This window comes from Limnohabitans sp. T6-5, from assembly GCF_003063315.1.
Lineage (GTDB): Bacteria > Pseudomonadota > Gammaproteobacteria > Burkholderiales > Burkholderiaceae_C > Limnohabitans_A.
In genome coordinates, this window is record NZ_NERV01000003.1 from 230,687 (window position 1) to 285,637 (window position 54,951).

The following is a 54,951-nucleotide window of genomic DNA, read 5'->3' on the forward strand; positions in this document are numbered from 1 at the left end:
GCGTTTCCAGCAGGGCGTGGGGGACAAACCTACCCGCTCAGAAATTTGTTGCACGGTCATGCGGGAGTCCTCTTGGAGGGCTTCGAGGATTTTTTGGCTGTATGCGTCGTTCATTCTTCAATTTTAGGCTTTTGGAGATATTCATTCTCGAAATGCGGTTTAAGAGACATGAATAAGGAATTTATTGGCTGAAGTGAAGCTTATTCTTACTCGACTATGCAGGAGGCACGAATGTCCGAAACCCCAACCGTCCGCACACCCGATTTGCGCGATTACCAGCTCCAGGACAGCGTCTGGGCACAGCAAGGTTCCGTTTTCTTGTCCGGTACGCAGGCGTTGGTGCGGATCATGTTGATGCAGCGCCAACACGACGAACGTCAGCACTGGAACACCCGGGGGTTCATCAGCGGCTACCGTGGCTCGCCGTTGGGCATGGTCGATCAGGTGATCTGGGAACAGGGCAGGAGGTTCAACGATGCGGGGATTGAGTTTGTGCCCGCCATCAACGAAGAGTTGGGGGCCACGCAGGTGTTGGGCACGCAGCGGGTGGAGTCCGATCCGCAGCGCACTGTGGATGGCGTGTTTGGCCTGTGGTACGGCAAGGGGCCGGGGGTGGACCGGGCGGGCGATGCGCTCAAGCACGGCAATACCTATGGCTCGTCACCGCATGGTGGGGTGCTGGTGGTGGCGGGTGACGACCACGGTTGTGTGTCGTCTTCCATGCCGCACCAGAGCGACCAGGTGTTTCAGTCCTGGCACATGCCGGTGGTCTCGCCCGCCGATGTGTCGGAGCTGGTGAGTTTTGGCCTGTATGGCTTTGTGCTCTCGCGTTATTCGGGCGCCTGGGTGGGCATGACCGCGCTGTCCGAGGTGGTGGAAAGCAGCACCACCGTGGACCTGGACGCCATCACTGCCCAGCAAGGCCAATGGAAGACCCCGCAAAAAGTGCAAGCCCTGACTGGACATGTCGCCCCCGCCGATGGCCTGCACTACCGCTGGCCCGATCTGCCTTCACTGCGCATCGAATCGCGCTTGCAGGACAAGCTGAACGCGGTGGCCGCCTTTGCACAGGTCAACAGCATTGACCGCCAGATCATCGTCAGCCCGCAAGCCCACATTGGCATCGTCACGGCGGGCAAGGCTCACCACGACCTGATGGAGGTGTTTCGCCGATTGGGGCTGAGCGAAGCGTCGTTGGCCGCTGCCGGTGTGCGCGTGATCAAGCTGGGCCTGACTTTCCCGATCGAGCCCACCCGCATGCAGGCCTTTGCGCAAGGCCTGCGCGAGATGTTGGTGGTCGAAGAAAAAGCGCCCATCGTCGAGCAGCAATTGCGTGACCTGTTCTACAACGTGCCCTCGCGCCCGGGCATCGTGGGCAAGTGCGACGTGCAAGGCCAGCCCCTGCTGTCGGCCTTGGGCGAATTGCGCCCTTCACGCCTGATCGTGCAGGTGGCCAACTGGTTGCAGCAGCACACGGGCAGCGCACTGAACATTCCGCTCCTCAAAGTGCGCGACTTCGTGCCCGCCGAGATGCTGAGCAACGCCAGCGATGCGGTCAAGCGCCTGCCATATTTTTGTGCAGGCTGCCCGCACAACACATCGACCAAGGTGCCCGAAGGCTCCACGGCCCGCGCAGGCATCGGTTGCCACTTCATGGCCAACTGGATGGAGCGCGACACCGCAGGTCTGATCCAGATGGGCGGCGAAGGCGTGGACTGGGTCTCTCATTCGCGCTTTACGCGCACACCGCATGTCTTCCAGAACTTGGGCGATGGCACGTATTACCACTCGGGCTACCTCGCCATCCGTCAAGCGGTGGCGGCCAAGGCGCGCATCACCTACAAGATTCTTTACAACGACGCTGTGGCCATGACCGGTGGGCAACCGATTGATGGCGTCATCAGCGTGGACGCGATCGCACGCCAGGTGGAGAGTGAAGGCGTGCAGGCGGTGGCCATCGTGAGCGACCACATCGAGAAATTCAACGCGATCAAAAACCGCTTTCCATCCATCGCCACATTTCACCCCCGCGAAGACCTGGACGAGGTGCAGCGTCAGCTGCGCGAGGTGACCGGGGTGTCGGTGCTGATTTACGAACAAACCTGCGCTGCCGAGTTGCGCCGCCGCCGCAAGAAGGGAGAGATGGTGGACCCGGCGCGCCGCTTGATGATCCACGAAGGCGTGTGCGAAGGCTGCGGCGACTGCGGCGTGCAAAGCAACTGCGTGGCCGTGTTGCCGCACGAAACCCGATGGGGCCGCAAGCGCAAGATCGACCAGACGCATTGCAACAAAGACTATTCGTGCGCCAAGGGCTTTTGCCCCAGCTTTGTCAGTGTGATCGGGGGCCGTTTGCGCCGCAAGACGGGCGCATCGCCCGAAGTGCGTGCGCAGTTCATGGCGCACGCTGCCCGCTTGCCCGACACCCATCCGCGCAGCACCGACAGCCCCTGGGACTTGCTGATCACCGGTGTAGGCGGCACCGGCGTGGTCACGGTGGGCGCGGTGATTGCCATGGCCGCGCACCTGGAAGGCCAGCACGCCAGCGTGCTCGACTTCATGGGCTTTGCCCAAAAAGGTGGCTCGGTGTTGAGTTTTGTGCGCATTGCGCCCACACAGCAGCTGCTCAACCAGGTGCGCATCGACACCCAGCAGGCCGATGCGGTGCTGGCCTGCGATGCGGTCGTGGCGGCCTCGCCCGAGGCTTTGCAAACCATTCGCCACGGCCGCACACGCGTGTTGGTGAACGTGCACGAGACACCTGTGGCCGACGCGGTGCGCCATCCCGACGCAGAGCTGCAAACCGACTTGCTGATCGACAAGATGCGCTTTTCTGCGGGCGATGCGCAAGTCGAAACCTTTGACGCGCAAGTGCTGGCCGAACAGGTGCTGGGCGACACGCTGGCCTCCAACATCCTGGCCATGGGTTACGCCTGGCAACGCGGTCTGGTGCCCGTGAGCCTGGCTGCGCTGGAGCAGGCCATTCGTCTGAACAATGTGGCCGTCGAGACCAACTTGCTGGCCTTCACCGTGGGGCGCCTGGCCGCCGCCGATCCGAGTGCGCTGAGTGCGTCTGCAACGACTGACCCGGTGCCAGAGGATCTGAACAGTTTCATCGACCAGGCGGCCCGCCACTTGACCGCTTACCAAAACGCAGCCTGGGCGCAGTGCTACCGACGCTTGATGCGCGATGTGCAGGCGGCCGGGATAGCCGATGACCGCGTCGCCCTGACGGTGGCCCGCAGCCTGCACAAACTGATGAGTTACAAGGACGAATACGAGGTAGCGCGGCTGTTCAGCGACACCGCTTTCCAGGCGCAGCTGGATGCGCAGTTTGAGGGTGACTACCGACTGGCCTTTCACATGTCACCGCCTGTGCTGTTCAACGCGTCCACTGGCAAAGTGCCCCGCAAGATCACGCTGGGTGCGTGGATGCGCCCCCTGCTGGGTGTGCTGGCGCATGGCAAGCGATTGCGCGGAACGGGTCTGGACCCGTTTGGCTACACGCACGAACGCCGCATGGAGCGCCAGCTGATCAACGCTTACATTAAACAGGTGCAACAGTTGCTGCCCTTGGTCATGGACGACAACACCGAGTTGGTGCTCGAAATTTTGGCGCTGCCGCTGTCCATGCGAGGCTTTGGCCATGTGAAAGCCCGCAACGTGCGCGCCGCCCAAAGCCGCCAGGCCTGGCTGCTGCACCGGCTTGACCCGACCCGTTACCCGCGTCCGCAGGAAGACAGCGGTTTGCAGCAATTGCGTGGCATTGCGATTCGCAGCGTTTGAACTTCGTTACCCAAATCGCGCAGGCCCATACGGCGTTGGGTCCACCCAAGGATGCTCACCCTGGATCATCTCGGCCAGCAATCGCCCCGCCACTGGCCCCAGCGTGAAGCCTTGGTGCGCGTGGCCGAAGTTGAACCACAAGCCCTTGTGGCGTGGCGCGGGTCCCATCACAGGCAGCATGTCGGCCGTGCAGGGGCGGGCGCCCAGCCAGGGCGGCTCGGGCAGTGCCTCGCCCAGGTCGACCAGCTCTCGGGCCAGCGCTTCGGCCTTGACCAGTTGCACCGGCGTGGGCGGGGCATCGATGGGTGCCAATTCGGCGCCCGTGGTCAGGCGCAGGCCGCGCTGCATGGGGGCCAGCACATAGCCGCGTTCGGCATCGAGGATCGGCTGCCGCACTTGGGCGGGCGAGCGGTAGTGCTGGTGGTAGCCGCGCTTGATGAACAGCGGAAAGCGGTAACCCAGCGTGCGGATCAAGGCGTCGGCCCAAGGACCGAGCGCCAGCACCGCTTGTTGGGCTTGCACACGGCCTTCGGTGGTCTGCACCGACCAGCCCGTGCCTTGTGGCTGCAAACTGGTCGCGTCACCGGTCAGCAAACGGCCGCCACGCGCCACAAACAGGTCGGCATAGCGCTGCACCAAGGCGCCGGGGTTGTTCACCGCCCACGGGTCCAGCCAATGCACAGCCCCCGCCAGTGACCTTTGCAAGGCAGGTTCGGCTTGTGCCAGCTGGATGGTGTTTTCTGCTTGGTAGCGCACGCCAAAACGCGTGTGCAAATCTACAGCCCGCTGCGCCGCCTCGTCGAATGCCTCGGCCGTGCGGAACACAAAACGAAAGCCTTCACGCGCCACCAAATCTTGCGCGCCTGCTGCTGCGATCAGCAGGTCGTGTTCTTCGGTGGCGTGGGCGATCAGGCGGCTGTAGGCTTGGGTAGCTTGTGCATGACGCTTGGGGTGTGAATGGCGCAGGTAGCGCAGCAAGGGTCCGGCCATCTGCCACAAACCCCGCGCATGCCAATGCACTTCGGCACCACGCCCCAAGGCCACGTTCAGCAAAAAGCCAGGCTCAAGCGGAAAGGCATAGGGCTCGACCGCTTCGCGCTGGATCAGACCCGCATTGCCAAAAGACGTTTCTTGCCCGGGCGCACGCCGGTCTACCAACACGACATCGAAACCGCGCTGCTGCAAATGCAAGGCGGTGCAGGTGCCGACCATGCCGGCGCCCAGAACGAGGATGGAAGTAGTCATGACGTTTCAGGCCGCGTTGTGGATGTCGATGGGCGACAGGCTTGACGACAGACCCCATTGAAAATGACCAGTATAGAGAGCACTGTTCACACCGACAGGTCGAATTAAACTGCCCCCATGAGCACCATCACCACAGAAATCCTCCAGCAATCCCTGTCCGAGCTGTTTGCCCCTTGGGTGCAGGCGCTGAATCTGACAGTCGAGCGTTTTGACGCCGACAGCGTGACCTTGCGCATGCCGCAAAGCGAGCAGCTTTCGCGCGTAGGGGGCATGTTGTGCGGCCAGGCCATGATGGCGGCGGCCGACACGGCCATGGTGCTGGCGCTGATTGGGCACTTTGGCGAGTTTCGACCTTGCAGCACGGTGCAACTGTCCAGCACCTTCATGAAGCCTCTGTCGGGGCAGGATGCGCTGGTGACAGCCCGGGTGCTGCGCGCCGGAAAGGCCATGGCCTTTGGCGAGATCGACCTGGCCGGGGCTGAGGATGGCAAAAGCGTTTTTCGGGCCAGCACCACCTATGCGTTGATGTGATGGGCGGGCGTCAGGCCAGTGCCAGTCGGGCTTGGCTACAATAAGGCCATTCTTGTTTTGAGGTTCCTCATGTCTGCTCACAACGACGCCCATACTTCTGACGATCCCGTTGAAAACGTGGTCAAGCACATTCCTGTGGTCATTCCGGCTGCTGGCGCTTTGCTGATTTTCTTGCTGGCCTTCATTGCCGTGTACATGGCTTGATCATTGGGTCTCCTGGTGACCGGCTGAAAAGCCTCACCCCCTGACAACAACCCGCAACGGCTTGGCCTTGCGGGTTTTGTTTTTTCTGCGGCTGTGAAGCCGACTCAGGCGGGCTGTGCAGAGTGCCATACCCTGCCGATGGGGCCTGAATGAATCGCTCGGATGCGATCAATCGGCATAACATCATGCATTTTTTGCATAGATTTGAAGTTGTTTTCTGTCCTTTTGAAAGGCACAGCAAGCTGAGGCTCCCTAAAATCGAGGCCCCGGTTACCAGCGGGTTACATGATCGGCATGACGCCAGCATGTCAATGGCCTCATCGTTTTTTCAAAGACCCCCACCGCCCAAGTGGCAGGTGTTTTTGAAAAAACGATTTTTAAACTTTGGAGCTTTCCCATGAACTCACCCGTGATGCAGGGCCTGAACCTCAACACCCCCGCGTACGTCAAGAACGCGAAACTGATCGCCTGGGTTGCCGAAATGGCCGCCCTGTGCAAGCCTGCCAACATCTATTGGTGTGACGGCTCGCAAGAAGAGTACGACCGCCTGTGCGCCGAACTGGTGACTGCGGGCACCTTCAAAAAGCTCAACCCCGCCAAGCGCCCCAACTCTTTCTTGGCTTGCTCTGACCCGTCGGACGTGGCCCGCGTGGAAGACCGCACTTACATCTGCTCTGCCAAAAAAGAAGACGCCGGCCCCACCAACAACTGGATGGAACCCGCGCAAATGCGCGCCACGCTCAACCCGCTGTTTGACGGCTGCATGGCTGGCCGCACGATGTACGTGGTGCCTTTCTCGATGGGCCCTCTGGGTTCGCACATCAGCCACATCGGCATTGAGCTGACCGACAGCGCTTACGTCGCCGTCAACCAGAAGATCATGACCCGCATGGGCAAAGCCGTGTTTGACGTGCTGGGCACCAACGGCGACTTCGTGCCTTGCATGCACACCGTGGGCGCACCTTTGGCCACCATCGACGGTGTTTGCCAAAAAGACACCACCCCCTGGCCTTGCAACCCCACCACCAAGTACATCGTGCACTTTCCTGAGACCCGCGAGATCTGGTCTTACGGTTCGGGCTACGGCGGCAACGCGCTGCTGGGCAAGAAGTGCTTTGCACTGCGCATCGCCTCCAACATGGGCAAAGACCAAGGCTGGCTGGCCGAGCACATGCTCATCTTGGGCGTGACCAACCCCGAGGGCAAGAAATACCACGTTGCAGCGGCTTTCCCCAGCGCTTGCGGCAAGACCAACTTCTCGATGCTGGTGCCACCCAAGGCCTTCGAGGGCTGGAGCGTGACCACCATCGGTGACGACATCGCTTGGGTCAAGCCCCACACCGACGGCAAGATGTACGCCATCAACCCCGAAGCCGGTTACTTTGGCGTCGCTCCTGGCACCAACATGAAGACCAACCCCAACTGCATGCTGAGCCTGCACAAGGACGTGATCTTCACCAACGTGGCCCTGACCGACGACGGCGACGTGTGGTGGGAAGGCATGGAAAAAGACACTGGCTCTGTGCCCGATCACCTGATCGACTGGCAAGGCAAGGACTGGACACCCCAGATCGCCAAGGAAACCGGTGCCAAAGCCGCCCACCCCAATGCCCGCTTCACGGTGGCCGCAACCAACAATCCGGCGCTTGACCCCGCTTGGGATGACGCTGCAGGCGTGCCGATCGACGTGTTCATGTTCGGCGGCCGCCGCTCCACCACCGTGCCCCTCGTCACCGAAGCACGTACCTGGACGGAAGGCGTTTACATGGCCGCGACCATGGGCTCGGAGACCACCGCTGCCGCCTTTGGCGCGCAAGGCGTGGTGCGCCGCGACCCGTTCGCGATGCTGCCTTTCTGTGGCTACAACATGAGCGACTATTTCCAGCACTGGCTGGACACCGGTGCCAAGGCTGAGGCCGCTGGCCACAAGCTGCCCGCCATGTACTGCGTGAACTGGTTCCGCAAGGGCGAAGACGGCTCGTTCGTGTGGCCCGGTTACGGCGACAACATGCGCGTGCTCAAGTGGATGATTGACCGCCTCGAAGGCAAAGCCACAGGCGAAGAGACCATGTTCGGCGTGGCCCCCACTTACGGTGAAATCACCTGGACTGGCCTGGACTTCAGTGCCGATCAGTTCAAGTCGGTCACCAGCATCGACAAAGCCGCCTGGCAAGCCGAATTCAAGCTGCACGACGCCCATTTCGACCAATTGGCGTACAACATGCCCAAGGCATTGCTGGACACCAAGGCCGCGCTGGAAGCCCGTTTGGCTGCTTAAGCATCAGCTTGCGCGCCCACCGGGCGCTTGCTCTTGTAACCGCCCCGGGCACAAACCGGGGCGGTTTTTTTTAAGGCGGAATAATCCCAAAGCAATGCCTTTTCTCAAAACCCCCGAATCCCGCTACCGCCTGGCCCAATGGCTGCTGTGGATCACGCCTGCGCTGTGGTCGGTCAATTACATCGTGGCCCGCAGTGCGCCGGGCGTGGTGGCGCCGCACATGTTGGCGCTGGGTCGTTGGGCTTTGGCGGGTTTGATTTTGAGTTTCTTGGCGCGTCACGAACTGTGGCTTGAAAGGCGCGGCACGCTGCGGGCTGCGTGGCAGTATCTGGTGCTGGGTGCTTTGGGCATGCTCATTTGCGGTGCCTGGGTTTACAAAGGTGCGCAGACCACCACCGCCATGAACATCGCGCTCATTTACGCCGCATCGCCTGTGCTGATCGCCCTGGGCGCCGTGTTGTGGCTGGGTGAGCGGTTTTCCTGGCGGCAGGGCCTGGGCGTGCTCGTGGCCTTGTCGGGTGTTTTTCATGTGGTGGTCAAGGGCCAGTGGCTGTCCCTGGCCCAAGTGCAATGGGTGGCGGGGGATGGCTGGATCGTGCTGGCCATGGTCTCTTGGGCGGGCTATGCCTTGCTGCAAAAGAAGTGGGCCAGCCCGCTCAGTGCCACCGCACGGCTGGCCACCATTTGCATGGGCGGGGTGCTGGTGCTTTTGCCGTTTGCGGCGTGGGAAAGCATGCAAGCCGATACGCCTGCCTGGAGCACGCAGGCCACCTGGCTGGTGGTGAGCGCGGGCCTGGTGCCGGGCATTGGCGCCTATTGGGCGTATGGGTTTTGTCAAAAAATGCTGGGCGCCAGTCGCGTGGCCGCCAGCTTGTATCTGGGGCCTTTGTATGGCGGCTTGACCGCTTGGGCCGTGCTGGGCGAGTCCATGGGCTGGCACCACCTCATGGGCGCTGCCCTGATCCTGCCCGGCATTTACCTGGCTTCGCGCCAGGCACGCGAGACCTGATTCACCAGGCCAGCGTCAGACTCTGCGAGAACCGACCTGCGCATACCGCTGCCTCATGCGCAGAGCGTGAGTCTTTGTAGGTTGGCACTCGAAGAGTCCGACATCTGCCCCATGCGCTTCAACAGTCAAAAAAACCGCGCCACCGCTCAATCACCCCAATGTCGGGGTCTGCGACCACCGACCTACAAGGCCGCACCGAAGCGTTGGATCATTGGCATTCAGGTAGGTCGGCACTCGAAGAGTCCGACATTCTTGGCGTACAGCTGCAGACGCAGGCACAAACCAAGCCTTTGAAACGCGCATGAAAAAAGCCTCCCGAAGGAGGCTCTGGTCAGTGAAGGCCTGTCAGGCTGTTCAGATGTGGTACAGATGGTTGCGCACAATGCGGGCAGCACGGCGGCCCATCAGGGTGGTCACATCGGTGGCGGCTGTGTCGTTGTCCGCAGCGCGGTCCATGGCCGATTGCAAGTCGCGCATCATGCGAACGTCCGATTGGGCCATGGCCCACAGGCGTTCGTCAGAGCGGCGACGTGCCACGCTGGCCGACCAGGCGTCCAGGCCCCCCATCATTTTTTGTGCAAACATGCGGCTGACACCGCGCAGTGCGGCGATGGCCAGCACGGCCACAGCCCACAAAGCGAGCCAGGAAGCGACCACATGGGTTTCGGCCCAGTCGTCGATCATCTGGTCGGCCATGACGACCAGCGCCGCGACGCCAGCGGCAAGCAGCAAGGTGGCCAGAGTTTTGGCCGAAGTGGAGGGGACAGCAGAAGCTGTAGAAACGGGCAGGTGGCCCAAGGTGGATTTGGTGGCAATGGTCATTTTATTTTCCCTTAAAAAAGGTCTTTCAGGTGCCGAATGGCATAAAACTGATAAAACCGTGAAACGAATATTAGGGTTAATACGAGTGTTGTTCAACTTTATATTCATGATATTCATCATTCACAATGGTGATAATAGGAGTGACTTCTCCGAAGGCAAGCCATGAACTCGCACATTCCAGCTTCATTTCGCACGTTGGACCTGAATCTGCTTCGGGTCTTTGACGAAGTCATGGCTGAGCGCAGCCTGACCAAGGCCGCGCGCAATTTGTCCCTCACCCAGCCCGCCGTGAGCAATGCCCTGCGCCGCCTGCGTGATGCCCTGAACGATGAACTGGTGCGCAGGCAGGGCCATGGCATCGAGCCCACGCCGCGTGCCTTGGCCCTGTGGCCGAGCGTGCGAGAGGCGTTGCGCCAATTGCAGGACGCGCTGGTGCCCAGTGCGTTTGTGCCTGCCGAGGCCCACAGCACCTTTGTGCTGGCCATGGCCGACGCCACCGCTGCCGAGTTGATGGGTGGTCTGGCCCGTCAAATGCAAACCGAGGCCCCGGGCGTGTCCATGCGCGTTGTGCCCCTGACTACACGCGACCCGCGTCGTCTGCTCAGCGATGGTGCGGCGGACATGGCGCTGGGCTATTTCCCGGCGGTGTTGACCGATTTGACGGGACGCGCCCAGGCTGGCGAGGCGGTGGCGTTTGAGCATCAGCGACTGTATGCAGGCGAATATGTCTGTGTCATGCGCCAAGGCCACCCCTTGGCCAACGATCCTCTGACACTGGACAGTTACTGCGCTGCACGGCATTTGCTGGTGAGCTTTTCGGGGCGCCCGTATGGTTTTGTGGACGAAGCATTGGCATCGATAGGCAGGCAGCGCCGCATCGTGCTGACCGTGAACCAGTTTTTCACCGCAGGCCAGGTGGTGGTCAACTCTGACTTGTTGACCGTGTTGCCCAGGCATTTCGTACCCACCACGGGCATGACCGACCAGTTGGTGCTGCGTGATTTGCCGCTGGATGTGCCGCCCGTGCATGTGGAGGCCTTGTGGCACCGCAAAATGCAGCACGACAGTGCCCACCAATGGCTGCGTGGACAATTGCTGCAAGTAGCGCAAAGCGCATTCGCCGTACAAGACCCCTCATGAAGCTCCAACTGCTGTCGGATTTGCACCTGGAAACCCACCCCGATTTCGTGCCCACGCCCGCGCCCGGCGCTGAGCTGCTGGTGCTGGCAGGCGACATCGGCTCCTATCAAAACAACTCAGCCCTCAGTGCAGCGGGCGATGCCGACTTCGGTCTGGCGCGGTTTTCGCCGCGCCACGGTTGGCCCACGCCCGTGTTCTTTGTGCCGGGCAACCACGAATACGATGGCCTGGACTTTGACCAAGCCCACACCCGAATGCAGGAAACCTGTGAACGGCTGGGCATCACCTGGCTGGAGCGCCAAACGCTGCAAATGAACGGCATCCGCTTCATCGGCACCACGCTGTGGTCAGACTTTGACGCACTCGGCCCGCTGGCGGGCCAAGCATTGCCCGAGAAACTGCCTGCCCACTTCAGCCACCCCAACAGCCAATACACCCGCCAGCTCAAGGCGCGCGACAAGGCCTTTCGGGCGGCCAACTATTACCTGCGCAAAACGGGCACCACGCGGGCGGGCGAGCCCTGGCTGGCCGAGGCCATGCGTGAACAGGCGCTGCAATGCCAAAGCTGGCTGAGTGACGCCTTGAACACCCCCTTTGATGGGCACACGGTGGTCGTGACCCACTTCGCCCCCAGCCTGCGCAGCGCTGACCCGCGTTATGGCGAGACACCCGGCACGGCGGGCTTTTGCAATGCCCTCGATGCCTTGCTGCCCCAAGCCCAAGTCTGGTTGCACGGCCACCTGCATTGTCCCAGCGACTACACACACCAAGGCTGCCGCGTGGTCGCCAATCCCTTGGGCTACGCGAAAAAAAACGAACAAATCCGCTTTCAGGCGCAACACGTCTTGAGCATTGGCTGATGTCCATGTCGGGGTCTGCGACCACCGACCTACAAAAACCAGCGATGTTGTAGGTCGGCACTCGAAGAGTCCCACATGTTTTCGCACACCCACAGCACCCCCAATCGGCGCGAACGATGCAACCCGCAACGTCGGGGTCTTCGACCGCCGACCTACAAAAAACCAACGCCTTCGTAGGTCGGTACTCGAAGAGTCCGACATGTTTTCACACGCCCACAGCGCCCCCAATCGGCGCGAACGATGCAACCCGCAACGTCGGGGTCTTCGACCGCCGACCTACAAAAAACAGCGACGTCGTAGGTCGGTACTCGAAGAGTCCGACATGTATTCGCACGCCCACAGCACCCCCAATCGGCGCGAACGATGCAACCCGCAACGTCGGGGTCTTTGACCGCCGACCTACAAAAACCAGTGACGTCGTAGGTCGGCAATCGAAGAGTCCGACATGTATTCGCACACCCACAGCGCCCCCAATCGGCGCGAACGATGCAACCCGCAATGTCGGGGTCTTCGACCGCCGACCTACAAAAACCAGCGATGTTGTAGGTCGGCACTCGAAGAGTCCGACATGTATTCGCACGCCCACAGCGCCCCCAATCGGCGCGAACGATGCAACCCGCAACGTCGGGGTCTTCGACCGCCGACCTACAAAAACCAGTGACGTCGTAGGTCGGCAATCGAAGAGTCCGACATGTATTCGCACACCCACATAGCCCTCAATCGGCGCGAACGATGCAACCCGCAACGTCGGGGTCTGCGACCGCCGACCTACAAAAAACAGCGACGTCGTAGGTCGGCACTCGAAGAGTCCGACATGTATTCGCACGCCCACAGCACCCCCAATCGGCGCGAACGATGCAACCCGCAACGTCGGGGTCTTTGACCGCCGACCTACAAAAACCAGTGACGTCGTAGGTCGGCACTCGAAGAGTCCCACATGTTTTCGCACACCCACAGCGCCCCCAATCGGCGCGAACGATGCAACCCGCAATGTCTGGGTCTGCGACCACCGACCTACAAAAAACCAACGCCTTCGTAGGTCGGCACTCGAAGAGTCCGACATGTATTCACACACCCACATCGCCCCCAATCGGCGCGAACGATGCAACCCGCAACGTCGGGGTCTTCGACCGCCGACCTACAAAAACCAGCGACGTCGTAGGTCGGTACTCGAAGAGTCCGACATGTTTTCACACACCTACAGCGCCCCCAATCGGCGCGAACGATGCAACCCGCAATGTCGGGGGTTGTGGATCACGGAAATATGCGGAGATGTGTTTTGGGTAGCCCATTGGCAAGGGCCGATTTTTGGCTGTTAGAAAAGTGGCGACATCGCCCGGTACAGCGCCTGAAAGCGCGCATGACGTTTTGACAACACGGCGTGCCGCGCCGCATCGGGTGCAAAGCTGCGGGTCACAGGCGGCGTGGTGCACACCGCTTCCAGCGTGCCACCACACGCCACCCATGCCAAACGCGCAGCGCCCAAAGCCGCACCGGTTTCAGCGCCTTCATGCAGTGTCAAACGCAGGCCCAGCGAATCGGCCAGCAGCTGCGCCCACCACGCGTCGCGTGCGCCGCCGCCCACCAAAGACAAACTCTGCAAGGCAGGCTCTGAAGTGCCCAAAGTCTGCAAGCCGTCGCGCAAGCCGAAAGCCACGCCCTCGGCCACGGCATAAGCGAGCGCTTCGCGGCCATGTGCTGCCGTCATGCCCACCCAACTGGCCGTGGCCAGTGGCTGGTTGTGCGGTGTGCGCTCGCCACTCAAGTAAGGCAAATACAGCGGGGCCGTGCGACGGTCGGCTTGCGGCAGCTGTGCCGCAGTGGCCAGCAAGCTGGCCTCGTCTGCAAACGCCAGTTGTCTGGCAGCCCAAGTCACGGCGCTGGCTGCACTCAGCATGACCGACATTTGGTGCCAGCGCCCCGGCAAGGCATGGCAAAACGCGTGCAGGCCCTGCGCCGGGTTGGGCGCAAACCGCGCACCACTGACAAACACCACGCCCGACGTGCCCAGCGACACAAAGCCTTGCCCGGGCCGAACCAGGCCCATGCCCACGGCGCTGGCCGCGTTGTCGCCCGCGCCACCGGCCACCGGCACGCGCTCCGGCAAACCCCAACGGCGGCACAGTTCGGGCTTCAAAAAAGCCGAGACCTCACTGCCCTCCACCAAACGCGGCATGTGGCTGCGGTTTAGCCCACAAGCGGCCAGCATCGTGTCAGACCAATCGCGCCGCCCGGTGTCGAGCCAGAGCGTGCCTGCGGCATCCGACATCTCGCTCACGGCTTCACCGGTCAATCGCAAGCGCAGCCAGTCTTTGGGCAAGAGCACGCGCCGGGTTTTTGCAAACAAGGCCGGTTCATGCGCGCGCACCCACAAAAGTTTGGGTACCGTGAAACCCGGCATGGCCAGGTTGCCGGTGATGCGCGCCAGCTCGGGCACCTGTGCCGTGAGTTGTTCGCACTGTGCGCCACTGCGCCCGTCGTTCCACAAAATGGCCGGACGCAAGACGGCGTCTTGTGCATCCAGCAGCACCGCGCCGTGCATCTGGCCGGACAAACCGACGCCCTGCAAACGGGCCAGCGCTTCGGGCTGCTCGCGTTGCAAAGCGTCCATGACGCGCTCCAGCGCCAGCCACCAACTGGCTGGGTCTTGCTCAGACCATAGCGCTTGCGGGCGCTGCACCGTGAGCGGCGCACGCGCCGTGGCCAAGACCTGGTGCTGATCGTTCAGCAGCAGGGCTTTGAGTTCGGAAGTGCCCAGGTCGAGGCCAAGAAACATGTCGCAGGCTTTCAGAATTGGCTGGCCCGCATGAAATGACGGGCCAAAAAAAATCAATGCGCGCCACTGAAGCGCGTGAGCGACTGACGCCTGAAATCCGAGGGCTTCATGCCCTTGATTTCCAAAAAGCGCCGGTTGAAATTGGCCACGCTGTTGAAGCCGACTTCGTAGCAAATATGGGTGATTTGCTGGTCGGTATCCATCAGCAATTGGCAGGCGCGGCTGATGCGCACGCGGTTCACAAAGTCGGTGAAGGTGTTGCCCGTGGCCTTGCGGAAAAAGCGGCTGAACCGGCTCTCGCTCATGCCCAACTCGGCCGCCAGCGCGGCGGCCGAATGCGATTCCGCCAGCTGATCGGTGATGCGGCTGAGCACGCTGTTGATCAGGTCGATCGAGGTGTCGTCGTCGTTGCTTTGCAGCTGCGCACTCGACAGCAGCCGGTAATCGTTGCAGGCCGCCAGATCGGCCAGGAATTCACAAAACGCGGTGAAGCGCCGCAAGCCGTGAGCCCGTTTGACCTTGTGCCAGTGCGTGTGCGCGATCTCGGATACACCAAAAAATTCGATGCCGTGGCGCGCCCGCTCCAGCAGGGGCAAGATCTCGCTCAGCTCGGGGATGGTCTGGCTGGCATGCACCAGCGGGTCGTGCGCGAACTGGATCACCAGATCGCGCTCGGCCACGCCCCCGTCGGGCAAATCCATGGTCACCCAGTTGTGCGGCAGGCGCGGGCCTGTCAGCACCAGTTGGCCCGGCTGAAACGGCCCGATCCAGTCGCCCACAAACACCTTGCCCGAGGTGGCGGTGATCAGGTGCAGCTCGTATTCGTCGTGGTAATGCCAACGCGCCAGCGGCGTAGGAAAACCGTGCGCCAGGCAGCGCACAAAGCCCACTTCGCTGGACGGCTCGTAGCCCATGTTGGGCGAGCGGACCAGCTCATGCTCCAGCTCGGGTTTGATCTGGCGGGGAACGGTGCGGGTGCGGACGGTCATGGCGCGGCTCAGGGGTGTGCTGTGGGGCGGTGAACAAAGAGCCTGTCAGTTTGTCACAGCCGGGTGTGCTGCGACAAAGCGGCCCACCCGATCATGGGCATTGCGCACCGCATTCACCAGGCGGGCATCCCCTGCCAACTCACCCCACAAAGTGGCGTCGGCACAGAATGCCGCCACCGGGTCGGGCGCTTCGCACATGGCGTGCGCCACCTCGGTCTTCATGGCCTGGTCCTGGTAGGAGTAGGGGATCTGCCCGGCATGCCAGCGCTGCAAATACGCCAGGAACAGCGCGGGCAACATGGCCACGCTGTCGATGCTTTCGCCAAGGGCCAGGCGTTCACGGATGGTGGGCGCGATGAAGCCGGGCACCTTGCTGAAGCCGTCCATGGCCACGCGCTGGTTGGTGTCCTGGATGGCGGGGTTGCTGAAGCGGTCGAGCACCACATCGCGGTAGCGCGGCAGGTCCAGCGGGCACGGATTTTCGGGCGTGTCCAGCACCGGGATCACGTCGTCGGTCACGTAGTCAAACGCAAAGCGGCGGATCACTGCGTCTTGGGTGCCTTCGTGGATGTAGGTGGTGCCCACCAGCGTGCCCGCCCAGGCGATGCAGCTGTGCGTGGCGTTGAGCAGGCGAATCTTGGCTTCTTCGTAAGCATCAACCGAGTCGACCATCTCCACACCCACCCGCTCCCAATCAGGGCGGCCCGCGATGAAACGGTCTTCGATCACCCACTGGATGAAGCTCTCGCCCATCAGGGCGGCCGGGTCGTCCTGCCCGGTGGCGGCTTTCACGCGCACCGCCACATCAGGCGTGGGCCGGGGTGTGATGCGGTCGACCATGGCGTTGGGGCTGGTGGTGTTGGCCTGCACCCACTGGGCCAGTGCGTTGTCGCCCAGCGCTTCGATGAATTGCAGCAAGCCGCTGCGCGAACGCTCGCCGTTGTGGCGCAGGTTGTCGCAGTTCATGAGCGTCACCGGGCCACTGCCCGCCTGCATGCGTGCACGCAAGATGGTGACCAGGCCGCCATAAATGGTGTGGCCTGCTCGACCCGCTTTGACCGCGTCCAGGTCGGCTCGCAAATCCGCAAAGCTGGCCCAGTCCAGCCGGTTCTGGGCGTCCAGGTAGTAGCCCGCTTCGGTCACGGTGAAGCTGATGATGCGCGTGGCCGCATCGGCGCCCATGGCCACCAGCGGGGCCAGATCGTCCTGATATGGAATGACGCGCTGGATGGAGGTGATGCGGGTGTAGGTTTTCTCGCCCTGGGGCGTGACGGTCTCCAGGGTGTAGGCGCCACCTTGCGCTTGCAGAGCGGCGATGGTGTCGAGCATGTCGGGCCGCAGGTTGCCGCCGACGATGCCCCAACCCCTATCACCCAGCTGCCGCAACTGGTGCACATAAACAGCTTGGTGTGCGCGGTGGAAAGAGCCCAGGCCCAGGTGCAGGATGGTGTTCATGGTCAAAAAGGAAGAAAGGTTTTTGAACGCAGATCAACAAAAAAATGCGCGTCAACAGTTTGGATTCAGAGGTCAAAATTTGTGGGCATCATGACCACGTCGCGGATGGTCATGCCGCGTGGACGGGTGAGCATGAACAGCACCACCTGTGCGACTTCAGAGGCTTCGAGCAAGCTGCCATTGGCCTTGGCTTCGGCCAGCTTGTCGGCAGGCCAGTCGGCCAAGAGCGAGGTGATGACTGGCCCCGGCGAGATGGCCCCCATGCGGATGCCGTGCTTGAACACCTGTCGGCGCGTGGTCTGCACAAAACAATCGATGGCCCATTTGCTCGACGCATAGACTGGCTCCCAAGGTGTGGGGAAATGCGCCGCAAGGGAGCTGGTCACAATGATGTCGCCGGCACCGCGCCCGATCATGTGCGGCAGCACGCCGCGCACGTTCTTCATCACCACGTTGACGTTCAGGTGGAGCATGCGGTCGATGGCCTCGTCTGTCGCATCCACCAGATCACCGCCCACATACAGGCCCGCGTTGGCATGGAAGATGTCCAGCCGCCCGGCCAATGCCAGGATGCGCTCGGGCATGGCCGCGCATTGCGCCGGGTCCAGCAGGTCAAGCACCAGCGGCAAAGCGCTGGCCCCCAGCGTGGCGCAGGCTTTGTCCAGTGCCACGCTGTCACGGTCGACCAGCACCACGGTCGCGCCCGCGTTGACCATGGCCTGCGCGCTGGCAAACCCGATGCCTGATGCCGCGCCAGTGACGGCAGCGACCTGGCCGCTCAGAGGATGTGTGGGGTTCATGGTGTCGTGCTCTTGAAAAGAGAAAAGGGTTCAGGCCAGGGCGGCAGCCACGGCGCTGGGGTTGTGTCGGACCACGCGGCCGCTGTTGTCAAACCAGTGGGCGTGCTCAGTCGCCACATCCAGCGTGACCGGGTTGCCCGCGACCAGTGGGGTGCGCTCGCTCAGGCGAGCCACCAACGTGGCCCCTTCAGGCGTGCTGACGTAGACCAGGGTTTCAGCGCCCAGCGCTTCCACCAGGTCCACACGGCCCGCAATACCGCCTTGCCCTTGGGGGCGCAGCAACACGGCTTCAGGTCGCAAGCCAATGGAACCACCCATGGCCCCTGCGGGCGCGATCTGCTGCACCACGGGCGGCAACTTATCCAGCGGCACCACGTTCATCTGCGGCGTGCCGATGAACTGCGCCACAAACTGGTTTGCCGGGCGGTCATACAGCTCCAGCGGCGTGCCCACTTGTTCGATCTGGCCATCGCGCAGCACCACCACGCGGTCGGCCAGCGTCATGGCCTCGACCTGGTCGTGCGTCACATAGATGGTGGTCGCGCCCAGGTCGCGGTGCAGTTTGGCGATTTCCACGCGGGTCTGCCCGCGCAGCGCGGCGTCCAGGTTGGACAGCGGCTCGTCAAACAAAAACACCTTGGGTGCACGCACAATGGCGCGGCCAATCGCCACGCGCTGGCGTTGCCCGCCCGAGAGGTCTTTGGGGGTGCGGTTCAGGTAGGCCGTGAGGTTCAGGATGGCGGCCGCACGCTCGACTTTTTCTTGGATCACGTCGGTGGCCACCTTGGCCAGCTTGAGCGCAAAGCTCATGTTCTCGAACACGCTCATGTGCGGGTACAGCGCATAACTCTGGAACACCATGGCCAGGTCGCGCTGGCTGGACGGCAGGTGCGTGATGTCGCGGCCTTCCAGGCTCAGTTTGCCGCCGTCGATCTGCTCCAGCCCGGCAATCAGGCGCAGCAAAGTGGATTTGCCACAGCCCGAGGGCCCGACAAAGACGATGAACTCGCCCGGCTCGATGGCCAGGTCAATACCCTTGATGGCGCGGTGCTCGCCAAAGAATTTTTCGATGCCCTGAAGTTGGAGATAAGCCATGGTGTGAGTGATCGCGATGAAGGGTTTACTTGACGGCGCCAAAGGTCAGGCCTTGCACCAATTGCTTTTGGCTGAACCAGCCGAAGACGACGATGGGGGCAATCGCCATGAGGGACGCGGCCGACAGCTTGGCCCAGAACAGGCCTTCGGGGCTGGAGTAGCTGGCGATCAATGTGGCCAGCGTGCCGCCCTTGGCGGCCGTCAGGTTCAGGCTCCAGAAGGCTTCGTTCCAGCTGAGCACCAGGCACAGCAAACCGGTGGAAGCCAGCCCGCCCAAAGCCAGCGGCAGCAGCACCATGCGCACTTCTTGCCAGAGCGTGGCACCGTCCATGCGGGCCGCTTCCAGAATCTCGTGCGGGATGTCCTTGAAGTGCGAATACAGCATCCACACCATGATGGGCAAGTTGGACAGTGTGAACACGATGATCAGCGCGAGCTGCGAGTCGAGCAGTTGGCTTTTTTGGGCCAGCACATACACCGGCACCAGCGCCCCCACGGCGGGCATCATCTTGGTGGACAACATCCACATCAGGATGTCCTTGGTGTACTTGCCCTTGAAAAACGCCATCGCATAGGCCGCAGGCGCGGCGATCATCAAGCCCAGCAAAGTCGACACCACGCTGGTGATGACCGAGTTCTTGGCATAGAGCAAATAGTCACTGCGCTCTTGCACTTCGTGGAAGTTGTCCAGCGTGGGCGTGAAGAAAAATTCTGGCGGCACGGCAATGGCCTGCAACTCGGTCTTGAACGCCGTGAGCAACAACCAGCCCAGCGGAAAGAACAGCAGCAAAGCCACGCTCCAGGCGGCCAGGGTGCGCACAAGGTATGCGGGGGTCAGGATGGAAAGTCTGGACATGGGCGAGGTCTTATTTGTCGAGGTTTTTGCCAACCATGCGGATCATGAACACAGCAGCGATGTTGGCCAGCACGACCGCAAACAACGCACCGGCCGAAGCCACACCAGCGTCAAAGTTGAGCAGCGCCTGCTTGAAGATCAGAAACGCCACGTTGGTGCTGGCGTCACCTGGGCCACCGCCGGTGGTGGTGTAAATCTCGGCAAACACGCTGAGCAAAAAGATCAGCTCGATCATGACGACCACCGCCACCGAGCGGCCCAGGTGCGGCAGGTACAGGTAACGCAGTTGTTGGCCGTAATGGGCACCGTCCATGCGCGAGGCTTCGAGCTGCTCGCGGTCCATGCTTTGCAGCGCAGTCATGAAAATCAGCGTGGCAAACGGCAGCCATTGCCAGGCCACCATGACGATCACCGACAGCAAGGGCCAGTCGGTCAGCCAGTCCACCGGCGTCAGGCCAAAGAAGATCCAGACCTGCGCCAGCACGCCATAAATCGGGTTCATCATCATGTTTTTCCACAGCAGTGCATTGACCGTGGGCATGACAAAGAAGGGAGAAATCAGCAGCACCCGCACCAGGCCACGCCCGGCAAAGGGTTCGTTGATCAGCAAGGCAATCGCCACGCCCAGCACCACGGTGATGGCGATCACGCTGCCCAGCAGCAGCAAAGTGTTGCCAACTGCGGTCGAAAAAGACGGGTCGGTGATGAAGTATTCGAAGTTGTCCAAGCCTGCGAAGCCGGTCACGTCGGGCTGGAGCAAGTTGTAGCGGATGAGGCTGAAATAAATCGTCATCACCAGCGGCACGATCATCCACAGGAAAAGCGTGGCCACGGCAGGCGTGAGCAGCAAACGGGGCAGCAGTTGGGGACGAGGGCGGTTCATGGGGGCAATCTCTCAATAGACCGGAAAGTGTGCCGCCCGGTCAACCCGCAGCGGCACACCCATCAAACCAGCAACGGTTTGGGTGGGTGAGCTCAGTCAGTCAGCCCACCCGTTTGACCGGCTTACTTGTAGTAACCGGCTTTCTTCATTTCACGGTCAGCAGCCACTTGGCTGGCCTTCAGAGCCGCGTCCACGGTGGACTTGCCCGACAAGGCGGCGCTCATTTGCTGACCCACAGCGATGCCAATGGCCTGGAACTCGGGGATGGCCGCGAACTGCACACCCACATACGGGCTCTTGGGCAAAGTGGAATCGTTCGGGTTGGCCGAGTCGATGGCGGTCTTCTCAGCCGATGCAAAGCGTGCAGCCTTCACGAACTCGGCGTTGGCATAGGTGCTCTTGCGGGTGCCGGTGGGCACGGTGCCCCAGCCGTTGGTCTTGCCCACCAGGTTGATGTAGTCCTTGGACGTGGCCCAGCTGACAAACTTTTGCGCCGCGTCCACTTTCTTGGAACCCGCAGGAATGGCCAGTGACCAAGCCCACAGCCAGTTGGCCCCTTTGGGGGTGTTCATGGTGGGGGCTTGTGCAAAGGCCATCTTGTCAGCCACTTTGGACTGCTTGGGGTCGCTCACAAACGAAGCGGCGATGGTCGCGTCGATCCACATGCCGCACTTGCCTGAGTTGGTCAGCGCCAGGATTTCGTTGAAGCTGTTGGCCGACGAGCCGGGAGGGCCGTAGTTCTTCAGCAGGTCCACATAGAAGTTGATCGCTTCTTTCCAGGGCTTGGATTCCAACTGGGGTTTCCAGTTCATGTCAAACCACTGACCGCCAAAGGTGTTGACCAAGGTGGTCAGGAAGGCCATGTTGTCGCCCCAGCCGGGCTTGCCGCGCAGGCAAATGCCGTACACGCCGTTCTTGGGGTCATGCATTTTGGCGGCCAGATCCTTGATTTGGGGCCAAGTAGGGCGCTCGGGCACTTGCACACCCGCTTTGTCAGCCAAGTCCTTGCGGTACATCAGCATCGAGCTTTCGCCGTAGAAGGGGGCTGCAAACAACTTGCCGTCCACGCTCAGGCCGTTGCGCATGGCGGGCAGCAGGTCGTCCACGTCATAGGCGGCGTCGGTCTTGAGTTCTTGCAGCCAGCCTTTTTTGCCCCAGATCGGGGTTTCGTACATGCCAATCGTCATCACGTCGAACTGACCGCCCTTGGTGGCGATGTCGGTGGTCACGCGCTGACGCAGCACGCCTTCTTCCAAAGTGACCCACTTGAGTTTGATGTCGGGGTTGGCCTGTTCAAAATTTTTGGACAGTTTTTGCATCTCGATCATGTGCCCGTTGTTGACGGTGGCGATCACGAGTTCGGTGGCGGCTTGGGCCATGCCTGCGCTGAACAGCGAGGCGGCGAGGACTGAAGCGAAGCGGAATTTCACAAGGGTCTCCTGATAGGGGTGGGATTCGAGTGCAACGGTTGGTTCAACCGTGGGGGAATTCTGACGATGAACGGCTTCATGATTTATACAAAAATCGCCTCAACATGTACTTTAATGCGCGGGATGATCGGGATTTACCCCGATATGTGAGGCAAAGTTTGTGTGAAGCGTCTTCATGCGGGGGAATGGCTATGACCCAAGGCGCTGCGCGCTGGGGGAAACGGGTTGCTGCCACACACAAGGCGGGCGTGGAGCGCTGGTTCATGCGGCTGTTCATGACCCAGCTCAAGTTGTGTTCTGTCTGCGGTCTGTAAATTGATCTTTTGTTTGACCCACGCAAGGAGCACCTTATGAAAATTTTGTTGGCGGTTGACGGCAGTTCTTACACCAAAAAAATGCTGGCCTATCTGGTCACGCACAGTGAACTTTTCAGCGTGGACAACAGCTACACCCTGCTGACGGTGCAGCCCCAGTTGCCGCCCCGTGCGCGGGACGTGGTGGGCAAAGAGGTGGTGGCCGACTTCCACCGCGAAGAGTCTGAAAAAGTGATCGCCCCTGTGGCCACTTTTCTGACCCGTCATGGCATCAATGCCCAAAGCATGTCCAAGGTGGGCCATGCCGGCGAAATCATTTCAAAAACTGCCGAATCCGGAAAGTTTGATCTGGTGGTGATGGGCTCGCACGGGCATGGCACGCTGGGCAATCTGGTCATGGGCTCAGTAGCGACCCAAGTGCTGGCCAATTGCAAGGTGCCGCTGCTGCTGGTGCGCTGAGCGTGGACTGGTCAGCTGCGCATGGCGTGGCTGAAAGGGTGGGGTGGCGCATGATGGGCCTCGGTGCACAAGCCCCCCGTGAATCGCTTGCCACGTATTGGCGCAGCACGCTGTCCATGCGTGACTGCCATCCATCACCTGTGGACTGGAAATGCACCAGCACCTTTGAGCTGTAGCGCACGAACACCAGCTGTTTTTTTGATTGGCTGGGGATGACAAAACTGAACGTACTTTCAATGAACCCGTCATGCGTTGGGTGCTGGCGTATTGAATGACTTCGCCGATGGACTTTGCGCCTGGCGCACAGGCGGCCACGGCCGCACCGATCACGACGAGGAAGACGGCAGTTGCTGCAAAGGGCAGTCCGGTGCGCCGCAAAGTGCTTGACAACCAATCCTGAGGCTCTTGCCCTCGGAGATGGCGAACAAGGGCTTAAGAAAGCGCCCCATCGACCAGTACCTCCGCAAACAGGGTGGGGGCGAGGTAGACAACATAGAGGCAGGCGAGGGCCATCGCGATGGCGGTGCCGACGACCAATATGATGACCCAGAGCGGCAGGGACAACTCGTCAGTATCGGCCATTGAACTGACGGAATCACCCACTGCACCCAAATGTGAAGAAAAGGTCGATTCAAGTACCGTTGTTTCTCCGTCCAAGGAGCCTGTAGCACCTCCGCCTCCAAAATCCCCACCCCCGCCACTCTTGATGTCGGGCAAACCCGTGGACGATCTCGGGCTGGGAAGCGTGTGTGTCCAATCGGGAAAGTCGAGGCAGTCTTCAGCCTTTGTATGCAACCAAAGCCAGATGAAGAAAAGAAAGAACAAATAGGCCATCGCCAGCGCCAAGGGGTAGCGGACTGCCATTGCCTCCACGCCCAGCTGCAACATGGCAAATGACGACAGCAGACCCACCCCACCCGTGAGGGCAACGATCAGCGTCATTTGTAGCCTGGGGAAAGAATCCCGCATCTAAAAGGCCATCTCCCCCAATTTCCCACAACCCCCCCGTTCAAAAAATTCACGCGACCGCCAAAGGACGGGGGTTACCATCCTTGCCCATGGAAGTTCAACTCAATTCCCTCATCGACCCCGTCCGCCAGGCGGGTGCGGATGGCTGCGTGCTGCGCTTGCGTGGCGGTGGCAGCAAAGATTTTTGGGGCCAAAGCCTGACGGGCGATGTGCTCGACACCCGCGCTTACCGGGGCATCGTCAGTTACGAGCCCAGCGAGTTGGTGGTCACTGCCCGCTGCGGCACGCCGCTGGCCGAGTTGGAAGCCGCTTTGGCCGAAAAAGGCCAGTGCCTGGCCTTTGAGCCGCCGCACTTTGGCCCTGGCGCTACGGTGGGCGGCATGGTGGCCGCTGGCCTGAGCGGCCCGGCCCGTGCCACCGCTGGCGCTGTGCGCGACTATGTTTTGGGTGCGCGCTTCATCAACGGCCTGGGCGAGCACCTGACCTTTGGCGGTCAGGTCATGAAAAACGTGGCGGGTTACGACGTGAGCCGCTTGATGGCGGGCAGCTGGGGCACGTTGGGTTTGATCACCGAAGTCAGCCTCAAGGTGCTGCCCGTGGCCCCGGCCGAGGCCACGCTCATGTGCGCGGGTCTGCCGCAAAAAACGGCGCTCGACTTGTTGCATCGCTGGGGCGGTCAGCCCCTGCCGCTGAACGCCAGCGCCTGGGTGCGCGACACCACGGCCCAGCCGGTGGCCGACTATTTGTTTGTGCGCTTGCGTGGCGCGGTGGCGGCGGTGCAGTCGGCCACGACCCGCATGACGGCCGATGCCGCCGCCTTGGGTGCACAAGTCACCGTGATGGACAAGGCCGAAGCCGCTGCCGACTGGCGGGCCAGCGGTGAGCAAACCTTGCAATTCTTTGAGGCGCCCGCGCCCGACGCTTGCCTGTGGCGCTTGTCGCTGCCGCAAACCGCGCCGGTGTTGGACTTGCCCGGTCTGGACCACCCTGCGGAATACATCGAGTGGCAAGGCGCGCAGCGTTGGCTGTGGGCTCCGGCCTCGGCGGCGGTGCCGCTGCGCGAGTTGGCGCAATCGGTGGGTGGTCATGCCAGCTTGTTCCGTGCCAGTGCCGTTCATGCCGAGGTGGACAAAACCGCCGGTGTGAACACCCCGTTGGACGCCGTGCAAGACCGCATTCAGCGACAACTGCAACAACAGTTCGACCCGAAAGGCGTGTTCGCCACCGGCCGCTTGCACCCACTCTGAGGCGAATCGTCATGCAAACCAACCTCGCCCCCGAATACCAAAACACCCCCGACGGCATCGAAGCCGAAGCCATCCTGCGCAAATGTGTGCACTGCGGCTTTTGCACCGCCACCTGCCCCACCTACCAACTGCTGGGCGATGAGCTTGACGGCCCGCGTGGCCGCATCTACCTGATGAAGCAGGTGCTGGAGGGCCAAACGCCCACCCGCAAAACCCAGATGCACCTGGACCGGTGCCTGACCTGCCGCAACTGCGAAAGCACTTGCCCCAGCGGCGTGCAATACGGCCACTTGGTCGACATCGGCCGCAAACTGGTGGACGCCAAAGTCGAGCGCCCGACCAGCGAAAAGCTGGTGCGCTGGGCGCTGAAAGAAGGCCTGCCTTCGCCCCTGTTTGCCCCCGCCATGAAGATGGGCCAAATGGTGCGCGGCCTGCTGCCGGGCAGCCTGAAAGCCAAAGTGCCTGCGCCTCAAAACGCTGGCGCATGGCCCACCCGCACGCATGCCCGCAAAGTGCTGATGCTGGCCGGCTGCGTGCAGCCGAGCATGAGTCCCAACATCAACACCGCCACCGCCCGCGTGCTGGACGCCGCAGGCATCCAGACCGTGACCGCTCCCAAGGCAGGATGCTGCGGCGCGGTCAAGTTCCACCTGAACGACCACGACGGCGGCAAAGACCACATGCGCGCCAACATCGACGCCTGGTGGCCTCTGGTGCAGAGCGGCGAGGTTGAAGCCATCGTCATGAACGCCTCCGGCTGCGGCGTCATGGTCAAAGACTACGGCCATGTGCTCAAAGACGACCCGAAGTACGCCGACAAAGCCGCCCGCATCGGCGCGCTGACCCGCGACCTGAGCGAGCTGCTGCCCGAGCTGGTGCCGCTGCTCAAGGACAAGCTCAAACCTGAGGCGCTGCAAGCCGCAGGCCTGCAGGCCTATCACCCGCCTTGCACGCTGCAACACGGTCAGCAACTCAAAGGCGGCGTCGAGAAACACCTGACCGACCTGGGCTTCCAGATCAAGGTCACGGCCAATGAATCGCACCTTTGCTGCGGCTCGGCGGGCACCTACAGCGTGCTCAACCCGGATCTGTCCAAGCAGTTGCGCGACCGCAAGCTGGGCCACCTGAACGCGCTGGAACCCCAAGGCGTGCTGAGCGCCAACATCGGCTGCATCACCCACCTGCAAAGCGGCAGCGGCCTGCCGGTGCGGCATTGGGTGGAGTTGGTGGATGGGGCGTTGATTTAAAAGTCAGTCAAGCAAAATAACGCCAACAGGGAGTTTTGATGCTTGCATTGCTGTTGTTGGTGATTGTGGTCGGGACAGTCAGCATGGTCATTTGGCTGACCTTGAGAGAAACCCGGCGTCAGGTGGCGCGAGAAGCCTTCATCCGCCATGGTGCTTTGCCCCTTGGCCTGTTTGAGCGTTTGCGTCAAAAACACCCGCACTTGGAGCTCAAGGATTGCCAATTGATTGCCAGTGGTTTGCGGCAATTTTTCCTCGCTTATTTTCAAAGCGGTTGCAAATTTGTGGCCATGCCATCACAAGTGGTGGATGACCTTTGGCATGAATTTATTTTGTATACGCGTGAATATGACGCTTTTTGTCAGCACGCCTTTGGCCACTTTCTGCACCACACGCCTTCGGCGGTGCTCTCTCAAAATCAGAACAGCAATGAGGGGTTACGCAGGTGCTGGTGGTTTGCGTGCAAAGAAGAGAACATCAACCCTCGTGCGCCCACCAGATTACCTTTGCTGTTTGCGCTGGATAAAAAATTCAACATTGCCAACGGCTTTTATTACGACGCAGACTGCTCAGGGGTGAGGCGCAAGGGCGACAACAGTGGCGGCTCATCGCCATATTGTGGGGGTGACTTTTCTTCTGATTCGCACGATGGCGGCACAGATGGATTTCCTTCTGACAGCGATGGGGCGTCTGGGTCTGACGGTGGGGATAGCGGGTCTGGTTGTGGTGGTGGAGGCGATTGATTTTGCCGATCGTATGAGCGCCAACATCGGCGACATCATGCGTCTGCAAGGTGACTCCTGGAGACGTTGAGCGGTGGAGTCAGCGTCTCGGCCTGGATTTGCGCATGGGTGTTGCGGGGACCTAGGTTCTTGATGATATTTTGTACTAATAAAGATTTATATTTGACCATAAAATGCCTTGCGGCTTCGGCGTATCGAACCTATCAGGAGGCGTTCTCATGTTCCCCATCGAAATCTGGCTGGCCTACAGCGCGGCTTGTTTGCTGCTGGTGTTATCGCCTGGCCCGGACAACTTGTTGGCCATTGGGCGCGGCCTCAGCCAGGGCAAGCAAGCGGCGATGGTTTCGGGCATCTCATCGGGGGCGGGCATTTTGTTTCACGTTGCCGCTGCAACATTTGGGTTGACCCTGCTCATGCAAACCTCGGCCCTTGCGTTTTGGGTGGTCAAGCTGACGGGTGCCGCCTATTTGCTGTGGTTAGGAATCAAGGTATTGCGTTCACGCAACTTGATCAGTTTTGCACCCGCTGCACAGCAACCCCTCTCCACCATTTTTGCGACCGGATTTTTGTCGGCAGCACTCAATCCGAAGCCAGGCTTGTTTGTACTGGCATTTATCCCTCAGTTCGTCAGTCCGGAGCGTGGCTCGGTGACCACACAGATGCTGGTTTACGGCGGATGGTTTGCATTTTTGACTGCGGTGGGTTTTGCATTGATGGGGGTTTTCTCGTCGCGTTTGTCCACTTGGCTCCGTCAAAAACCCCGCGTCGTGGCAGGGCTCAATGTGGGTGCTGGTGTGGCGTTTGTGGCTTCTGGGTTGTCTGTGGCTGTGCTCAGGCAGAAATAACCGTCGACATCGAATGCGTCGGGTCTACAGCGGCCATTCAACCTTCATACATTCAATCACTACACCACCATGAACATCGCACTCGCTTGGCTGCTCTTCGCACTGGGGATAGGGCATATTGCTTATGCCTTCGTAAAGTTTGGATCGCCCTTGATGGGCGGTCTGAAGGCGGGGTGCGTAGGTCAGTTCGGTGCGCCCGAAGTCAGACGCACGGCCTTTTGGTTTGTCATGTTCGGTCCTCTTCTTATGTTTGCAGGCCAAGTGGCCGTACATGCAGCAGCAATTGGCGATATGAGGCTTTACAGACTGGTTGGGGTTTACTTGCTTGTTGTATCCATTGTTGGCGTCATCGCCATCCCAAAGTCCCCCTTTCTTCTGGGCTTACTCATTTCGGCATCTATCGTTGCCGCAGGCTATGGACTTATCTGAAAAATCTTGTACAGCTATCAATTGATTCCACTGATCTGAATGCCTGACATCGCGATCTTCCTCCACTGCACCGCTTGTCATCACAAGGTTTCGGCTTTTCTGGCGTTCCGCAATGCCGGACTTCTGGCCGGTCCGCGCCGCCCGACGGTCGGCGAAATTGAGGCCATTGCCCCGCGTCTGAAGTGTTCGCAGTGCGGCGTGAAGTCGGTGGCGGTGGAGTCAGAGCCTTACAAGGACAGCGAGCGTTATTGGGCAACGTCGGAGAGTGAAAACCGGATTTTTCATCGGAGCAGTTGCACCAAGATGCACAGCGTCAGCGCAGGCAGTGAGATCAATTTCACATCCCGTGATGCTGCGGTGCTGCGTGGCTACACGCCGTGTCGGGTGTGCCGACCGTGACGCATGCTGGCTGTCACCCGGTAACCAGTACCCCGGCAATGTTGCCAAGGAAAAATGTAGCCAACGCAATCACCGCGACCCCTTCGGCATAAGACCAGCGATGCTGAACAGGGACGACGGCTGCGATCGATGTCATCGCGCAACACAGCAAACAGCGGCTGCGCATTTTGAATTTCGCCCAGGAGAACCAACCGGTCTGAATGGGCTCGCAGGAACAGCTGGTTTTTTCTCTGTCCGGCTTCATGCCAGACGCGCGATCAGCGTGTTTGGGGTGATTCGTTCAAACATCCTTGCATTTCAAATATCTGATTTTCAAAATACAAGGATGAATATGGTGGCGTTCACCATGCAGCTTACCTGAGCAGCTCCTGTTAACAGTGAGATGGGCCGATATGATCTGTGGTGATGCCGTTTGCAGGTGAGTCCCCTTCCTCTGACGGGCAAAGCAACACGGCGCACTTCAGGAGAAATGAAGTGGCAACCGCCAGCAAAGTTCAGGGCCCCGCATCGTATTTCCCGTCCATTGAAAAGACCTGCGGTCAGCCGGTGGCGCATTGGCTGAATATTTTGGACGGTTTGCAGAACCCAAAGCACATGGCGCAAGTGGCGCACCTCAAAACCGAGCACGGTCTGGGGCACGGTCATGCCAACGCGCTGGTGGCGTACTACCGGGCGCAGCACCCCACCTCTGCCAAACCTGCCTGAAATCCCGCGCTGAAGCAAAGCCGCAGGCTTGGGCCAGTTGTTCATGTGTCAGCGCAGGTTGTGTCTCAGCGGTTCGCATCTCCGGTGGCGCACCGGTGACCACGGACAAGGTACATGTCCAGCAGCGCTGGTTTAACGTGCGGTTAAATCAACCTCAAAATGATACAAAATTGAACTCCTGTTAAAGTTTGTGTTATGCCAAAGCCATCCTTAGCTGCCGATCAACTGCCTGCCTCCGCCGCCAAAGCTTTGCGGGACTTGGGTGAAAACCTGGCGCTGGCCCGTCAGCGTCGCAAGGAAAGTCTGCGCGCTTGGGCCAGCCGCATGGCGGTGTCGGTGCCTACGCTCATCCGCATGGAAAAGGGCGATCCGTCGGTGGGCATGGGGGTGTACGCCACTGCGCTGTGGCTCATGGGCCGACATGCGGCTCTGCCTGAGGTGGCAGCCCCGGCGCAAGACTTGAACGCGTTGGAGCAAGATATTGAGGCGGTGCGTCAACGTGGTCGTCGCATGTCGCGAAAGTCGGAAAAGGCGCTGTGACTTCGTTTCACCAACCCGAAACTTTAAAAAGTAACCTGTTATGCAAATTACAGTTCATATCGTTGATGCTTTTGTAAATGGCGATCAAGGTGGTAATGCGGCTGGCGTTGTTCTCGACGCAGCAAATTTGTCATTGTCACCAGTAGTGTCCGGTTAAAAAGTGAACAAATTCAACTGCTTAGCGCAGTCAGGTGGTGCGGTTGTGTAAGCATCGGTCTGCAAGGCGCATGAAACCGAGGTTTTCTCGAAAACAGACACCGACAAAATCTGTAGAAAAGTGTAGAGCGAGGCCTTCAGTTGCAACTCCTTCTTGACAATGGCAATCAGCACGTAAGTGGCCACGGCGCACCAGATTTGCGTCTTGACTGCGTTCTCGCTGGTGCCCAAAAACTTCTTGATGCGCAGATGCTGCTTGATCCATTTGAAGAACAACTCGACCTGCCAACGGTTCTTGTACAGGGCTGTGATGGTCAACGCTGGCAGTGTCATGTTGTTGGTCAGAAAGACCAGCACCTTTCCCGTCTGGGGGTCCTTGAACTTGATGCGCCGCAAGTGCTCGGGGTAGTCCTTGCTGGCGTAGTGCCCATTGAGCGCAATGGTCTGATCGCAGACAAGGCCCGTGGTTCTGTCTACAGGGGCCGAGTACACACGCCGGGCGTTCATATTGCTCTTGGCACGGGTGACGAAGAAAGCGGCGCATTGGTGCATGGTGTACAGGCGAGAGAAATCCAGATAGCCCCTGTCCATGATGTAGAAAGCGCCCGCCTCGATGGGCAGCATGTCCAGCACATGCACATCGTGCATCTTGCCGTCGCTGATGTGGATGAAGGCAGGAATTGCACCGCGCAAGTCCAGCAAGGTGTGCATCTTCACAGCGGCCCTGGTGGAGCGAAACGGTGCCCAGTCGAACAAACCCAGACACAGGTCGATGGTGGTGGAGTCCAAGGCGTAGACGGTGGCATCCAAATCCACGCCCATGGGTTCTTGGGCGTACAGTCTGCGGGCTCGGTCGATCAATCGCATCGCCAGAGCATGGTAAATGCGCCAGTCTCGAGAGTTCAGGGCATCGGCCAGCGTCGAGCGTGCAGGAATGTGGCGCATGCCCATGTGAAAAAGTTTGGACTGATTGGCCGTCAAACACGCTTCGATGTCGCGCAAAGACTCGCGCCAAGTCAGTTGGGCAAACGCCATGATGCGAAACAGCTCGGTACAGCTGAGCGTGCGCACCCCGGTATCGCCTCGATGGCGCTCGATGATGCGGCCAAAGGTCTTCCAAGGCACAAAGTCCATGACCTGCGCGAACAAGGTTTTGCCTGCGTTCATGGGCATCTCCAGGTGATTGAACCCCTGGAGCATGCCTAGTGCGCAAAATCAAATTCAAATCGTGGACACCCATGAAACCTCTGAAACCCTTGCCGTTACTGGCTTGCAGCGGGTTGGCTATCAAATAAACCGGACACTACTGGAGGCAAACATGAACATTTCACAAGTTTTGCGACATGGACTTCAGGCGCTGCCCCTGTGGTGGCGCCATGCTCTGGCCGATGTGCGCGGCAGTCACGGCGCCTTTCCTGTAGCCACTTTGGCGCGCATTGAGGCCCAGGTGGCCGCCAGTGAACGTCAGCACACGGGGCAAATCCGTGTGTCTGTTGAAACCCATTTGCCCCGCAGCTATTTGTGGCGCTTTGTGCGCCAGGCAACGCCCATCAAAACCTTGATTCACCAGCGTGCCGTGATGCTGTTTTCCAAACTTCGGGTGTGGGACACTCAGCACAACAATGGGGTGCTGATTCATGTTTTGATGGCCGAGCGCGCCATTGAAGTGGTGGCCGACCGGGGTGTGGCCGAACAGGTCAGCGCGGCGCATTGGCAGGCGGTGGTGCAGCCCATGCAGGCCGCATTTGCGCAGGGTCAGTTTGAGTCGGGTTTGTTGCAGGCCGTGGATGCGGTCACGGCCTTGTTGGTTCAGCACTGTCCCCGGCCAGAGACGGTCAGCAGTCAAAGGCCTGAGCGTCCAGGGCATGGCCCGGCGAATGAACTGCCCGATGCACCTGCGATGCTTTGAACACGATTTGAAAGACACAAGATGATGGACACACTGGTATTGGGCGGCGGTTGTTTTTGGTGCACCGAGGCGGTGTATGTGAAGGTGCAAGGCGTGGTGGATGTCGAGTCGGGTTACTGCAATGGCCAGACCGTGTCGCCCACTTACGAGCAGGTGTGCACCGGCCGCACCGGTCACAACGAGGTGGTCAAGCTGGTGTATGACCCTGCCCAAGTCAGCGCCCTTGAGTTGCTGGAGATTTTCTTTGTGATCCACGACCCGACCACCTTGAACCGGCAGGGCAATGATCTGGGCACTCAGTACCGCAGCGGCATTTACTTCACCACTGAGACGCAGGCCCAAGTCGCACAGGCTTTGGTGCAGGCGTTGACGCAAAGCCAGGCGTTTGATCGGCCCATCGTCACCGAGGTGCTGCCGCTGGCCAACTACAGTGCCGCAGAGGACTACCACCAGGACTTTTTTGAGCGCAACCCCGAGCAGGGCTATTGCCTGGCGGTCGCTGCACCCAAGGTGGCCAAGTTCCGCAAAACCTTTGCGCGCTTGGTGCGTGACTGAGCCCCGCAGTCTGCTTGTGAGGGTGAATGCAGCGATGCTTTTTTTGAGGGGCCGGTCACAGTGATGCTTCTTCGCCGTGTTGTCCGTTGGCGTGCAGCACTGACCCTGTGCCTGGTCGCGGCTTTGCTGTGGGCGCCGATCTGGGGGCAGTGGCACGGCATCGCGCACCAGATGCAGCAAGCGGTGACGGCCCCCGCCCAGGCGGCACCCTTGTCGGACGCGCAGGACGATGGTCATGCCATCGGCTCGGCGCTGTGCCAGGTGCTGGACCATCTGGGCCATGCCAGCGCTTTGACTGCATGGCCTGCCCCCTTGAAGCTGGCGCTGTTGCCCGCGTTGGCGCCTGTGCTGCCGATGCAGGGCGCCTTGGCCGCACCGCCTTGGTGGCCCGCCCAAGCCCGAGCGCCCCCCGTGTGGATGTGAACTACTGACCGCTGTCTGCGCAGCCCGGCATGTCCGGGCGCTGCAGACGAGTTTTCTTGTTTTCCCATTCACACCATGAAGCCCACTTTGAAATTTTCAGCTCTGGCATCCGCCTGCTGGTGCGCCGCCCTGTCGGCCTCAGCCCAAACCTCTGTTCAAACCTCTGTTCAAACCTCTGTCCAAACCTCTGCCCAGGAAATCGTCATCACCGGCAACCCTTTGGGGCGTGACCAGACCACCGTGCCCGTCAGCGCCATGGGGCGCAGCGAACTGCTCGAACGCGGACAAGGCACTTTGGGTGAAACCCTGAACGGCCTGCCCGGCGTGTCCAGCACCTACTTTGGCCCGAACGCGAGCCGTCCCATCATCCGGGGGCTGGACGGCGACCGCATCCGGGTCTTGAGCAACAGCGCATCGAGTGTGGATGTGTCGGCCTTGAGCTACGACCATGCTGTCCCGATGGATGTGCTGTCCACCGAGCGCATTGAGGTCTTGCGCGGTCCGGCTGCCTTGCAATACGGCGGCAGCGCCGTGGGCGGCGTGGTCAATGTGATCGACAACCGCATCCCGCGCGAAGCCCTGAGCGGGGTGCTGGGCAAAGCCCAGTTGCAAGCGGGCACGGGCAATGCTGAGCGCAGCGCAGCGGGGCTGCTGGAGGCTGGCAACGAGCGCTGGGCCGTGCATGTGGACGGTTTCGACCGGCGCACGGGTGATGTGCGCGTGCCGGTGTCGCTGACTTGTGAGAAACCTGGTTCGCCTGTCAACGCCCGTCGCATCTGCAACTCGGCCAGCCAGTCTCGTGGCGGGGCCATCGGTGCCAGCACCTTTTGGGACGATGGTTACCTGGGCGCATCGGTCAACACCTACCAAAGCGACTACGGCACGGTGGCCGAAGACCAGGTCACGATCGGCATGAAGACCACCCGCTACGCACTCGAAAGCCAGGTGCGCCACTTGCCCGGCGTGTGGGACAGCCTCAAGGCGCGTGTGAGCCACACCAACTACCAGCACACCGAGTTTGACAACGGCACCCCCGGCACGGTGTTTGCCAACCAGGGGCAAGACCTGCGTGTCGAGGCGCGCCACCGTCCGCTGGCCGGTTGGCAGGGCGTGCTGGGCGGGCAGGTTGAATCGAGTCGGTTTTCTGCGGTGGGGGACGAGGCGTTTGCCCCGTTCAGCCGCACGCGCAGCCAGGCGCTGTTTGTGCACGAAGAATTGCCCACCGCCTGGGGGCAGTTCAATGCCGGTGCGCGCTGGGAGTCGGTGCGGGTGGCGTCTTTGGGCAACCCCGATCAGGGGCGCTTTGAAGTGGGCGAACGGCAGTTCACGCCTTTCAGCTTGGCCGCTGGCGCAGCCTTCAAACTGTCGCCCACCTGGGGCTTGACCGGCAACGCCGCCATGACGCAGCGTGCCCCCAAAGACTACGAGCTCTTTGCCAACGGCCCGCACCTGGCCACCCACGCCTGGGAGGTGGGCCACAGTGCCTTGGGTCTGGAAAAGTCCCGCAGCATGGACCTGGGGCTGAACTGGAAGTCTGGCCCCAACCGCCTGGCACTGACCGCCTTTGCCAGCCAGTTTGCCAATTACATCGGCTTGATGGGCACGGGTGAATTCAAAAGCAAGGACGGCCTGCTCGTCTCTCAGAGCGACGCTGGAGCGCTGCCTGTTCAGAATTACCAGGGTGTACCTGCCCGGTTTCAGGGTCTGGAAGCCAACGGCCGTCAACGCCTGTGGCAGGGCACCGCCACGCTCGATCTGGATTGGCGCGCCGACACCGTGCGCGCCACCAACGAACGCACGGGCGAGCCCTTGCCCCGCATCTCGCCCTTGCGGCTGGGGGCGACGCTTGCTTATGCCCAAGGCCTCTGGAGCGCCAAGTTGGGTGCTGACCGGTACGCCGCGCAAAACCGCGTGCCCACTGGCAGCGTGGCCACCGGCGCTTACACCTTGGTCAACGCCAGCGTGTCCTACCGCCAGAAGCTGGACGCCACCGTACTCAACTGGTTTGCGCGCTTGGACAACCTCAACGACCAACTGGCCTACAGCGCGACCTCCATCCTCACCAGCACCGCCTTTGGCAAATCGCCCTTGCCAGGCCGCAGCTTCAAACTGGGGGTGCAAGCCAGCTTCTGAGCAGATCCCGTTGCCCGCATACCTTCTGATCACCGCCATTGCATACCGTGGGCTGCAAGTGCAGCAAGCCCATGTCGGGGTCTTCGACCACCGACCTACAGGAGCCGCTATGTAGGTCGGCACTCGAAGAGTCCGACATGCCTTCTGATCTCCGCCAATGCATGCCGTGGCCTGAAAGTGCAGTAAGCCCATGTCGGGGTCTTCGACCACCGACCTACAGGAGCCGCTATGTAGGTCGGCACTCGAAGAGTCCGACATGCCTTCTGATCACCGCCAATGCATTCCGTGGCCTAAAAGTGCAGCAAGCCCGCGTCGGGGTCTTCGACCACCGACCTGCAAAGCCTGTGATGTGCGCACGCACCTTGGCCACGGGATAATCCAGTCCATGCATCTTGACCTTGATCACCCTGTTCTCTCGTCTCTCTTGCCCGTGGTTTTTCTGATTTTTATTGGCTTTGTCGCAGGTAAGGCCAAGCTGGTGCGTGGTGAGTCGGTGCGCGATTTATCCAATCTGGTGTTTTTGGTGCTGACCCAGGCCCTGCTGTTTCGCACCATGAGCAGCGTGCACATCGAGCAGCTCGATTTCAAGCCGGTGGCGCAATATTTCCTGGTGGCCGGGGCCTTGTTTGTGGCCATGCTCTGGGTCTACGGGGGCAACAGCCGGGCCTCGGTGTTGGCGCTGGCCAGCATTTTCAGCAACACCTTGATGATCGGCGTGCCGCTTGTGGGGCTGGCGTACGGGCAGGAGGGCCAGGTGCTGCTGTTCACCCTGATCTCTTTGCATGCTTTGGTATTGCTCAGTGCCGCCACTTTGGTGCTGGAGTTGCAAGTCGCCCACGAACACGCGGCTTTGTCGGGGGAGCGACGTCCCATCTGGCGCACGGTGGCGTCGGCCATTCGCAACGCCATCATCCATCCTGTGCCCCTGCCCATTTTGGTGGGGCTGCTCTATGCCCAAACCGGCTGGGGTTTGCACCCCGTGGTGGAGCGGCCACTGGCTTTGCTGGGCAGCGCGTTTGGACCCGTGGCCCTGGTCTTGGTCGGCATCACGCTGGCACTCACATCCCTTGGCCAGCAGCTGTCGTTGGCATTTCGCCTGTCCTTGGTCAAAACCGTGGTTCATCCGGTGCTGATGGGGAGCGTGGGCTGGTGGTTGGGGCTGCGCGGCCTGCACTTGGCCGTCATGACAGTCGCTGCCGCCTTGCCCATCGGCGCCAATGTGTTTTTGTTCTCGCAGCGTTACCGCAAAGAAGAAGATGCCGTGACCGCCGGTGTAGCGGTGTCAACGGCCATGGCCTTGGTCAGCGTCTCGGTGGTCATGGCGGTGCTGCCCTTGTTGCCTGTCTGAACGGGTAGGGTGTTTAAGGTGCCAGTCGCTCACGCAACCACTGATCGCCATCCTGTGTGTAACGCAGCCGGTCATGCAGACGGCTTTTGCGGCCTTGCCAAAATTGCCAGCTGTCGGGCACCAGACGGTAGCCGCCCCAGTGCGGTGGGCGAGGGGGTTTGAGCATGAACTGCGCGGCGTATTTGGCGGCGTTGGTTACCAGCACGGTGCGGCCTTCAATCACCTGGCTTTGCGGCGACGCCCAGGCGCCGATGCGTGAATCGAGCGGGCGGCTGTGGAAGTAGGCATCGCTTTCTTCGTCTGAGACTTTTTCGACCCGGCCTTCGATGCGCACCACACGTTCGAGTTCAACCCAATGGAACTGCAACGCAGCAAACGGGTTTCCCGCCAGTTCCTGGCCTTTTTGGCTGGCGTAGTTGGTGTACCAGACGATGCCGCGTGCGTCGTAGCCCTTGATCAGCACCACCCGTGTGCTGGGGCGCAGGTTGCTGGCCACGGTGGCCAGCGTCATGGCGTTCGGCTCGGGCACTTCAGCGGCGATGGCTTCTAGCAGCCATTGCTCAAACTGCTTGAGTGGGTCAGCGTGGGAGGCGTTTTCGTTGAGCTCGGCTTTTTCGTAGCTCTTGCGCAGGTCGGCGATGTTCATGGTGCAAGTATAGGCAGCGGTTTGGGCGCCACTTTGTCTCAGGTCAGCCAGCGCCGCAAAACATCATTCGGCATGGCGCAACAAGGCGGCCAGCGCCCGGTCTTCGATGCCGTGAGCCTGCAAGCTGCGGTAGGTCTGCAAGGCATAGTCCAGCGTGGTGCCAAAGCGTCCGCGGGCTTGCTGAAAGATTTGCCGGTAAGTGTCTGCGGTCAGGTCACCGGTGAAGCTGGGGCTGCTGCGGGGCAATGTGAAGGCCAGCGCTTTGACGGGGCCCTTGGGCGTTGCGCAAGGCAGCCAGTTGGGTGTGTAAACGTCCATGGGCATTTCTCTGGCCCACAGCCGGGTCAGTACCTCGTCGGCCTGGTCTTTGGCGATGCGGTAAACCACCCCCTTGCAGCTGCCGCCGGGCAGCAGGGCAAACACCAGGCCCGGACATTGCGGGCTGCCCCGGTTCACTCGACTCCACATTTTGAGGGCGCGGTGCCAGCCCCAGACCTGCGTGCGGTGCTGTTCAACGGCCTCAAATTCGGGGCGCCACAACAGAGAGGCGTAGCCAAACACCCACAAGTCGTGGCCCATGGCGCATTGGGCACGAAAGCGCTTCAGCAAGCCACTTTGAAATACCGCAGCCTCTGGCTGGGTGGGCAGGCCGGTTTCGGCTTGGGTGAAGCTGTCAGTCATGTGCAACAAGGCCCCATTACAATCTCGCCACTATTTTCGGAGAAAACACACATGTCGACCCCTCAAGATGACAATCAACCCGTAGTTTGGGCCGTTTTGGTGGCCGTGATCGTGCTGGCCGTGGGCCTGGCCATTGGTTTCGGTATTGCCAAGAGCAAAAAAGTCAAAGTAATAGCACCTGTGGCGGCTGCTGTAGCACCTGCCGAGGCCGCCTCGGAAGCAGCATCTGCTGCGCCAGCCGCTTCTGAAGCTGCACACGCTGAGCACAAGTAAGCACCTTTGCCGTGGCTTGCCCAACCCGCTTAGGCGGTTTTTTTTGCGCCTGTCAGCGACCGGTTGCGACTTGTACCCCATCTGTAACCGATCAAACGGTATAAACGGCCAGAACACGGTTACCATCGGTGATGTAATTTTGTTACAAAGCCTTCAGGCCCAAGTTCATGACACTTCATCCGATTTTGGCAGCCGTCACCGCTCGCATCACCGAGCGCAGCCGCCCGACCCGCCAGGCCTATTTGCAGCAGGTGGACAGCTACGCCAACCGCGCGGCTGGCGCGCAGCGTCTGGGTTGCGCCAATGTGGCCCATGCTTTTGCAGCGATGCCAGAGGGCGACAAAAACCGCGCCACTGCGCTAGACAAGATCCAGGTGGTCGCGCCGCGTGCCCCCAACATCGGCATCGTCAATGCCTACAACGACTTGCTGTCGGCCCATGCGCCGCTGCAGCACTACCCCGACCTGATCAAAGACGAGGCCCGTAAGCTGGGTGCCACGGCCCAGGTTGCTGGGGGCGTGCCCGCCATGTGCGACGGCGTGACCCAGGGCACGCCGGGCATGGAGCTGAGCCTGTTCAGCCGCGACGTGATCGCCATGGCCACGGCCGTGTCGCTGAGCCACGACGTGTTTGACGCCGCCCTGATGCTGGGCGTGTGCGACAAAATCGTGCCGGGCCTGCTGATTGGCGCCTTGCAGTTTGGCCATTTGCCCACGGTGTTTGTGCCCGCAGGCCCGATGACCAGTGGGCTGTCCAACAACGAAAAATCCAAGGTGCGTGAAAAAGCCGCTTTGGGCCATGTCGGCCGGCCCGAACTGCTGGCTGCTGAATCCGCCGCCTACCATGCAGAAGGCACCTGCACCTTTTATGGAACGGCCAACAGCAACCAGATGCTGCTTGAAGCCATGGGCCTGCATGTGCCCGGTACGGCCTTTATCAACCCGGGTGAAGGCGTGCGCCAGGAACTGACCCGCGAAGCCGCTCGCACCGTTCTGGGCTTGGTCAAAAACAAAAACTTCACGCCCATTGGCCGTTTGGTGGATGAGCGCTGCATTGTCAACGCCATGGTGGCCTTGCTGGCCACGGGCGGCTCGACCAATCATCTGATCCATTGGGTGGCCGTGGCCCGCGCCGCAGGCATTGTGATCGATTGGGATGATTTTTCAGCTTTGTCCGACGTGGTGCCTTTGCTCAGTCGCGTCTACCCCAATGGCAGTGCTGATGTGAACCAGTTCCAGGCTGCAGGTGGCCCGGGTTATGTGATCCGCGAGTTGCTCAACGCCGGTTTGATGCACGCCGATGTGCTGACGGTGCGTGCCGGTGGCCTGCGTGAATTTACCCGCATGCCTTCTTTGCAAGATGGGCAATTGGTCTGGAACGACATTGGAGTCAGCAAAGATGATTCCGTGGTGCGCCCCGCATCCAGCCCGTTCAGCGCATCGGGTGGTCTCAAGCTCTTGCAGGGCAACCTGGGCCGCAGCGTGATCAAGATCTCTGCGGTGCCCGAAGAACTGCACACCATCGAAGCGCCAGCCCGCGTGTTCAGCTCGCAAGACGAGTTGCATGCCGCGTTCAAGGCCGGAGAGCTCGACCGTGATGTGGTGTGCGTGGTGCGCTGGCAAGGCCCTCAAGCCAACGGCATGCCCGAGCTGCACAAACTCACTCCGCCCCTGGCCGTGCTGCAAGGCAAAGGCTTCAAGGTGGCGCTGGTCACCGATGGCCGCATGAGCGGCGCGTCGGGCAAGGTGCCTGCCGCCATCCATGTCTCGCCCGAAGCCGCAGCCGGTGGCCCGCTGGCCAAGGTGCAGGACGGTGATGTGATCCGCCTGGACGGCGTGGCGGGCACCCTGCAAGTGCTGGTGAGCGAGGCCGAATGGGCCGCCCGCCCACTGGCCCAAATGCCCGTCGAGCTGCGCGCCGCCAATGGCGTGGGCATGGGCCGTGAACTGTTTGCCAACCTGCGCCGCAATGCGCTCAAAGCCGAAGAAGGAGCCTGCACATGGCTGTGAATTTCTCTGCCCTGCAAGTGATGCAGGACGCCCCCGTGATCCCCGTGATCGTGCTGAACGATGTGGCGCACGCCGTGCCCATGGCCCGTGCTTTGGTCGCAGGCGGTATCCGCATGCTCGAAGTCACGCTGCGCACGCCGCAGGCCCTGGCCTGCATGGAAGCCATCGCCAAAGAAGTGCCCGGTGCCGTGGTGGGCGCTGGTACTGTGCGCAGCCCCGCCGATGCGGCCGCAGCGGCCAAAGCGGGTGCCCGTTTTGCGGTAAGTCCCGGCTACACCAAAACGGTCGGCCAGGCCTGCCGCGACCATGGTTTGTCGCTCTTGCCCGGTGTGGCCACTGGCAGCGAAATCATGATGGCGCAAGAAGACGGTTACACCGAACTCAAATTCTTCCCCGCCATGCAAGCGGGTGGCCCCGCCATGCTCAAGGCCTGGAGCGGTCCGTTTTTTGATGTGAAGTTTTGCCCCACGGGTGGCGTGACCCCTGGCAATGCCTTGGAGTTTTTAAGCCTGCCCAACGTGGCTTGTGTAGGCGGTTCGTGGTTGGTACCCGCCGACGCGCTGGCTCAAGGCGACTGGGCGCGCATTGAAAAGTTGGCGCGCGAGGCGAGTCAGTTGCCCCGTTGATGGTGTGCGGGTCAGAGCTTCAGCTCTGACGGATGTCCTGGGATTGCTGCACCCGCAGTCCCGGTATTCATTGATGGTGATCGAAAGTCATGTCGGACTCTGTGAGTGCCGAACTGCGAGTTGGTTATGCAGGTCGGTGGTCGAAGACTCCGACATGGATTTGCTGGGCCTTCAGCACCGACCTGCACATTCAGCGCAAACCTTGGCCTGCTGCGTACTCGGCCCGTTGAATCAACTCGACTTTGTAGCCGTCGGGGTCGGTCACAAAAGCAATCACCGTGGTGCCGCCTTTGACCGGGCCCGCTTCACGGGTGACTTGGCCGCCAGCGCCCTTGATCTTTTCGCAAGCCGCATAGGCATCGGGCACGCCCAGCGCGATGTGGCCGTAAGCCGTACCCATTTCGTAGGTCTCGACGCCCCAGTTGTAGGTCAGCTCCAGCTCGGCATGGTCGGGGTTGTTGCCATAGCCCACAAAGGCCAGCGAGTATTTGTACTCGGGGTTTTCCGAGGTGCGCAGCAGTTTCATGCCCAGCACCTGGGTGTAGAAGTCGATGGAGCGTTGAAGATTGCCAACGCGCAGCATGGTGTGTAGAAGTCTCATGATTTGGATTGTGTGGGCATTTCAAAAACCAGGCAGGCCGTGCTGGCATGGGCGTAGAGGGTGCCGTCGGGGCCGACCAGGCGGGCCTCGGCGGTGGCCAGTTGGCGGCCGCAGTGCACCACCTGGCCAATGGCCCGCACGCGCTGCACTTTGGGGGTGAGGGCCTTGACCAGCTTCACGCTCAGGTCGGCAGTGGTGTAGCCGCGGCCCGGCGGCATCATGGTGTGCACCGCGCAGCCCAGGGCCGAGTCGAGCAGGGTGGCAAACCAGCCGCCATGCACCGTGCCCAGTGGGTTCATGTGTTGCAGGCCGGGCGCCCCTTGAAAAATGGCCTGTCCCGCGCTGACTTCGATCAGCAAAAAGTCCAGTGTTTTGGCAATGCTGGCATAGGGCAGCTCGCCGCTGAGCAGGCCTTGCATGACTTCCAGACCCGTTTTGCCCGCCACTTGGTCGGGTCGGGCCACGCCGGGGCCAGCGCCTGCATTCAGGCGGGTTCGTATTTCTTGCTCTTGCGCCAGCCAGGTGTTGAGCAAGTTGGGAGGTGTGTTCACAGTCGTATCCAGATCAAAAAAAGGGCCTTGCGGCCTGGGTTCAGAGTGATGATTTCATCCAGTACAGAGCTTGCAGCATGGCGGACCCCCAAGGCAACCACCTTGGCGACTTCGTTGCGGGGTGCAGGCATTTCGTGGCTCGGCGCATCAAGTACCATTGCCCAGGTTCAAATCGCCGGATCCCGGGTTTTAACGGAGAAAAGCCATGTTCAGCCATGTGATGTTGGGTGTGAATGACCTTGAGGTCTCGAAGAAGTTTTACGACGCCGTGCTCAGCACACTGGGCCATGGCCCCGGTGTAGCCAACAAAAACCGCTACTTCTACCGCAGCCCCACTGGCACGTTTGCCATCACCACGCCCATCAACGGTGAGCCTGCATGCCATGGCAATGGCAGCACGATCGGTTTTACGGTGCAGTCGGCCGAGCAAGGCGATGCCTTTCATGCGGCAGGTGTGGCCAACGGTGGCACCACCTGCGAAGACCCACCGGGTTTCCGCGAAACGCCAGCGGGCAAGCTGTACCTGGCCTATCTGCGCGACCCGGACGGCAACAAGCTCTGCGCCTTGCATCGCCCTGGATGAAGGCTCCCCCCCGACTGCAGGCCCTCCTGGAAGAGGGCCTGATCGACACCGTGGTTCGCCAGCTCATGAGTGGCAAAGAGGCCATGGTGTTTGTGGTGCGCTGCGGGGACGAGACCCGCTGCGCCAAGATTTACAAAGAAGCCACGCACCGCAGTTTTCGCCAAGCGGTGGATTACACCGAAAACCGCAAGGTCAAAAACTCGCGCTCAGCCCGGGCCATGGCCAAGGGCAGCAAGTTTGGCAGGCAAGAGCAAGAAGCCGCCTGGCAAAGCGCCGAAGTGGATGCGCTTTACCGCTTGGCCGCAGCCGGCGTGCGGGTGCCCAGACCCTACAACTTTTTTGACGGCGTGCTGCTCATGGAGCTGGTGACCGACGCCCATGGCGACGCGGCCCCGCGCCTGAACGATGTGGCCTTCACGCCAGAACAAGCCCTGCAACACCACGCCACCTTGATTGCCGAGGTGGTGCGCATGTTGTGCGCGGGTGTGGTGCATGGCGACTTGTCTGAGTTCAACATCTTGCTGGCCCACATCCCTGGCGATGGCGATCACCCCGGCGTGGACGAGCCGGTCATCATCGACCTGCCCCAAGCGGTGGACGCTGCGGGCAACAACCACGCGCAAAGCATGTTGCTGCGCGATGTGGGCAATCTGCGTGATTTCTTTGGGCAGTTTGCGCCCCAGTTGTTGAAGACCGAATACGGCCCCGAAATCTGGCGCTTGTACCAAGCGGGTCTGCTGAGCCATGAGACACCGCTGACAGGACATTTCGAACGCTCTACTGCCGACGTTGATATGGTGGCGGTGCTGCGTGAAATTGACGATGCCCGTGATGAAGAAGCGGCCCGTCGCTTGCGCATGGCCATGCCTGCGGGGTGAGGGCTGGAAATTTTGTCTACGCCGCCCGTCTCTATCGTCAAGTCACCTTCCTCGGTCGAGCCACATGCCGTCTCGCGGTTGCGTAGCGCCCGTCTGGCCCGAAGTGCCAAACCTTTTCTGGCCCGGGGTGGCATCAAGGGTGAGCGCTGCGCTGGCTGTCGCTTGGTGCCCAGCCATTGCATGTGTGGTGTGCGGCCCGTGGTGTCCACGCAGTCGGGCATGTGTTTGCTGATGGCGGACATTGAGCCCCTCAAGCCCAGCAACACGGGCTGGCTGATCGCCGATGTGGTGCAAGACACTTTCGCCTTTGGCTGGGCGCGCACCGAAGTCGATCCCGCCTTGCTGGCGCTGCTGGCCGATCCGCAATGGCAGCCTTATGTGGTGTTTCCGGGCGAGTTTGTGGCGACCGATCGGGTTGTACACGAAGTGCAGAGCCTGACGCCTCACAAACGACCCTTGTTTATCTTGCTTGACGCCACTTGGCCTGAAGCCCGCAAGATGTTCCGCAAAAGCCCTTACCTGGATGCCTTGCCGGTGCTGAGCCTCAAGCCTGAACAGGTCTCGCGCTACCAGCTGCGTCGCTCCCGGCGGGATGACCACTTTTGCACCAGTGAGGTTGCATCGCTGTGCCTGGACTTGGCGGGCGAGGCCCATGCCGCGTGCACCCTGCAGGCCTATCTGGATGTGTATACCCACCATTACCTGCAAGCCAAACACCAGCTGCCACCCGATTGGGACGGCGCGGCCCATCACGGACTGCGTGATTTGGAAGTGAATTTCTGAAAGAGCTCGAGGCAAATTGGCCGAAGCGTTGGCGTTCATTGGGCAATCGTCATGCCGTCGTCCCATGCATTCGCTATTCTTTAATAAAATAGCGTCAACGTGAAAAAGAGATCATCCAGCTGACCATACCCATTGCATTGGCATGGTACGTTGGCATGTTCAATTCGTGTGGGTAAAACCCAAGGCCGCGTCAGTGCCATGGCATGCGCGCCCATTTTGAAACGACTGAATTGAAGAGGTTGGCACACCATGGACATCACGCAGTTGCATGTAGACAAGGCCCTGAGTAACGAGGTGGTTGACAAACGTCTGGACATCTTGCGGCGCATCGGTGATACAGGTTCCATCTCTGAAGCTGCCAGGCAAGCCGGGGTCAGTTACAAAGGTGCTTGGCAAGCCATTGACACGCTGACCAATTTGGCTGGCACGGCCTTGTTGCATCGCAATGTCGGTGGATCTGGCGGCGGCGGCGCCACCTTGACTGCTGCTGGCGTGGCCTTGCTTGAAGCCGCCGAACAATTGAACGCCGCCAAGAGGGCCGCGCTCCAAAAACTGAACCAAGGTATTGGGCCTCAGGCAGGAGAGCGTCAACGTTATGGCGCCTTGAGTTTGCGCACCAGCATGCGCAATCAATTCCCGTGTTCTATTGGGAAGTTGCAAAAATCAGGATCAGCAGTTCGTGTGGAATTGAGATTGCCCGGCAAGACCTCGTTGTTTTCGAGAGTCACCCAAGAAAGTGTTGAACTGCTCAACCTTCAGGCGGGAGATGAGGTCTTTGCCCTGTGCAAAGCCACGGCGGTCAGCGTTTCGACTTCTGAGCATGCCCATGGCAATGCCGTTCATGGCGTGGTCACAAGAGCCTCTCGGGGAAGGGCGACAGGAGAGATCGGCTTGTTGCTCGACTGCGGCTTGCAAATGGTAGGTTTCGCACAAGCAGGGTTTGAATTGAAAGTTCGGCAGCGGGCTGTGGCCAATTTTGAAGAAACGGCGGTGGTGATTGCGTTGCCTTAATGGGTGATGTTGCGCTATTCTTTATATTCATACCGAATGATAAGATCGCCGTTCAACTTTAGAGTCAAGTGATCGACATGCGCCAACTCGTCAGCCTGCTGCTTATTTCCTGCTTCACCATGGGGCAAGCGTTGGCCGCTGAAGTTCAAGTCGCGGTAGCGGCCAATTTTGCGCTGCCCATGCAAAAGATTGCGCAAGCGTTCGAGCAGGCAACAGGGCACAAGGTGCGGATTGCCTTGGGCTCAACCGGTAATTTTTATGCACAAATCCGTCATGCAGCGCCTTTTCATGTTTTTTTGGCCGCTGATGACGAGACACCAATGAAGCTTGAAAAAGAAGGCTTGGGTGTGCCTGGCACACGTTTTACTTACGCGACCGGAAAGCTGGTGTTGTGGAGCAAGCAGCCCCTTGGGGTTGATGATCGCGGGGAGGTGCTGCGTTCAGGTCATTTTCAGCGCATCGCTGTGGCCAATCCGAAATTGGCGCCCTATGGCACAGCAGCCATGGAAGCCATGAGCCACTTGGGCGTCTTGGCTCAGTTGCAGCCAAAAATCGTCCAGGGCGACAACATCTCCCAGACTTACCAGTTCATCGCCACAGAGAACGCCCAACTCGGTTTTGTTGCTTTGTCGCAGGTTTATTCTGATGGGCGATTCACCCAAGGTTCAGGATGGATTGTTCCGGGTCATCTGCATACACCGATTCGGCAAGACGCATTGCTGCTGAACGCAGGCAAAGACAATCCAGCTGCAATCGCCTTGATCACCTATCTCAAGAGCGAAAAGGCCCGTGTCGTCATTCGTTCTTTTGGCTACGAACTGTGAAGCATGAATTGCCTGAGCAACAGCAAATCTTGTGTTCATCCATGGGGAATACATGCGTCACCGCGATGGGCTGGGTATGCTGTATGCATTCACACATTGCCGCCAATCACCCCATGACACCAGAGACCTTTGATGATGCCCCCGCTGACAGATGAAGCCTGGCAAGCTGTTTTGCTCACGGTGAGGTTGGCATCGTGGGCAACGGCGGTGCTGTTGCTGGTGGCCACACCGCTGGCGTGGTGGCTGTCCCAAACCCGTTCCCCCTGGAAAGCCCCGTTGAGTGCCTTGCTGACCTTGCCTTTGGTATTGCCGCCATCCGTGCTGGGCTTTTACCTGCTGGTGGCGCTCGGGCCGCATGGCCCACTTGGACAACTGACGCAGCTGCTGGGCTGGGGAGTGCTGTCCTTCACATTCACCGGCTTGTTGATTGGCTCGGTGATTTTTTCTCTGCCGTTTGCTGTGCAGCCCATACAGCATGCCTTCGAGGCCATGGGCAGTCGTCCGCTGGAGGTCGCCGCCACATTGCGGGCCAGCCCGATTGATGCTTTTTTTTCGGTGGCGCTGTTGCAAGCGCGTGGGGGCTTGCTCACCGCCGCCATATTGAGCTTTGCGCACACCGTGGGTGAGTTTGGTGTGGTGCTCATGATTGGCGGCAACATTCCTGGCCAGACGCGGGTCATCTCAACGCAGATCTACGGCCATGTAGAAGCCATGGAATACACACAGGCCCATGGGTTGGCCGGGGGCATGGTGTTGTTTTCCTTCCTGGTGCTCCTGTGTCTGGCTTTGCTGAAAAACCGCAACGTTCGGGTGCTGCCTTGAGTGCTGAAGAATTGATCGTTCAACTGACGCTGCCGCGTGCAGACTTTGAGCTGAAGGTGGATTTGCACCTGCCTGCGCAAGGCATCAGCGTGTTGTTTGGTGCCTCGGGCTCGGGCAAAACCAGTGTGCTGCGTTGCGTGGCAGGCCTAGAGCGGGCGCGCGATGCAAAAGTGATCGTGGCGGGGGAGGTCTGGCAAGACGATCTATCGGGAGTCTTCTTGCCAACGCACCGCCGTGCTTTGGGCTATGTCTTTCAGGAGTCCAGCCTGTTCGAGCATCTGGATGTCATGGGCAACCTCCGTTATGGCCTGCAGCGCGCGCGCTCGCCGCAAGCTGAACAGACTTTGCAGCTTGCTATTGAGTTGCTGGGCATTGCCCACCTGTTGCGCAGGCCACCCGATCAGCTGTCGGGTGGGGAGCGCCAGCGGGTCGCCATTGCACGGGCCTTGGCCACTGCGCCTCGCATCTTGCTGCTTGATGAGCCGATGGCTGCACTCGATCAGGCGCGACGCCTGGAAATTTTGCCGTGGTTAGAGCGTTTGCGTGACGAACTTCACATTCCCATGTTGTATGTCACCCATTCGGCGGATGAGCTGGCACGCTTGGCCAATCACCTCGTGGTCATGGCATCGGGTCGTGTTCAGTCGGCCGGTGCCGTGGGCGAGGTTTTGGCCTCTATCGATCCGCCGATGATGGTGGGTGACGATGTGGGCGCTTTGCTGCATGGGCGCGTGGTCGAGCGCGATGCGCAGTGGCATTTGGCCAGCGTGGCCATTGATGGCGGGGTCTTGTGGTTGCGTGACAGTGGTTTGCCTGTGGGCCAAACGGTGCGCTTGCGTGTATTGGCCCGGGATGTGAGTTTGACCACGACGGAGCCGGGCCACACCAGCATTCAGAACCACCTGCCCTGTGTGCTCGACGCCATTGCACCGGATGTGCATCCTTCACAAGTGCTGGTCCGTGTTCGCTGTGGTGAATCGGTGTTGCTCGCCCGCATTACACGGCGCGCGCTGGATACTTTGGGTCTCTTGCCCGGTCATGCGGCTTGGGTGCAGGTCAAATCCGTGGCGATTGCGCAATAGTCAACGCCTGACCAGAACCCGACTTTGACGGTTCAAGCCCGATAAGCCTGCACAAATGCCAAAGCCTGCGCCCGCACCTGATCTGCACTGCGCCCCAGCGTATACAAGGCCGAGCCCAATCCAAAGCCGCTGGCGCCTGCGGCGCGGTAAGTGGCCATGTTGTCGGGCGTGATGCCGCCCACGGGCACCAAGGCGGCGTCTTGGGGCAGCACGGCCCGCAGGGCTTTGACGGTGGCAGGTGAAATCATCTCGGCCGGGAAGAGCTTGAGCCCATGGGCACCGGCGTCCAGCGCGGCAAAGGCTTCTGTGGGCGTGGCCACGCCGGGCAGCACCACCATGCCCAGTGCCAGGGCCTGCGCGACCACGGCCGGATTGAAATGGGGGGCGACGACCAGACGACCGCCCGCAGCGTGAACGTCTTTGACCTGCTGCGCATTCAGCACGGTGCCTGCACCGACCAGCGCTTGAGGAAACTGCGCCGACAAAGCAGCGATGCTTTGCAAAGGCTCGGGTGAGTTCAGTGGCACCTCGATGATGGCAAAGCCGCTGCCCACCAGCGCCTCGCCCACGGCCGGGGCCTCTGCGGGGGTGAGTCCGCGCAAGATAGCGATCAATGGCAGCTGGGCCATGGCCTGGGCCAGGGTGTGGGCGGGGGTGTTCGTCGATGTCATGGTGGTTTTGTGTAGGAGCGGCGCCCTCGCCGCGATAAAGGGTCAAAGAGTCAACAAGCCGAGGCCAGCGCAAACAAGCCCGCCCAAGTGGCCTCGGCCCCTCGGCTCTGGCAGGCGATGCCCAGGTGTTGCAGGGCCAAGGTGTAGCGCTGGGTGAGGGCGTTGCTGCCGATCAGAATCACGGGTGCGGAATTGGCGTTGACGGTTTGCGTGCGCAACTCTTCGCCAATCAGCAGGCCCGACAAATAACTCGGTAAGGCCGTTTCACTCATGCGTACAAACAGCCCCAGCGTGCGCACCGCAAACAGCTTGTTCAGCACGCTGCCCGCGGTCTGGCTTTGGTCCACGCCTTGCACAAAGGCCGCTTCATCGAAGACCCCATTCAAATCCAGGGTCTTACCCAAGATCGAGTGCTGGCTGAGCAAGGCATAGACCTCGCCGGTCATGAAGGTCTGGAAATGCGTGACGCGGCCACGGTGCACCTGCACCCATTTGCTGTGCGTGCCCGGCAGCACCAGGGTGGCGCTGTCGCGCTCGGCCAGTTGCAGGGCACCAAAGATCTGCACTTCCTCGCCGCGCATCACATCGGGCGTGTTCAGGGCGTCCTGGCCCATGCAGCTCAGGCCCGGGACCAAGGCGATGCGCTCGGCCTGCAGCCACAGCAGGTGCTGGCCCAGCTCGGCAAAGCCCGCAGGGCAGGGGCAGTAAGGCGCTTCTTGCCAGCCCTGGCGGCTGCCCGCCATGCCTGAGATCAGGCACAGGGCACCCTCTTCTTGCATCCAGTCGCCAAAGTGTTCATGGAACACCGCTTCAAACTGGCCCGGCGGCACGGTGAGGATGCCGCGAGAAAATTCGCGTGATTCCAGCACCTGGCCGGTGGTGCCCAGCCGTGCACCTCGCAGCGAAGAGGTGCCCCAGTCGATGGCGATCAAGGGTCTCATGGGGTGTGAGCTTTCATCAAAAAGTCCAGCACCGCAGCGTGCCGGGGCAGCGGGGCCACGGCGCCATAGCCTTGCACCGACAAAGCCGCTGCGGCGTTGGCGTAGGCGGTGGCGTCCCACAGGCTGTCGCCTGCAGACAGGCGCGCCAACAGGTTGCCTGCAAAACAGTCGCCTGCGCCTGTGGCGTCCACCGCTGGCACGTTGAAGCCCGGCACGGTGCGCTGCGTTTGACCATCGCTGGCCAGTGCGCCATCGGCCCCCAGCTTGAGCACGACCTGCGCAGCGCCTTGCGCATGGCTCCAGCCGATGATGTCTCGTGCTTGGGTGAGGCCCGTGAGTGCGGTCATGTCTTCGAGGCTGGGCAAAAACAAATCGCACAGACTGGCGGCCTGGCGGATGCAAGCCTGCGCACGCGCCAGCGGCCACAGCGACAGGCGCAAGTTGGAGTCGAGTGCCACGCGCGTGCCTACGCTGCGGGCATGCTGCATGGCGGCCAAGGCCGTGTCGCAGGCTGAGCTTGAGATCGCCAGCGAGATGCCCGACAGGTGCAGCCACTGGCTGCTGGCGATGGCGTCTTGCCAATGCGCCAAGTCTTGTGGTTGCATGCGGCTGGCCGCAGAGCCTGCACGGGCGTAACTGAAATGGTGGCCTTGCGCGTCGTGGCTCACAAAGTACATGCCGGTGGGCGCTTGGGCGTCGCGCAGCACGGTGTGGGTGTCCACGTTTTCGCGTTGCCACAAATCCATGAGGCGCTCGCCCCAACGGTCGCTGCCCAAGCGGCTCAGGTAGGCCACGCGAGCCCCGGCCCTTGCTGCGGCAATGGCGGCGTTGCTGGTATCGCCGCCAAAGCCTTGCAAGTACAGCGGAGCTTCATCGGGCTGTTGGACTTTGGTTTGATTGAACTCGACCATGGGTTCGCCAAGCGCCACGATGTCCAGGGTTCGGGTGGAGTGCTTCATGTCAGAGAAGTTTTGTCAAAATGCCTTCATGTTTGAGCTTGTGCAGAATCAAGCAGCTTCAATCGGCGAGCAAAGCGTTTAGGTTGACGACTGAATCAAACGGCGCAAAAATTTTCCAGCTGTTGGACCTTGAACTTGTTGATCGGCAAAAGACCACTGACCATTGACCATCACCCGCTCAATGCCTTCGCACATTTGTTGGGGCTGTTCATAAGTGGCTTTGTCCTGTATGAGGCCTGGATCCAACACCACCAAATCAGCAAATCCGCCTTCACGCAACACTCCCCGGTCGATCAGTCCGAAACGCTGGGCCGACATTCCTGTCATTTTGTGAATGGCCTCTGGCAAGCTGAACAGTTTTTCATCGCGACAATAATGTCCCAGCACGCGTGCGAAGGAGCCCCACAAGCGTGGGTGGGGGCGTTCATCATGGGGTAATCCATCGGAACCGATCATGCTCAAAGGGTGAGTCAGAACCCTGCGTACATCGTCTTCACGCATCTGAAAATAGCAGGCCCCTCCGGGCATCAGTCGACGGCACGCCTGCCTTTGATCTGTTCGCCATTCCTGCGCGATATCAGCCAAGTAACGGCCTGCCATTTCAGGATGCGTATCGCTGCGCGTGATCAGAATATCGATGACACCATCCACCAGATCCTCACGCAGCAAAGTGGAACCCGCACTGTAGGGGTAGACATCGGTGCCTACACTTTGGCGATGGCTGAGCCTTTCAAGCATGGCCAGCGTTTCGATGGTGCGTCCCCAGTTGCGTGGCCCTGCACATTTGTGGTGCGACATGATCCAGGTGGCTGGACCTGCCAGCGCCGTGTCTGCCGCTTCTTGCATGGCTTCCAGTATGTCGTCCATCTCGTTGCGAATGTGTGTCACGTAAACAGCACCGTGGCGACCAACCACGCGCACCAGAGTCTGCATTTCTTGCATGTCAGCGGCAAACGCTTGCTGGTAAAACAGGCCAGAAGATAAACCCAGTGCACCCTGATTCAAAGCTTGATCCAGCAAGGCGGCCATGGCTTTGGATTCATCGGGAGTGGCTGCCCGATTGAGATCTGCCATGACCGTGGCTCGCAGAGTGGTGTGACCAATCAATGCCCCGACATTGACCGCTGGTGGTTTTTTTTCAAGGGCCTTAGCGTAATCGTTCAGTTGCGCAAAACGAAATTCGGAAGTGTGAAGCAAATCCAGTGGTGAACCCGGTGTATCACTGATCAACGGTACCAACGATAAACCGCAGTTTCCCGTGATGACGGTGGTGACGCCTTGTGATAGTTTGGCCAACATACTTGGGTCGCGCAGGACCATGGCATCGTCATGGGTATGCACATCGATAAAGCCAGGTGCGACAGTCAAACCCTTTATATCCAAAATTTCATCGGCATCCAGTGTCAAATTTTCACCAATGGCCACAATGCGCTCACCTTGCACACAAAGGTCAGCCGGTCTAGCGGGTGCGCCTGTACCATCCACCAATTGCGTATTGCGCAACAAAAGCGATTTCATGCTTGCGTATCTTTCTCGACACTGGACCAAGCCCAGTCCACCGTTGGGTGATGGTCCACATCTTGCCCGTGGGCCTGCAAGACCGATTTGAATTTCGCTAAGTGCCGTGCGGCATTTGGCCCCAAGGCTTTGAGTACCAATACCATCAGTAATTCAATCACCAACAAATGAGCAATGTATGCCTCAGTACCCACTCGCATCACAGCATCTTGGGGAACACTGATCTCTATGACCACGTCGGCCATCTGTGCCAATGCTGTGTCGGGTTGCGTGATGGCGATCACCTTGGCACCTTGTGATTTGGCGAAACCCACTGCTTCGAGCATGAAAGGCATGCGTCCGACGTGCGAGATCGCCACCGCCACGCCCAAAGGGCCCAATGTTGCCGCAGAGATAAGTTGTTGGTGGGCATCGTGCACTGCGTGCGCATGGCGTCCGAGTCGGAACAATCGGCCTTGCAGGTCGTTCGCCATGAATGCAGATGTGGCCCCCACCGAATAACAGTCAATGCGTTCAGCACAGACCAGCAGTTTGGCAGCCTTTTCAAGGACTGCGGGGTCCAGTTGTTGCTGTAAAGCGCTGATGGATGCAGCGGCACTGCTGAGAATTTTTTGAACGATTGCTGACGTGCTGTCGTGCATCGTGACTGATCTGTGCACAGGGGCATGTCGGGCCAAATCCTGTGCAAGGGCCAGTTTGAATTCTCGAACACCTTCAAAACCCAGTTGACGGGCAGTGCGCATGATGGTGGGCATGGACACCTGTGCTTGTACAGCCAAGGCATCGACGCTCATGGACAGGGCACGCTCTGGATCATGGAGCACGACTGCAAGCACTTGCTGTTGAGCACGAGGCAAACCGGGTGCTGCCGCCTGCATGCGCTGGAGCAAATGGGGGTAACGTTCACTCATGTTTAACACATATCAAAAATTCACAGAGACCGCATCAACGACGTGATAAGCATCGTTAACCACGGGCATCCAGCGCCACTTATCAAAGGTCGTGCAAGGGTGTGAGATGCCGCTACCGACCAGGTGGCCCACTATCGGGTGTTGATCTTGGGGAGACTGTGCATCAAAGTGCAAATACGCATGCTGGTCATTCAGTGCGGTCACGGCCCAATGGGCAGGCACCTTGCGGGTTTGGACATCACCCAGCTGTGCACGCCATTCAGGCACAGGCAAGTCCAGGTCGTACGAGACATCGCGCTTGCCCATTGACAAAATGGCCAGACCTGGCTCTGGGCAAGACTGGACCACACTGACCAACTCGATGGCCGGGCGCAAAGTCTCTTTCAAATTCAGACGCTCGCCGACGCACTTCAAATGTTGCCGGTATTGCACATGGTCATGCGTGAGGTAACAACCCGACCGAAGAATGCCCCGTGCGGGCCGACTCAAATGCGGTGTCAAATGTAACGCGACCAAATCGAAGATGGCCGATCCCCCTGCCGAGATGATGACTTCATTTGTTTCAAAGCAATCATCAGCTTCGCATGCCATGGCTATTTTTTGTACGCGAGCCATCAAGGCCGCTACGCTGTCTTTGTCATGTTCATGGTTGCAAGTGGCCAAAGCGCCTTCATAGCACTCGATGCCTGCTAGTTTCACTGCTGGGCTGCTTCGTATGTTATGCGCCAGTGTGAGCGCCTCCTGGTGGTCACGACAACCCGTTCGTTTGCCCTCGATGCCCAGCTCCAAAAAGACAGTGAAGACGGAACTGGACTGTCGCTGAACACGCCATTCTTCGATCAAACGCAATTGAGCCAGCGAGTCGATCAGAAAATAGACTTGCAATCCTGCATGCGCACGCAGTAATTCTGACAAGCTGTCCAGATCGACCGCTTGCAGCACTTGGTTGGCGATGATGATCCGGCGTACGCCATGGCGCGCGCCCAGACCTGCCTGAAAGACATTGGCAAAACTGATACCCCATGCCCCGGCCTCCAGTTGGCGGGCATACAGCTCGGGCGACATGGTGGTCTTGCCATGCGGCGCAATGTCCAGCCCACGCGTCTGGCAAAAATCTTTCATCCAGTTGAGGTTGTGCTGCAGTGCCGAATTCTTGAGCACCGCCAGTGGAAACGATAAATCGCCTCGCAGGACTTGCCAATCTTGCACACCTGCGTCTTTCAGGTCGATGGGGTCAAGGTGCATTGGAAAGCCTTTGCAGGCAGCATTCAGTTTCATGGTTCAATTCAATTCATCATGTCGCCAGCAGGCCAACAGGCGCCCTGCTGAAGTGGGTCTCAATTCCGGAGTGGTTTCAGCACAAGCTGCCAAAGCATGGGGACAACGGGTGCGAAACACACAACCAGACGGTGGGTTTAAAGGACTCGGCGGATCGCCATGCAGCACCACTTGGGGTGGGGCTTGATCAGGGTCGGGAACAGGTGCAGCAGAAAGCAAGGCACGTGTGTAAGGATGTGCAGGGGATGAAAAAAGCTCAACCGTTGAAGCGATTTCCATCACGCGCCCCAAATACAAAACCACCACACGGTCGCACAGGTACTGCACCATATCCAGGTCGTGCGAAATGAACAACAAGGTCAAACCGAGTTGTTCGCGCAAACGGATCAAAAGATTGACAATTTGCGCCTGGATCGACATGTCCAGTGCTGACAGTGGTTCATCGGCCACGATGAAACTAGGCTCAACCGCCAAAGCCCTGGCAATGCCAAGACGCTGCTTTTGACCGCCTGAAAATTCATGTGGAAATCGCTCGGCGTGTTCTGTCTTGAGTCCCACCAAATCGAGTAACTGTGCAATGCGTGGCCCCCGCTCAGCCCCAGTGTGAAGGGCATGGGTGCTGAGCACTTCGCTGAGCATGTCACCTGCCCTCTGCCGGGGGTTAAGACTGGGGTCTTGAAACACCATTTGCACATGGCGGCGCAAAGAACGCATTTTCCCTGAACTTAG

General features: G+C 60.3%; 58 protein-coding genes (2 of these 58 only partly in view). 32 read left to right on the forward strand and 26 right to left on the reverse strand.

Annotated features, from left to right (window positions below; translation table 11 throughout):
• Positions 1 to 114: the 5' end (the start) of an Lrp/AsnC family transcriptional regulator gene (locus B9Z51_RS12725; RefSeq protein ID WP_108375305.1), read on the reverse strand. Its footprint begins 342 nt before the window's first position; the window shows 114 of its 456 coding nt (coding positions 1–114); the start codon lies at positions 112 to 114; the stop codon falls past the left edge of the window.
• Positions 115 to 231: 117 nt separating this feature from the next.
• On the opposite strand from B9Z51_RS12725, the gene B9Z51_RS12730 reads away from it, so the two are divergent.
• The gene (locus B9Z51_RS12730; protein WP_108375307.1) at positions 232 to 3,783 is read left to right on the forward strand and encodes an indolepyruvate ferredoxin oxidoreductase family protein; all 3,552 of its coding nucleotides are present in this window, start codon (positions 232 to 234) and stop codon (positions 3,781 to 3,783) included.
• A gap of 6 nt (positions 3,784 to 3,789) precedes the next feature.
• Here B9Z51_RS12730 and B9Z51_RS12735 read toward each other — a convergent pair whose 3' ends face one another.
• Entirely contained in the window at positions 3,790 to 5,028 is a 1,239-nt protein-coding gene (locus tag B9Z51_RS12735; protein WP_108375309.1) for an FAD-binding oxidoreductase, read from the reverse strand.
• A gap of 117 nt (positions 5,029 to 5,145) precedes the next feature.
• Here B9Z51_RS12735 and B9Z51_RS12740 point away from each other — a divergent pair, with 117 nt between their 5' ends.
• The 4 genes from B9Z51_RS12740 (at position 5,146) to B9Z51_RS12750 (ending at position 9,050) form a co-directional block, all read left to right on the forward strand.
• Entirely contained in the window at positions 5,146 to 5,559 is a 414-nt protein-coding gene (locus B9Z51_RS12740) for a PaaI family thioesterase (RefSeq protein WP_108375311.1), read from the forward strand.
• A gap of 69 nt (positions 5,560 to 5,628) precedes the next feature.
• Entirely contained in the window at positions 5,629 to 5,763 is a 135-nt protein-coding gene (locus tag B9Z51_RS18970; protein WP_255419311.1) for a hypothetical protein, read from the forward strand.
• Between the two features lie 397 nt (positions 5,764 to 6,160).
• Complete coding sequence (locus B9Z51_RS12745; RefSeq protein ID WP_108375313.1) at positions 6,161 to 8,041, forward strand: phosphoenolpyruvate carboxykinase (GTP); 1,881 nt, start codon at positions 6,161 to 6,163, stop codon at positions 8,039 to 8,041.
• 94 nt (positions 8,042 to 8,135) lie between these two features.
• A complete protein-coding gene (locus B9Z51_RS12750) occupies positions 8,136 to 9,050 on the forward strand; it encodes a DMT family transporter (protein WP_108375315.1) in 915 nt (304 codons plus the stop codon).
• Between the two features lie 354 nt (positions 9,051 to 9,404).
• On the opposite strand, the gene B9Z51_RS12755 is transcribed toward B9Z51_RS12750, so the two are convergent.
• A complete protein-coding gene (locus tag B9Z51_RS12755) occupies positions 9,405 to 9,872 on the reverse strand; it encodes a hypothetical protein (RefSeq protein WP_108375317.1) in 468 nt (155 codons plus the stop codon).
• A 162-nt stretch (positions 9,873 to 10,034) separates the two neighbouring features.
• On the opposite strand from B9Z51_RS12755, the gene B9Z51_RS12760 reads away from it, so the two are divergent.
• Both B9Z51_RS12760 and B9Z51_RS12765 read left to right on the forward strand, forming a co-directional pair.
• Positions 10,035 to 11,012, forward strand: coding sequence for a LysR family transcriptional regulator (locus B9Z51_RS12760; RefSeq protein ID WP_199227532.1), 978 nt, complete (start codon positions 10,035 to 10,037; stop codon positions 11,010 to 11,012).
• Positions 11,009 to 11,872 carry a metallophosphoesterase gene (locus B9Z51_RS12765; RefSeq protein ID WP_108375319.1) on the forward strand — a complete coding sequence of 288 codons (864 nt, stop codon included), beginning with the start codon at positions 11,009 to 11,011 and terminating at the stop codon, positions 11,870 to 11,872. Before B9Z51_RS12760 ends, B9Z51_RS12765 begins: the two co-directional genes overlap by 4 nt.
• Before the next feature lie 1,315 nt (positions 11,873 to 13,187).
• Here B9Z51_RS12765 and xylB read toward each other — a convergent pair.
• From xylB to B9Z51_RS12805, 8 genes are all read right to left on the reverse strand, one after another.
• On the reverse strand, positions 13,188 to 14,648 hold the full coding sequence (gene xylB / locus B9Z51_RS12770) for a xylulokinase (RefSeq protein WP_108375982.1): 1,461 nt from the start codon (positions 14,646 to 14,648) through the stop codon (positions 13,188 to 13,190).
• Positions 14,649 to 14,701: 53 nt separating this feature from the next.
• Entirely contained in the window at positions 14,702 to 15,637 is a 936-nt protein-coding gene (locus tag B9Z51_RS12775; protein WP_108375321.1) for an AraC family transcriptional regulator, read from the reverse strand.
• A gap of 45 nt (positions 15,638 to 15,682) precedes the next feature.
• Entirely contained in the window at positions 15,683 to 17,092 is a 1,410-nt protein-coding gene (gene dalD, locus B9Z51_RS12780; protein ID WP_199227533.1) for a D-arabinitol 4-dehydrogenase, read from the reverse strand.
• Between the two features lie 65 nt (positions 17,093 to 17,157).
• Complete coding sequence (locus B9Z51_RS12785) at positions 17,158 to 17,892, reverse strand: SDR family oxidoreductase (protein WP_108375323.1); 735 nt, start codon at positions 17,890 to 17,892, stop codon at positions 17,158 to 17,160.
• Between the two features lie 30 nt (positions 17,893 to 17,922).
• Positions 17,923 to 18,987: an ABC transporter ATP-binding protein gene (locus B9Z51_RS12790; protein WP_108375325.1), complete on the reverse strand. Its 1,065-nt coding sequence runs from the start codon at positions 18,985 to 18,987 to the stop codon at positions 17,923 to 17,925.
• 25 nt (positions 18,988 to 19,012) lie between these two features.
• Positions 19,013 to 19,843 (reverse strand): carbohydrate ABC transporter permease, encoded by an 831-nt coding sequence (locus B9Z51_RS12795; protein WP_108375327.1) that lies wholly within the window; start codon positions 19,841 to 19,843, stop codon positions 19,013 to 19,015.
• Positions 19,844 to 19,853: 10 nt separating this feature from the next.
• Positions 19,854 to 20,726, reverse strand: coding sequence for a carbohydrate ABC transporter permease (locus B9Z51_RS12800; RefSeq protein ID WP_108375329.1), 873 nt, complete (start codon positions 20,724 to 20,726; stop codon positions 19,854 to 19,856).
• Between the two features lie 122 nt (positions 20,727 to 20,848).
• The gene (locus tag B9Z51_RS12805; RefSeq protein WP_108375984.1) at positions 20,849 to 22,105 is read right to left on the reverse strand and encodes a sugar ABC transporter substrate-binding protein; all 1,257 of its coding nucleotides are present in this window, start codon (positions 22,103 to 22,105) and stop codon (positions 20,849 to 20,851) included.
• A 242-nt stretch (positions 22,106 to 22,347) separates the two neighbouring features.
• Here B9Z51_RS12805 and B9Z51_RS18975 point away from each other — a divergent pair, with 242 nt between their 5' ends.
• Positions 22,348 to 22,470 (forward strand): hypothetical protein, encoded by a 123-nt coding sequence (locus B9Z51_RS18975; RefSeq protein ID WP_255419312.1) that lies wholly within the window; start codon positions 22,348 to 22,350, stop codon positions 22,468 to 22,470.
• 36 nt (positions 22,471 to 22,506) lie between these two features.
• Positions 22,507 to 22,929 (forward strand): universal stress protein, encoded by a 423-nt coding sequence (locus B9Z51_RS12810; protein WP_108375331.1) that lies wholly within the window; start codon positions 22,507 to 22,509, stop codon positions 22,927 to 22,929.
• On the opposite strand, the gene B9Z51_RS18890 is transcribed toward B9Z51_RS12810, so the two are convergent.
• A complete protein-coding gene (locus B9Z51_RS18890) occupies positions 22,865 to 23,116 on the reverse strand; it encodes a BrnA antitoxin family protein (protein ID WP_369959159.1) in 252 nt (83 codons plus the stop codon). The genes B9Z51_RS12810 and B9Z51_RS18890 overlap by 65 nt on opposite strands.
• Before the next feature lie 245 nt (positions 23,117 to 23,361).
• Positions 23,362 to 23,871 (reverse strand): hypothetical protein, encoded by a 510-nt coding sequence (locus tag B9Z51_RS12820; protein ID WP_108375333.1) that lies wholly within the window; start codon positions 23,869 to 23,871, stop codon positions 23,362 to 23,364.
• Positions 23,872 to 23,987: 116 nt separating this feature from the next.
• On the opposite strand from B9Z51_RS12820, the gene glcE reads away from it, so the two are divergent.
• The 6 genes from glcE to B9Z51_RS12850 all read left to right on the forward strand — a co-directional run bounded on the left by glcE (position 23,988) and on the right by B9Z51_RS12850 (position 28,805).
• Positions 23,988 to 25,145, forward strand: coding sequence for a glycolate oxidase subunit GlcE (glcE, locus tag B9Z51_RS12825; RefSeq protein ID WP_108375335.1), 1,158 nt, complete (start codon positions 23,988 to 23,990; stop codon positions 25,143 to 25,145).
• 11 nt (positions 25,146 to 25,156) lie between these two features.
• Complete coding sequence (gene glcF, locus B9Z51_RS12830; RefSeq protein WP_108375337.1) at positions 25,157 to 26,392, forward strand: glycolate oxidase subunit GlcF; 1,236 nt, start codon at positions 25,157 to 25,159, stop codon at positions 26,390 to 26,392.
• A gap of 38 nt (positions 26,393 to 26,430) precedes the next feature.
• Complete coding sequence (locus tag B9Z51_RS12835; protein ID WP_108375339.1) at positions 26,431 to 27,132, forward strand: hypothetical protein; 702 nt, start codon at positions 26,431 to 26,433, stop codon at positions 27,130 to 27,132.
• 218 nt (positions 27,133 to 27,350) lie between these two features.
• On the forward strand, positions 27,351 to 27,977 hold the full coding sequence (locus B9Z51_RS12840; RefSeq protein ID WP_108375341.1) for a LysE family translocator: 627 nt from the start codon (positions 27,351 to 27,353) through the stop codon (positions 27,975 to 27,977).
• Between the two features lie 69 nt (positions 27,978 to 28,046).
• Positions 28,047 to 28,406 carry a DUF6463 family protein gene (locus B9Z51_RS12845; RefSeq protein ID WP_108375343.1) on the forward strand — a complete coding sequence of 120 codons (360 nt, stop codon included), beginning with the start codon at positions 28,047 to 28,049 and terminating at the stop codon, positions 28,404 to 28,406.
• 39 nt (positions 28,407 to 28,445) lie between these two features.
• Positions 28,446 to 28,805: a hypothetical protein gene (locus B9Z51_RS12850; protein WP_108375345.1), complete on the forward strand. Its 360-nt coding sequence runs from the start codon at positions 28,446 to 28,448 to the stop codon at positions 28,803 to 28,805.
• Positions 28,806 to 28,818: 13 nt separating this feature from the next.
• Here the strand turns inward: B9Z51_RS12850 and B9Z51_RS18895 are convergent, their stop codons facing one another.
• Complete coding sequence (locus B9Z51_RS18895) at positions 28,819 to 29,049, reverse strand: hypothetical protein (RefSeq protein WP_233254957.1); 231 nt, start codon at positions 29,047 to 29,049, stop codon at positions 28,819 to 28,821.
• Positions 29,050 to 29,279: 230 nt separating this feature from the next.
• Between B9Z51_RS18895 and B9Z51_RS12855 the strand changes: the two genes are divergently transcribed.
• Positions 29,280 to 29,510: a DUF4287 domain-containing protein gene (locus B9Z51_RS12855; RefSeq protein WP_199227534.1), complete on the forward strand. Its 231-nt coding sequence runs from the start codon at positions 29,280 to 29,282 to the stop codon at positions 29,508 to 29,510.
• Between the two features lie 195 nt (positions 29,511 to 29,705).
• Entirely contained in the window at positions 29,706 to 30,050 is a 345-nt protein-coding gene (locus B9Z51_RS12860) for a hypothetical protein (protein ID WP_108375349.1), read from the forward strand.
• A 153-nt stretch (positions 30,051 to 30,203) separates the two neighbouring features.
• Here the strand turns inward: B9Z51_RS12860 and B9Z51_RS12865 are convergent, their stop codons facing one another.
• Complete coding sequence (locus B9Z51_RS12865) at positions 30,204 to 31,373, reverse strand: IS4 family transposase (protein ID WP_108375986.1); 1,170 nt, start codon at positions 31,371 to 31,373, stop codon at positions 30,204 to 30,206.
• Between the two features lie 151 nt (positions 31,374 to 31,524).
• Here B9Z51_RS12865 and B9Z51_RS12870 point away from each other — a divergent pair, with 151 nt between their 5' ends.
• The 5 genes from B9Z51_RS12870 to B9Z51_RS12890 all read left to right on the forward strand — a co-directional run bounded on the left by B9Z51_RS12870 (position 31,525) and on the right by B9Z51_RS12890 (position 36,574).
• Positions 31,525 to 32,115, forward strand: a complete 591-nt coding sequence (locus B9Z51_RS12870) for a TPM domain-containing protein (RefSeq protein WP_108375987.1) — start codon at positions 31,525 to 31,527, stop codon at positions 32,113 to 32,115.
• A 21-nt stretch (positions 32,116 to 32,136) separates the two neighbouring features.
• Entirely contained in the window at positions 32,137 to 32,670 is a 534-nt protein-coding gene (gene msrA / locus B9Z51_RS12875; RefSeq protein WP_108375351.1) for a peptide-methionine (S)-S-oxide reductase MsrA, read from the forward strand.
• 63 nt (positions 32,671 to 32,733) lie between these two features.
• On the forward strand, positions 32,734 to 33,093 hold the full coding sequence (locus tag B9Z51_RS12880; protein WP_108375353.1) for a hypothetical protein: 360 nt from the start codon (positions 32,734 to 32,736) through the stop codon (positions 33,091 to 33,093).
• A 75-nt stretch (positions 33,094 to 33,168) separates the two neighbouring features.
• Complete coding sequence (locus tag B9Z51_RS12885) at positions 33,169 to 35,226, forward strand: TonB-dependent receptor (RefSeq protein ID WP_108375355.1); 2,058 nt, start codon at positions 33,169 to 33,171, stop codon at positions 35,224 to 35,226.
• A 385-nt stretch (positions 35,227 to 35,611) separates the two neighbouring features.
• Positions 35,612 to 36,574: an AEC family transporter gene (locus B9Z51_RS12890; RefSeq protein WP_108375357.1), complete on the forward strand. Its 963-nt coding sequence runs from the start codon at positions 35,612 to 35,614 to the stop codon at positions 36,572 to 36,574.
• Positions 36,575 to 36,587: 13 nt separating this feature from the next.
• Here B9Z51_RS12890 and pdxH read toward each other — a convergent pair whose 3' ends face one another.
• Together pdxH and B9Z51_RS12900 are read right to left on the reverse strand one after the other, a co-directional pair.
• On the reverse strand, positions 36,588 to 37,220 hold the full coding sequence (gene pdxH, locus B9Z51_RS12895; protein ID WP_108375359.1) for a pyridoxamine 5'-phosphate oxidase: 633 nt from the start codon (positions 37,218 to 37,220) through the stop codon (positions 36,588 to 36,590).
• A 63-nt stretch (positions 37,221 to 37,283) separates the two neighbouring features.
• On the reverse strand, positions 37,284 to 37,901 hold the full coding sequence (locus B9Z51_RS12900) for a gamma-glutamylcyclotransferase (RefSeq protein WP_108375361.1): 618 nt from the start codon (positions 37,899 to 37,901) through the stop codon (positions 37,284 to 37,286).
• Between the two features lie 51 nt (positions 37,902 to 37,952).
• Between B9Z51_RS12900 and B9Z51_RS12905 the strand changes: the two genes are divergently transcribed.
• The 3 genes from B9Z51_RS12905 to eda all read left to right on the forward strand — a co-directional run bounded on the left by B9Z51_RS12905 (position 37,953) and on the right by eda (position 40,809).
• Positions 37,953 to 38,174: a hypothetical protein gene (locus B9Z51_RS12905; protein ID WP_108375363.1), complete on the forward strand. Its 222-nt coding sequence runs from the start codon at positions 37,953 to 37,955 to the stop codon at positions 38,172 to 38,174.
• A 167-nt stretch (positions 38,175 to 38,341) separates the two neighbouring features.
• Positions 38,342 to 40,183: a phosphogluconate dehydratase gene (gene edd / locus B9Z51_RS12910; protein ID WP_108375365.1), complete on the forward strand. Its 1,842-nt coding sequence runs from the start codon at positions 38,342 to 38,344 to the stop codon at positions 40,181 to 40,183.
• A complete protein-coding gene (gene eda, locus B9Z51_RS12915) occupies positions 40,174 to 40,809 on the forward strand; it encodes a bifunctional 4-hydroxy-2-oxoglutarate aldolase/2-dehydro-3-deoxy-phosphogluconate aldolase (protein ID WP_108375367.1) in 636 nt (211 codons plus the stop codon). The genes edd and eda overlap by 10 nt, the downstream gene beginning before the upstream one ends.
• 190 nt (positions 40,810 to 40,999) lie before the next feature.
• Here eda and gloA read toward each other — a convergent pair whose 3' ends face one another.
• On the reverse strand, positions 41,000 to 41,410 hold the full coding sequence (gloA, locus tag B9Z51_RS12920; protein WP_108375369.1) for a lactoylglutathione lyase: 411 nt from the start codon (positions 41,408 to 41,410) through the stop codon (positions 41,000 to 41,002).
• Complete coding sequence (locus tag B9Z51_RS12925; protein WP_108375370.1) at positions 41,407 to 41,961, reverse strand: PaaI family thioesterase; 555 nt, start codon at positions 41,959 to 41,961, stop codon at positions 41,407 to 41,409. Before B9Z51_RS12925 ends, gloA begins: the two co-directional genes overlap by 4 nt.
• A gap of 205 nt (positions 41,962 to 42,166) precedes the next feature.
• Between B9Z51_RS12925 and B9Z51_RS12930 the strand changes: the two genes are divergently transcribed.
• The 7 genes from B9Z51_RS12930 to modC all read left to right on the forward strand — a co-directional run bounded on the left by B9Z51_RS12930 (position 42,167) and on the right by modC (position 47,944).
• Positions 42,167 to 42,544 carry a VOC family protein gene (locus tag B9Z51_RS12930; RefSeq protein ID WP_108375372.1) on the forward strand — a complete coding sequence of 126 codons (378 nt, stop codon included), beginning with the start codon at positions 42,167 to 42,169 and terminating at the stop codon, positions 42,542 to 42,544.
• Positions 42,541 to 43,422 (forward strand): PA4780 family RIO1-like protein kinase, encoded by an 882-nt coding sequence (locus B9Z51_RS12935; RefSeq protein WP_108375374.1) that lies wholly within the window; start codon positions 42,541 to 42,543, stop codon positions 43,420 to 43,422. The genes B9Z51_RS12930 and B9Z51_RS12935 overlap by 4 nt, the downstream gene beginning before the upstream one ends.
• A 33-nt stretch (positions 43,423 to 43,455) precedes the next feature.
• Entirely contained in the window at positions 43,456 to 44,205 is a 750-nt protein-coding gene (locus B9Z51_RS12940) for a tRNA-uridine aminocarboxypropyltransferase (protein ID WP_108375988.1), read from the forward strand.
• Between the two features lie 249 nt (positions 44,206 to 44,454).
• Entirely contained in the window at positions 44,455 to 45,216 is a 762-nt protein-coding gene (locus tag B9Z51_RS12945; protein ID WP_108375376.1) for a TOBE domain-containing protein, read from the forward strand.
• A gap of 77 nt (positions 45,217 to 45,293) precedes the next feature.
• A complete protein-coding gene (gene modA, locus B9Z51_RS12950; RefSeq protein WP_108375378.1) occupies positions 45,294 to 46,040 on the forward strand; it encodes a molybdate ABC transporter substrate-binding protein in 747 nt (248 codons plus the stop codon).
• Between the two features lie 132 nt (positions 46,041 to 46,172).
• Positions 46,173 to 46,862 carry a molybdate ABC transporter permease subunit gene (modB, locus tag B9Z51_RS12955; RefSeq protein WP_199227535.1) on the forward strand — a complete coding sequence of 230 codons (690 nt, stop codon included), beginning with the start codon at positions 46,173 to 46,175 and terminating at the stop codon, positions 46,860 to 46,862.
• Entirely contained in the window at positions 46,859 to 47,944 is a 1,086-nt protein-coding gene (modC, locus tag B9Z51_RS12960; RefSeq protein WP_108375382.1) for a molybdenum ABC transporter ATP-binding protein, read from the forward strand. The genes modB and modC overlap by 4 nt, the downstream gene beginning before the upstream one ends.
• 32 nt (positions 47,945 to 47,976) lie before the next feature.
• On the opposite strand, the gene B9Z51_RS12965 is transcribed toward modC, so the two are convergent.
• From B9Z51_RS12965 to B9Z51_RS12995, 7 genes are all read right to left on the reverse strand, one after another.
• Positions 47,977 to 48,615: a 2-dehydro-3-deoxy-6-phosphogalactonate aldolase gene (locus B9Z51_RS12965; protein ID WP_108375384.1), complete on the reverse strand. Its 639-nt coding sequence runs from the start codon at positions 48,613 to 48,615 to the stop codon at positions 47,977 to 47,979.
• Between the two features lie 50 nt (positions 48,616 to 48,665).
• A complete protein-coding gene (locus B9Z51_RS12970; protein ID WP_108375386.1) occupies positions 48,666 to 49,556 on the reverse strand; it encodes a 2-dehydro-3-deoxygalactonokinase in 891 nt (296 codons plus the stop codon).
• On the reverse strand, positions 49,553 to 50,515 hold the full coding sequence (locus B9Z51_RS12975) for a sugar kinase (RefSeq protein ID WP_108375388.1): 963 nt from the start codon (positions 50,513 to 50,515) through the stop codon (positions 49,553 to 49,555). The genes B9Z51_RS12970 and B9Z51_RS12975 overlap by 4 nt, the downstream gene beginning before the upstream one ends.
• Before the next feature lie 78 nt (positions 50,516 to 50,593).
• Complete coding sequence (locus B9Z51_RS12980; protein WP_108375390.1) at positions 50,594 to 52,033, reverse strand: amidohydrolase family protein; 1,440 nt, start codon at positions 52,031 to 52,033, stop codon at positions 50,594 to 50,596.
• Entirely contained in the window at positions 52,030 to 52,944 is a 915-nt protein-coding gene (locus B9Z51_RS12985) for a MurR/RpiR family transcriptional regulator (RefSeq protein ID WP_233254958.1), read from the reverse strand. The genes B9Z51_RS12980 and B9Z51_RS12985 overlap by 4 nt, the downstream gene beginning before the upstream one ends.
• A 12-nt stretch (positions 52,945 to 52,956) precedes the next feature.
• A complete protein-coding gene (locus tag B9Z51_RS12990) occupies positions 52,957 to 54,222 on the reverse strand; it encodes an alanine racemase (protein WP_108375392.1) in 1,266 nt (421 codons plus the stop codon).
• 3 nt (positions 54,223 to 54,225) lie between these two features.
• A protein-coding gene (locus tag B9Z51_RS12995) for an ABC transporter ATP-binding protein (protein ID WP_108375394.1) crosses the window boundary here: on the reverse strand, positions 54,226 to 54,951 show its 3' portion. It continues 222 nt past the right edge of the window; the window shows 726 of its 948 coding nt (coding positions 223–948); its start codon lies off the right edge, out of view — the gene reads right to left on this strand; the stop codon is at positions 54,226 to 54,228.

Coding starts and splice junctions, on each gene's coding strand:
- pdxH (WP_108375359.1), bottom strand. CDS start 37,220: ATGAACATCGCCGACCTGCGCAAGAGCTACGAAAAAGCCGAGCTCAAC.
- eda (WP_108375367.1), top strand. CDS start 40,174: ATGGCTGTGAATTTCTCTGCCCTGCAAGTGATGCAGGACGCCCCCGTG.
- B9Z51_RS12820 (WP_108375333.1), bottom strand. CDS start 23,871: ATGACGCTGATCGTTGCCCTCACGGGTGGGGTGGGTCTGCTGTCGTCA.
- B9Z51_RS12790 (WP_108375325.1), bottom strand. CDS start 18,987: ATGGCTTATCTCCAACTTCAGGGCATCGAAAAATTCTTTGGCGAGCAC.
- B9Z51_RS12870 (WP_108375987.1), top strand. CDS start 31,525: ATGAACATTTCACAAGTTTTGCGACATGGACTTCAGGCGCTGCCCCTG.
- glcF (WP_108375337.1), top strand. CDS start 25,157: ATGCAAACCAACCTCGCCCCCGAATACCAAAACACCCCCGACGGCATC.
- B9Z51_RS12735 (WP_108375309.1), bottom strand. CDS start 5,028: ATGACTACTTCCATCCTCGTTCTGGGCGCCGGCATGGTCGGCACCTGC.
- B9Z51_RS12980 (WP_108375390.1), bottom strand. CDS start 52,033: ATGAAATCGCTTTTGTTGCGCAATACGCAATTGGTGGATGGTACAGGC.
- B9Z51_RS12840 (WP_108375341.1), top strand. CDS start 27,351: ATGTTCCCCATCGAAATCTGGCTGGCCTACAGCGCGGCTTGTTTGCTG.
- B9Z51_RS12745 (WP_108375313.1), top strand. CDS start 6,161: ATGAACTCACCCGTGATGCAGGGCCTGAACCTCAACACCCCCGCGTAC.
- B9Z51_RS18970 (WP_255419311.1), top strand. CDS start 5,629: ATGTCTGCTCACAACGACGCCCATACTTCTGACGATCCCGTTGAAAAC.
- B9Z51_RS12885 (WP_108375355.1), top strand. CDS start 33,169: ATGAAGCCCACTTTGAAATTTTCAGCTCTGGCATCCGCCTGCTGGTGC.
- B9Z51_RS12775 (WP_108375321.1), bottom strand. CDS start 15,637: ATGACCGTCCGCACCCGCACCGTTCCCCGCCAGATCAAACCCGAGCTG.
- msrA (WP_108375351.1), top strand. CDS start 32,137: ATGATGGACACACTGGTATTGGGCGGCGGTTGTTTTTGGTGCACCGAG.
- B9Z51_RS12835 (WP_108375339.1), top strand. CDS start 26,431: ATGCTTGCATTGCTGTTGTTGGTGATTGTGGTCGGGACAGTCAGCATG.
- B9Z51_RS12860 (WP_108375349.1), top strand. CDS start 29,706: ATGCCAAAGCCATCCTTAGCTGCCGATCAACTGCCTGCCTCCGCCGCC.
- B9Z51_RS12880 (WP_108375353.1), top strand. CDS start 32,734: ATGCTTCTTCGCCGTGTTGTCCGTTGGCGTGCAGCACTGACCCTGTGC.
- B9Z51_RS12900 (WP_108375361.1), bottom strand. CDS start 37,901: ATGACTGACAGCTTCACCCAAGCCGAAACCGGCCTGCCCACCCAGCCA.
- B9Z51_RS12865 (WP_108375986.1), bottom strand. CDS start 31,373: ATGAACGCAGGCAAAACCTTGTTCGCGCAGGTCATGGACTTTGTGCCT.
- B9Z51_RS18895 (WP_233254957.1), bottom strand. CDS start 29,049: ATGAAGCCGGACAGAGAAAAAACCAGCTGTTCCTGCGAGCCCATTCAG.
- B9Z51_RS12765 (WP_108375319.1), top strand. CDS start 11,009: ATGAAGCTCCAACTGCTGTCGGATTTGCACCTGGAAACCCACCCCGAT.
- B9Z51_RS12795 (WP_108375327.1), bottom strand. CDS start 19,843: ATGTCCAGACTTTCCATCCTGACCCCCGCATACCTTGTGCGCACCCTG.
- B9Z51_RS12785 (WP_108375323.1), bottom strand. CDS start 17,892: ATGAACCCCACACATCCTCTGAGCGGCCAGGTCGCTGCCGTCACTGGC.
- B9Z51_RS12930 (WP_108375372.1), top strand. CDS start 42,167: ATGTTCAGCCATGTGATGTTGGGTGTGAATGACCTTGAGGTCTCGAAG.
- gloA (WP_108375369.1), bottom strand. CDS start 41,410: ATGAGACTTCTACACACCATGCTGCGCGTTGGCAATCTTCAACGCTCC.
- modA (WP_108375378.1), top strand. CDS start 45,294: ATGCGCCAACTCGTCAGCCTGCTGCTTATTTCCTGCTTCACCATGGGG.
- glcE (WP_108375335.1), top strand. CDS start 23,988: ATGGAAGTTCAACTCAATTCCCTCATCGACCCCGTCCGCCAGGCGGGT.
- B9Z51_RS12905 (WP_108375363.1), top strand. CDS start 37,953: ATGTCGACCCCTCAAGATGACAATCAACCCGTAGTTTGGGCCGTTTTG.
- dalD (WP_199227533.1), bottom strand. CDS start 17,092: ATGAACACCATCCTGCACCTGGGCCTGGGCTCTTTCCACCGCGCACAC.
- B9Z51_RS12805 (WP_108375984.1), bottom strand. CDS start 22,105: ATGGCCCAAGCCGCCACCGAACTCGTGATCGCCACCGTCAACAACGGG.
- B9Z51_RS12800 (WP_108375329.1), bottom strand. CDS start 20,726: ATGAACCGCCCTCGTCCCCAACTGCTGCCCCGTTTGCTGCTCACGCCT.
- B9Z51_RS12845 (WP_108375343.1), top strand. CDS start 28,047: ATGAACATCGCACTCGCTTGGCTGCTCTTCGCACTGGGGATAGGGCAT.
- B9Z51_RS12985 (WP_233254958.1), bottom strand. CDS start 52,944: ATGAGTGAACGTTACCCCCATTTGCTCCAGCGCATGCAGGCGGCAGCA.
- B9Z51_RS18975 (WP_255419312.1), top strand. CDS start 22,348: ATGACCCAAGGCGCTGCGCGCTGGGGGAAACGGGTTGCTGCCACACAC.
- B9Z51_RS12990 (WP_108375392.1), bottom strand. CDS start 54,222: ATGAAACTGAATGCTGCCTGCAAAGGCTTTCCAATGCACCTTGACCCC.
- B9Z51_RS12760 (WP_199227532.1), top strand. CDS start 10,035: ATGAACTCGCACATTCCAGCTTCATTTCGCACGTTGGACCTGAATCTG.
- B9Z51_RS12945 (WP_108375376.1), top strand. CDS start 44,455: ATGGACATCACGCAGTTGCATGTAGACAAGGCCCTGAGTAACGAGGTG.
- xylB (WP_108375982.1), bottom strand. CDS start 14,648: ATGTTTCTTGGCCTCGACCTGGGCACTTCCGAACTCAAAGCCCTGCTG.
- B9Z51_RS12740 (WP_108375311.1), top strand. CDS start 5,146: ATGAGCACCATCACCACAGAAATCCTCCAGCAATCCCTGTCCGAGCTG.
- B9Z51_RS12755 (WP_108375317.1), bottom strand. CDS start 9,872: ATGACCATTGCCACCAAATCCACCTTGGGCCACCTGCCCGTTTCTACA.
- B9Z51_RS12750 (WP_108375315.1), top strand. CDS start 8,136: ATGCCTTTTCTCAAAACCCCCGAATCCCGCTACCGCCTGGCCCAATGG.
- edd (WP_108375365.1), top strand. CDS start 38,342: ATGACACTTCATCCGATTTTGGCAGCCGTCACCGCTCGCATCACCGAG.
- B9Z51_RS12850 (WP_108375345.1), top strand. CDS start 28,446: ATGCCTGACATCGCGATCTTCCTCCACTGCACCGCTTGTCATCACAAG.
- modB (WP_199227535.1), top strand. CDS start 46,173: ATGATGCCCCCGCTGACAGATGAAGCCTGGCAAGCTGTTTTGCTCACG.
- B9Z51_RS12965 (WP_108375384.1), bottom strand. CDS start 48,615: ATGACATCGACGAACACCCCCGCCCACACCCTGGCCCAGGCCATGGCC.
- B9Z51_RS12810 (WP_108375331.1), top strand. CDS start 22,507: ATGAAAATTTTGTTGGCGGTTGACGGCAGTTCTTACACCAAAAAAATG.
- B9Z51_RS12730 (WP_108375307.1), top strand. CDS start 232: ATGTCCGAAACCCCAACCGTCCGCACACCCGATTTGCGCGATTACCAG.
- B9Z51_RS12890 (WP_108375357.1), top strand. CDS start 35,612: ATGCATCTTGACCTTGATCACCCTGTTCTCTCGTCTCTCTTGCCCGTG.
- B9Z51_RS12975 (WP_108375388.1), bottom strand. CDS start 50,515: ATGAAGCACTCCACCCGAACCCTGGACATCGTGGCGCTTGGCGAACCC.
- B9Z51_RS12935 (WP_108375374.1), top strand. CDS start 42,541: ATGAAGGCTCCCCCCCGACTGCAGGCCCTCCTGGAAGAGGGCCTGATC.
- B9Z51_RS12970 (WP_108375386.1), bottom strand. CDS start 49,556: ATGAGACCCTTGATCGCCATCGACTGGGGCACCTCTTCGCTGCGAGGT.